Origin of the sequence: Curtobacterium pusillum (assembly GCF_007680845.1) — a bacterium.
Classification (GTDB): Bacteria; Actinomycetota; Actinomycetes; order Actinomycetales; family Microbacteriaceae; genus Curtobacterium; species Curtobacterium pusillum_B.
Genome location: NZ_VEIY01000008.1, coordinates 112,344 through 167,601, shown reverse-complemented (window position 1 = coordinate 167,601; position 55,258 = coordinate 112,344). Strand labels below are relative to the sequence as shown.

Below are 55,258 nucleotides of genomic sequence, written 5' to 3'. Positions count from 1 at the left end.
AGGCGAAGGTGTCCGTCGCCGCGGACACCGCCCTCGACCTCGTCCTCGCGTCCGGCGTGCCCGAGCGCGACGGTGACCTGCCCGTCCAACCGGCACCGGGCACTGGTCGCACGGCCGACGCGACGCGGGCGGCGCAGGGAGCCGTGTCGCGCCTCCTGGCCGACTGGGACGACGACCTGGCGGACGCGATCTGCACGCCGAACGTGGCAATGGACGTCCCGTACGAACGTCGGCGGCGGGCCGTGGCCGAGGCGGTCGCCGCCGTCGGCGCGGACCTCACGGCCGCGCCGGTCGGCGAGCAGTCGTCCGCGCCGTCGCACCTACGGTGGTGGCTGCCCGGCACGACGGGGCGACTGCGGGTGGAGATCCGGCTGGCACCGCTCGCGGCCGGGCTGGTGCAGACGCTGATCGTCGCGGCGGAGCCCAGCGAACGCTGACGGGCGGTCGCTGGACCCGCGGTCGCTAGACCGGCGGTCGACCGCCCACGAACCCGAGCGCGCGCGCTGCGACCCGCGTGCCCTCGCGCGCCGCAGCACCCACCCGCACGGGGTCCGTCGCCCACGCGCGCAGGAACCCGGCGGCGAACGCGTCCCCCGCGCCGAGGGTGTCCACGACGGTGGCCGGGGTCGCCGGCACCCGCTGCGGGCTCCGTCCCCGGCGGCCGAGGAGGACGCCTTCCTGGCCGCACGTCACGACGACCAGGGGGACGCGGTCGGTGAGCGCCCGGATCGCGTCCGGCAGCGTGGACGCGTCCGTGAGCGCGAGGGCTTCCTGCTCGCTCGGGAAGAGCACGTCGACGCCGTCGAGCGCGTCGAGGAAGGCAGCGGGTCCGACCGACCGGACGACCGCGGCCGACGAGGGGTCGAGCGACACCCGGGCCGAGCCGGATCCGACGCGTGCGACGAGCGCGGCGATGCGGTCGGCACCGCCGCCGCCGAGCATCGCGGACCCGGTGAGGTGGACGATGTCCGCGCGCGACAGCAGGTCCGCCGGGACGTCGTCGGCCGACAGCACACCGCTCGCGGCGGGGTCCGACATCGCCGTCCGGCCGACGGCGTTGCGGACGGAGACGACCGCTCCCGTGGTCGACCGGGCGTCGTAGCGGATGTGCGCGCGGACCCCGGCGTCGCCGAGTGCGCGCTCGTGCCGGTAGACGTCGTCGACACCGACCCGGCCGACGAGGTCGACCTGCGCTCCGAGCCACCCGAGCCACGTCGCCGTGTTGCCGGCCGCCCCCACCGGTCGATGGCGGATGACGGCCGCCGGGTCGTGCACACCCATTGACGTCGCCGTGGTCTGCACGAGGACCCCGTCGAGGACGTCGCCCACGACCAGGAAGCGCTTCCCCGCCCCGCGACGGCGCCCTGCGACCGCCCGTCCGGCACGGGGTGCCTCGGGACGCGACGGGCCTGCAGGACGCTCGGGAGGGATGGACATCCCGCCCAGTGTACGCGGAGCCGAGCAAAGCTCCGTTTTACGTCGTTCGACGCTGTCGTACAGCCCGGGAGACTGTCGGAGTGATCCGGTAGCATGTCAGTCGTCCGTATTTCACTGCTCGTCGATCGCCGTGCGCCGATCGCGACCCGCCGGAGACCCCATGCCCAGGAAACCCGACCCGACGCTCCGACCGGCGATCATCGAGAAGGTCGCCGAACACCTCCGGGACACCAAGCTCGGTGACGTCTCCGTCCGCAGCCTCGGCCGCGTGCTCGGGACGAGCGCGTACCCGATCGTCTACCACTTCGGCTCGCGTGACGCCCTCATCGACGCCGTCGTCGACCACCTCGCCGGCACCCACGTCGCCGCCGCCCTCGACCCCGACGCGGACGACGCCGCGCTCGCCGGGTACCTCGTCGCCGTGTTCGGTGGGCTCGACGACCCGGCACGGTCCCTCGCGGCCCGCCTGACGTTCGAGCTCGGCGCGGTCGAAGCCCTCGACGGACGGGACCGCGAACGCTCCTTCCACCGTGAGCAGGTCGCGGCGATCACCGCGTGGTGCACGGCGCACGGACACCGCGCGCCGGACGCGGAACGGGCCGCCCGCGGGGCCGTCTCCGCCGCGCGGGGCGCACAGTGGGCCGCCGTCGTCGACGTCGAGGGCGCCGACACCGACGCCGCGCTCCGCGCGATCGCGCGCGAGTTGGCGGACGGGGTCCGGGTCGGAGTGCGCTGAGGCCTGCGAGCCGCTGCAGACGGACTGGAGGCGCGGTGCCAGCCGGCACCGCGCCTCCAGTCGGTCGGACGGTCGCGTCACGCGACCCGCTGGTCGTCCGTCAGAGCGTGACGAACCCCTGCGTCTTCGCGGTCGCGAAGCGCGCGGCGACGTTCTCCCAGTCGACGATGTTCCACACGGCCTTGACGTAGTCCGCCTTGACGTTGAGGTAGTCGAGGTAGAAGGCGTGCTCCCACATGTCGAGCATGAAGATCGGGACGAGGCCGAACGGGATGTTGCCCTGCTGGTCGAACAGCTGGAACGTGGTCAGCTTCTGGCCGACGGTGTCCCACGCGAGGACGGACCAGCCGGAGCCCTGGATGCCGTTCGCGACGGCGGTGAACTGCGCCTGGAACTTCTCGAACGAGCCGAAGAACTCGTCGATCGCGGCGGCGAGCTCGCCCTCCGGGACCTTCGTGTCCGGGCCGAGGTTGGTCCAGAAGATCGAGTGGTTCACGTGGCCACCGAGGTGGAACGCGAGGTCCTTCTCGAGCTTGTTGATCGCACCGAAGTTGCCCGACTCGCGCGCTTCGCCGAGCTGCTGCAGCGCGGTGTTGGCGCCGGTCACGTACGCCTGGTGGTGCTTGTCGTGGTGCAGCTGCATGATCTTGCCGCTGATGTGCGGCTCGAGCGCGGCGTAGTCGTACGGCAGCTCCGGCAGGGTGTACTCAGCCATGTGAGTTCCTTTCGATCAGTGGATTGCGGATGGTGCTCCGCGGCTCACGAGAGCCGGGAACGATCGGTGAGGGAGTGGAATTCCCGGTTGTGGTAGACCAGCGGCTCGCCCCGTTCGAGGCCGACGACGATGTCGAGGACCTCGGCCACGACGACGGTCGACGAACCGATCGGCGTGGTCGACAGGGGTCGGCAGCGCAGGGCGCTCGCGGCACTCGGCAGGTAGCGGTCACCCGACGGCAGCGTGCCCCAGATCGGGTCGTCCGCGGCCGGACTGCCCGTGGCGGCGAAGCGCTTCGCGAGGGCGACCCCGAGGGAGTCGACGAGGTGCACGACGAACAGGGGGGCGCCGAGCACGATGCCCGCCGACCCGGAGTTCGTGGACAGCGAGAACACGAGCACGGGCGGGTCGACCGCCACGCTGGCGACACTGGACGCGGTCAAGCCGGTCGGGCCGTCCGGGCCTTCGGCGGTGATGACGGCGACTCCGGCGGGGTGGCCGCGGAAGGCAGCCTTGTACGCGTCCGCGATGGTCGCCGGTGCTTCGTCGGGCATGGGAGTCGTGGCGTTCCTTCGGTCGGGGTGCGTCGCGGGTGCGCGGACATCTCCCAACGTAGGACCTCAACCATGGTCGAGGTCAACGATTCCCAGGTTCGGCCGATCCCGGGCGTGCCGTGTGACGCCGCGTGACGTGCGCCGCGTGCTCGCTGGGTGCCCCGTGCGTGGCGGTGCGCCGGGCGTGGGGCGGGCAGGCGCGCCGGGCGCGCCGACGGGTCGAACCACGGGGACGACGTCGAACCGGGCGCCGGGCGTGGTTCGATGTCGCAATCGTGGTTCGACCCGGGCGACCCGCGCGACCCGGGCGACCCGCGCGACCCGGGCGACCCGCGCGACCCGCGCGACCCGCGCGCGCCGCAGGCGCGTCAGCGCCGCCGCAGCATCACGACGGCACCGGCCGCCGCGACCACCATGAGGAGCGCAGCGACCCCCGCCGTCACGGTCACGCCGGAGTCGAACGCCGCCCGCGCCGACTCGAGCAACGCCTGCCCCGCCGGCCCGCCGAGCGAGGCCGCCGCGGACACCGCACCGCCGAGGGTCTCCTGGGCGGCAGTGTGCGCCGACGAGGACAACCCGTCCGGCACCACCACGTGCGCCCGGTACGCCGTGGCGAGGATCGTCCCGAGCACCGCCGTCCCGAGCACGGCACCGATCTCGTACGCGGTCTCCGACATCGCGGACGCCGCTCCGGCCTTGTCCGCCGGCGCCGTCGAGATGATGAGGTCGTTCGTCACGGTCTCGGACGCGCCGATCCCCAGGCCGAGCAGCACGAACGCGAACGCCAGCGCCACGATGGACGCGTGGTGGCCGAGCACGGCGACCATCGCGTACGCGGCGGCCGAGAACAGCAGGGCGACGGCGACGACCCAGCGCGGTGCGACGCGGCCGACGATCGGCACGACGACGAGGCCGGCGACGATCGTCAGCACCGATCCCGGCACGAGGACGATCCCGGACGTGAACGGGTCGAGCCCGGCGACGAGCTGCAGGTGCTGCGCGATGAAGAACAGGAACCCGGTCAGCGAGAACATCGCCGCGAGGTTCATGAGCACGCTGCCGGTGAACGCGGTGCTCCGGAACAGCCGGAGGTCGAGCATCGGGGTCCGCGAGCGGAGCTGCCGCCGCACGAACGCGATGCCGCACAGCACACCGACGGCGAGCATCGCGATCGCGAACCCGCGCTCCTCGGGGTGCACGACGGACTTGATCGCCCAGGCGATCGGGGCGAGGGCGCCGAGCGACAGGAACATGCTCGGGACGTCGACAGGCCCGGGGTTCGGGTCGCGGGACTCCGGGACGCAGAACGGCACCGCGACGAGCATCACGACGAGGATCGGCACCGCGACGAGGAACACCGCGCCCCAGTGGAAGTGCGCGAGGAGCACCCCGCCGACGAGCGGGCCGAGCGCGTTGCCGGCCGCGAACATCGTCGACCAGACGGCGAGCGCCATCCGCCGCTCCCCCGCGTCGGTGAAGACGTTCCGGATGATCGACAGGGTCGCCGGCATGAGCATGGCCCCGAAGACGCCCATCACGATCCGGGCGGCGACGAGCATCCAGGCGTCGGTCGAGAAGGCTGCTGCGACGGAGAACAGCGCGAAGCCGCTGGCGCCGATCACGAGGATCCGTCGCCGGCCGATCCGGTCGCCGATGCTGCCCATGACGACGAGGAGTCCGGCGAGGACGAGCGGGTACGCGTCGACGATCCAGAGCTGCGTCGTGGCGTCCGGGTTCAGCGCGCGCGAGATCGACGGCAGCGCGAAGCTCAGGACGGTGTTGTCCACCGAGATGAGCAGGACCGGGAGCATGAGCACCGCGAGCGCTGCGAAGCGGCGGGCACGGGTGCCGATGACGGCGGTGGGGACGGGACTGGTGAGCAGGGCGGACACGACAGGACTCCTGGGACTTCGAGCCGGACCAGGTCGACGGCGGAGCAGACGAGACGGGACGCGGGGTGTGCACGCGTCCCGTCAGGACTCCGTTAGTGTACCGTCTGGACGGTAATGGTTGCAAATGCAACCGAACGGCGGACGGGAGGCGCGGTGCCAGCCCGCGCCGCGCCTCCAGTCAGCTCGCTGGTCGCGACCAGGGCGACCAGCAGTCGTCAGGCCGATTCGCGCAGGAGCAGGCGGTGCCGGACCGCGCGCTGCACCACGGCACCCTGCCGGGGCAACTCGCCGGCGAGCATGCCGAGCGCGAGGTCGAGCGCTTCCCGCGCGACCGCGTCGAGGTCGACCGCGAGCGTCGTCAGCGTCGGCGCCACGAGCGCACCGAGCGGGAGCCCGTCGACCCCCACGACCTTGACGTCCCCCGGGACGTCGACGCCCGCGCGTCGGCAGGCCTGGAGCACGCCGAGGGCCATCACGTCGTTGAAGGCGAGGATCGCGTCCAGTCGGCGCCGGCGCGCGAGGATCCGTGTCGTCTCCTCGGCGCCGCAGTCGGCGGTGCCGTGCTCCGCGTGCACGAGCTCGGGCAGGTACCCGCGTCGCTGGAGGGCGTCCACCATGAGCTTCCCGCGGACGCTGGTGTGCTCCGGCGACGAGTTGTCGAGCACGACGGGGTGCCGCACGCCCGTGGCGACGAGGTGGTCGGCGAGGACCTCGATGGCGTCCGCCGGGTCGATCCAGACGGCCGCGGTCCGCGGCTCGGAGTACGGGTCGAGCTCCACCATCGGCACGGTCCCGAGGAGTTCCCGCCACTGCTCCCGGCGCGAGCCGAGGTACCCGATGACCACGTCGGTCTGGGACCCGAGCGCCTGGACCATGCGGTCGGCGTCGCTCGCGAGGTCGACGTCGGCGAGCATGACGTTCCACCCCTGCTCCGCGGCGAGCCGGAACACCGCCGACGCGAGCTGCGGCGTGTACGGGTTCCGGAGGTCGTTCACGACGAGGCCGAGCTGGTGGTCGCCACCGGTGACGAGCCCGCGCCCGAACCGCGACGGCCGGTAGTCGAGGCGCTCGGCCTCGGCGAGGACCCGCTGCTTGGTCGCCGCACTGATGCCGGACATGCCGTTCATCGCACGCGTCACGGTCTGGCGGGACACCCCGGCGGCTGCGGCGACGTCGATGATCGTCGCCCGGCCGCCGGGGGCGGGGACCGGGTCGGTCAGTCGCGGAGGTCCAGCCATGCCACCTGTTCGGGAGTGAGGTCGACGGAGAGGCCCGTCATGGAGGACCGGGCTTCCGCGATCGTACGCGGTCCGAAGAGCGGGAAGGTCGGGAACGGCTGGTTGAGGACGTACGCCAGCGCGACGGCCGTGGCGGGGACACCGAAGCGCTCGCCGAGCTCCGACGCGCGACGGAGCCGCTCGAAGTTCTCGTCGCTGTAGTAGCAGCGGACGAGTTCGGCGTCGCTGGTGTCCTCGGGCTTCGCCCGGCCGGTGAAGAACCCGCGCGCCTGCGAGGACCACGGCAGCAGCGGGACCTGGCGCTCCTCGAGCCACTGCTTCGAGGCGGCGTCGGTCGCGTGCCGGCACCCCGCCCACGGCACGTCGTACGCCTCGGCGAGGCCGAAGTGGTTGCTGAGGACCGCGAACTCGTGCTTGCCGTTCGCGCGGGCGTACTCGTTCGCCTCGTCGAAGCGCGCCGTGGACCAGTTCGACCCGCCGTAGACCCGGATCCGGCCGGCTCGGCGGTGCTCGTCGAGGACGTCGACGAACTCCCCCACCGGGATGTCCTCGTTGTCCCGGTGCATCATGTAGATGTCCGCGTAGTCGGTGCCCTGGCGGTCCAGGCTCTCGAGCAGCTGGCGGGTGAGGGACTCCGGGTCGCAGTACGGGGTGTGGGCCCCCTTCGTGATGACGACCACGTCCTCGCGGATGCCCCGGTTCTGGATCCACTTGCCGAGTCGTCCTTCGAGCACCCCGCCGCCGTAGATGTAGCCGGTGTCGAAGACGTTGCCGCCCTGCTCGACGAACAGGTCGAAGATCGCGCTGGCGTGCGCGAGGTCGGGCTGGTTGTCGACGCCCATCACCAGGCGGGACATCCGCTTGCCGACGCCGGCGACCTCGCCGTAGCGCATCGGGGCGTCGGTGGCCACGGCCAGCGGTCGGCCGCTCACGGTGGGGATGTCGGCGGTCTCGGCCTCGAACGGGAAGCGCAGGCCGATCGCGGCCCGCCACTTGTCGAGGGTGCGCGCGGTGGCGAGCGACTCGTCGAGCGTGTACTCGGGCACGTCGACGCGACCGGCAGCGAGGGCGGCGGTCGTGGCGTCCGCTTCGAGCGCGTACGGCTTCGCGCCCGCGAAGGACAGCGTGCGCGGGTCCTCGTCGACGGTCCGGATCTCGACGGTCGGGTCGTCGCCGAGCGTCCACGGGTCGGTCAGGGTGATCGTCCCCGTGGTGCCGTGCACGACCACGGTGTTCTCGTCCTGCACGCGGACGCCGGTGCGGAGGTGCGCGGTGATCGTGTGGCCGTCCACGCCCCGGTAGGCGGCGTCGGCTGTGGTCCACTCGTCGACACCGGTGGGACCGAGGGTCCCGGCGGCGGTGAGCTCGGTCGGCTCCGCGACGGCGACCCCCGTCGCGGCCTGCACGATCGCCGCCGTCATCGTCACCGGGTAGCCGCCGACGTCGAGGATCCCGCCGCCGGCGGTGTCGACGTCGAACAGGCGGCCCGTTCGGCTGCCGGCGCGGAACGCGAACGCGGCGTCGACGTGCGTGACGTCGCCGATCGCGCCCTCGCGGACGAGGTCGAGCAGGGTGGCGGTCTGCGGGTGGAAGCGGTACATGTACGCCTCGACGAGGGGCAGACCGGCCTGGCGTGCCGCATCGGCGAGCGCCATCGACGTGCCGTGGTTCGGCGAGAGGGGCTTCTCGCAGAGCACCGCCTTGCCGGCCTCGAGGGCCGCGAGCACGAGGGCGGCGTGGCCGGTGTGCACCGTCGAGACGTAGACGGCGTCGACTCGGGGATCGGCGAGCACCTCGTCGTAGGAGGCCGCGGCGACGTCGGCGAACCCGTGGTCGGCCGCCTCGTCGGCGAAGGCCCGGGCCCGCTCGGTCGACGAGCTGCCCGCGGCGACGAGCGTGGCCCCGGCACCGCTGGCCGGCAGCTGGGCGAGGAAGCGGCGGGCGATCCCACCCGGGCCGAGGACGGCCCACCCGGGGGCGTCCTGCTCCCCCGGGGTGCTGCTGCTGACGGTGGTCGCGGTCTGCGCTGACATGCGGATCCTTCTCGAGTCGTGAACCTTCACGGTCGCGTCGATCGTACGGTCGTCGTGCCTCCACTGCAACGATGCGGATGCTTGACACGGCGTGTCGGTCGGAGGATGCTCTGACCACTTCGTGAGCGTTCACGGTCGAACGCTCCAGGTATCCCGATCTCAACGACGAGAGCAGGTACTCCGTGACAGCAGCACCATCGACCAGTCTCAGCCGGCGGGGGTTCCTCGCCGGTGCGGGCGCCCTCGGCGCCCTCGCCACCACGGCGCTCCTCGCCGGGTGTTCCACCGGCACCGCCATCTCCAAGGACCCGGACGAACTGGTCCTCTGGTACTGGAACCGGTCCCTCGACCCGAAGTTCCTGAAGCAGGCCGCGGGAGGCATCAGCGGCCACCACCCGATGCGACTCCGGCCGGACCTCATCGGCGGAGCGTCCTACGACACCAAGTTCCGCACCGCCCTCGCCGGCAACGCGTTCATCCCCGACGTCCTCATGGTGAACTCGAACTGCTGGCTGTACTTCCCCGACGAGGACCTCTTCACCGACTTCGCGCCGACCGCGTCCGAGAAGTCGTCGTACTACGACTGGAAGCTCTCGCTCGGACGCACACCGTCCGGACGCCAGTGCTTCTGGCCGGTCGACACCGGGCCGACCGGGTTCTTCTACAACCAGGACGTCCTGCGGAAGGCCGACCTCCCGACCGAGCCGGACGAGGTGAGCGCGGCCATCCAGAGCTGGGCCGACTTCCGGGCCTTCGGCAAGCAGATCAAGCAGAAGACCGGTGCCGCCACGATCATCACGGCGACCCAGCTCTTCAACCAGTTCGTGGCCGCGAGCCCCACCCGCTACTTCGACCGCGACGACCGACCGCTCTACCACGACGACGACAGCTCGATCCGGAAGGCGTGGGAGAACGCCGTCGAGTCCGTCCACGCCGGGATCACCGCGAACCTGCAGTCCGGCACCGACCAGAACGCCGGGTGGGTCGCCGGTCGCGTCGCCGGCCAGATCGAGGGCGCCTGGTGGACCCAGGTCATCCACGACACCGCACCGGACCTGTCCGGCAAGTGGCGCATCGCCCGGCAGCCCGAACGGCCGGGCAACAGCGGCGGCTCGTTCCTCGCGGTGCCGAAGACGTCGAAGGACCCGGAGGCCGCGGTGGCGTTCGCGAAGTGGATCACCCGGCCGGACGTGCAGTCGCACACCTACAACGACATCCAGCTGTTCCCCTCGACGCCCGCGTCGTTCGAGAACGGCCTGATGCGCAACCCCGGCGACTTCTTCGGGGACCAGAACCCACTCGACTTCTTCAGCGAGGCGGCCCCGGAGGTCCCCGTGACGTACATCTCCAACTCCGAACGGTTCATCGGCGCCTTCGCGACCGAGATCACGAACGTCGAGTCCGGCAAGGACCCGGAACGCGCCTGGAAGGACGCGCTCGACCAGACCGACCGCGTCCTCGCGAAGCGGGGGGTGACGGCATGAGCGCTCCGCTCAAGGAGGCGACCGCGACGACGGCCAACCCCGTCGTCGGCGGCGCACCGACCGCGTCGATCTCGACCGCTGCGACCGGGCACGGGCCCGGCCTGCGGCGGTTCTGGCCGCAGTACACCGCGATCGCGCCGTTCTACGTCCTGTTCCTCGTGTTCGGGCTGTTCCCGATCGTGTTCTCGATCGTGCTGTCCTTCACCGACTGGGACGGCGTGGGCTCCCCCGCGTTCGTCGGGCTCGCGCAGTACCAGTACCTGATGACCGACCCGCGGTTCTGGAACGCCGTCGCGAACACGTTCATCATCTGGATCATCTCGACCGTCCCGATGCTCTTCCTCGCCCTGGTCCTCGCGTTCCTCCTGCACGGCAACATCCGGGCGAAGGGCTTCTACCGCGTCGCGTTCTTCATCCCGAACGTCACGAGCATGGTCGCGATGGCGATCGTCTTCGGCTCGGTGTTCTCGGACGGGTTCGGACTCGTCAACGCCGCGCTCCGGGCCATCGGGGCGGACCCCGTCGGGTGGCTCTCGTCCTACTGGGGCATCAAGGTGACGATCGCCGTCATGGTGATCTGGCGCTGGACCGGGTACAACGCGATCATCTACCTCGCCGGCCTGCAGTCGATCTCCACCGAGCTGTACGACGCGGCGAAGGTCGACGGCGCGAACACCTGGCAGATCTTCACCCGCATCACGATCCCGATGCTCCGTCCGGTCATCCTGTTCACCGTCATCACGTCGACGATCGGCGGGCTCGGGCTCTTCACCGAGCCGCAGATCCTGTTCAACGGGCAGGCCGTCGGCGGCCCGGACGAGGCCGGCATGACGATCGTGCTCTACCAGTACGACCAGGCGTTCAACCAGTTCGACTTCGGCTACGGCTCGGCGATCGCCTGGGTGCTGTTCATCTTCTCCGTCGTGTTCGCGATCATCAACTGGCGACTCCTCAGCGAACGGGACGGCCTCAAGACACCGCGACGCCTGCGCACCCCGCGGGCGGTCCGCGCCGCGGCGACGACCACGAAGGGGGCGAGCGCATGAGCGCCGACACCGCAGCCGGCACCACGACGACCGTCGCGGCACTCGGCCAGCCCGGCATCGCCGGAGACCGACCGGACGACCACCGGCGTGGTCCACGGCACGGGTGGGTCGGCCGGCTGGTCACGCACCTGTGCCTCATCGTCGGCGTCGTGCTGTCGATCTTCCCGTTCTACTGGCTGCTCGTCATGTCGACGTCGTCGAACGCGCAGATCTTCGGCTACCCGCCGTCCCTCTGGTTCAGCGACCACACGATGCAGAACCTCGCGACCGTCTTCGGCAGCGTGGACATGCTCCGAGCCCTCGGGAACACCGTCATCGTCGCCGGCGGGACCGCCGTCCTCGTGATGCTGTTCGACTCCTTGGCGGCGTTCGCCTTCGCGAAGTACGAGTTCCCGTTCAAGCGGTCGCTCTTCACGATCATGCTGGCGACGTTCCTCGTGCCGGGCAGCCTGTCCCTCGTGCCGAGCTTCGTGCTCATGGCGCACCTCGGCTGGATCGGTGGGCTCCAGGCGCTCATCGTGCCGGGTGCGGCGAACGCGTTCGGGATCTTCCTGCTCCGGCAGTTCGCGACCGGCTCGATCCCGAACGAGGTCATCGACTCGGCCCGGGTGGACGGTGCCGGCTTCTTCCGGACGTGGTGGTCGATCGCGGTGCCGATGCTCCGCGGCGGGCTCGCGTTCCTCGGCATCTTCACGTTCGTCACCGCGTGGAACGACTACGTCTGGCCGTTGATCGTGCTCATCGACCCGAAGGGACAGACCCTCCAGGTGGCCCTCGCCGGCCTCAGTTCCGTGAACGCCACCGACCTCGGCTCGGTGATGGCGGGCGCCGTGATCAGCGTGTTCCCGCTCATCGGGGTGTTCATCATCGGCTCGCGGCACTTCATCGCGAACATCGCCGCGGGTGCCCTGAAGGGCTGAGCGCATGGGCGGCAGTGCGCGTGACGCGCTGCCGCCCACCGTTCCCTAGACTCGTGCGCATGGCAAGCGCCCGCGATCGTGTCCTGGACAGCTTCGTCGCCATCGTGTGCGAGGAAGGAGAGCGTCCCGCGACCCTCGACGCCGTGGCCGCTCGTGCCGGGGTCTCGAAGGGCGGGCTGCTCTACCACTTCGGGTCGAAGGCCGCCCTGGTCGAGGGGCTCTGCGAGCGCCTGTCCGACCTCTCCGCGATCGACGTCGAGCGGATGCGCGAGGCCGAGGACGGCGCTCCCCGGTACTTCGTGCGGAACTGCCTGTTCGTCGGCAGTGAGCTCGACCTCGCGCTCCTCGCCGCGAGCCGACTGCAGCAGGCCGGGTACGAAGAGGCCGGCCGCACCCTCGACGAGACCGAGAACGCCTGGCTCGCGGCCCTCGTGGACGCCCTCGACGACGAGCCGACCGCGCAGGCCGTCAAGCTGCTGGGCGACGGCCTCTACCACCAGGCCTCGCTCGGGGCCGCGAGCGACGTCCGGCCGAACCGCAGCACCGTCGACATGGAGGCCCTGCTCGGCGTCGTCGACCGACTCATCGCGACCAAGCCCGGCGCGTGAACGGACATCCCCGATCCTGGGGATAGACTTGGCGTGATCCACCCGCCTGATTCCGGAGGTACCACTGTGGGCCGCGTCATCGCCGCTGTTTTCTCGATCGTGCTGCTGCTGGTCGCGATGTACCTGTTCGGTTTCGCGTTCCAGGTGAGCTCGGGTCAGGCATTCGTCTTCATGGGCGGTCTCGTGCTCATGTGCCTCGCGTTCTTCCTGCCGATCCACGTCTTCGGCAAGCGGTAGGCAGCCACCGCGTCCGGACGGGCCCCGCACCTCTCGAGGTGCGGGGCCCGTCCGCGTTGCGCGCCCCGGTGCGCCCGGCCGCGCCGAACGCACCAGGTTCCGGACACAGCACCGCGGAAGAACGTGGTGCTGTGTCCGGAACCTGGTTCCGAGGGGAGAGCGGGGAGCGCCGCGCGCAGCGCCGCCCGCGCGCGCTACGCGAGCACGCGCAACGCCCGCAGGGTCACCGCCGTCGACACCGCGGCGTGCACCGCCTCGGCACCCTTGTCCTCCTTGGAACCGGGCAGCCCGGCGCGGTCGAGCCCCTGCTGCTCGTCGTCCAGCGTGAGGACCCCGAAGCCGACCGGCTTCCCGGTGTCGAGCGCCACACGGGTGAGCCCGCTCGTCGCCGCATCCGAGACGTACTCGAAGTGCGGGGTCCCGCCGCGGATGATCACCCCGAGGGCCACGGCCGCGTCGAAGCCGGCCTCGAGCGCGACCTTCGCGACGACCGGCAGCTCGAAGCTCCCCGGCACCGGGATGACGTCGGCGGTGGCGCCGAGCCGCTCGACCTCGCGCTGCGCCCCGGCGAGGAGGCCACCGGCGATCTCGTCGTGCCACCGCCCGGCGATGATCGCCACCCGGATGCCGCTGCCGTCGACGTGGTCACGGTCCGCCGCGCCTGCTCCGCTCATCGTGTCGTTCCTTCCGTGGGCGCGGACTCCGCCGCTGCCCGGTCTGCCGCGTCGAGCCACTCGACGAGTGCGGCGATGGTGATGACGGGCACGCCGGCGCGTGCCCCGAGTCCGAGGAGTCCCGGCAGGCGCATCATGCTGCCGTCCTCGTCGACGATCTCGCAGATGGCCGCAGCGGGACGGAGCCCGGCCGCGGTGACGAGGTCGATCGCGGCTTCGGTGTGCCCGGCCCGTTCGCGGACCCCGCCCGGTCGGGCGCGCAGGGGGACGACGTGTCCGGGGCGGTGCAGGTCGTCGCGGACGGAGGCCGGGTCGGCGAGGACCCGCAGCGTCCGGGCGCGGTCGTGCGCGCTGATGCCCGTCGTCACGCCGACGGCCGCGTCGACGGTGACGGTGTAGGCCGTGCCGCGGACGTCCTCGTTGTGCGCGACCATCGGCGGGAGGTCGAGGGCGTCCGCGATCTCGACGCTCACCGGGGCACAGATGAACCCGGACGAGTGTGCGACCGTCCAGGCGATCCACTCGGGGGTCGCGAGCTCGGCGGAGAGGATAACGTCGCCCTCGTTCTCGCGCTGCTCGTCGTCGGCGACGATGACGGGGCGTCCGGCGGCGATGGCGGCGACCGCCTCGTCCACGGTGGACAGTCCGAGCCCACCGGCGACGCCGGTCGGGGCATCCGCACCCGTCGACGCGGCCGCGACCGCCGTGTCCGTCGTGCCCGCCTGCGGAGCGGGACCTGCCCCGGCGACCATCACCGCGCCTCCAGACCGACGAACGCGTCGGCGCCCGCGCGCGCACCCGCACCCGCGGCCGCGGCCGCGGCGTCGAGCCGCAGCATCCGCCGCACGTGCCGCGCGAGGACGTCGGTCTCGATGTTCACCCGGTCACCGGGGACCCGCGCGCCGAGGGTCGTCGCCTCGAGCGTCTCGGGGATGAGACTCACCTCGAACCACGCGTCGGCCGGCGGGGTGTCCTCGGTGGACACCGCGCTGACCGTCAGCGAGACGCCGTCGATCGCGATCGAGCCCTTGTCGACGACGAGCGCGCTGAGCTCGGGCGCGAGCGAGAACCGCACGCGCCGCCAGCCGTCGCCGTCCGCGGTCTCGAGGACCGTCGCGGTGCCGTCCACGTGCCCCTGCACGATGTGCCCGCCGAGTCGGTCGCCGACCGAAGCCGCGCGCTCGAGGTTGAGCCGGTCCCCCACCGCGAGGGCGCCGTGCGCGCTCATGTCGAGCGTCTGCTTCATGACGAAGGCCGTGAAGGTCTCCGGGGTCTGCTCGACGACCGTCAGGCAGACGCCCGACGTCGCGATGGAGTCACCGTGCCGGGCGTCCGCGACGACGAGCGGGCCGCGGACGGTGAGCGCGACGGAGTCGCCGTGCTGCTCGACGGCGGTGACGGTGCCGAGTTCCTCGATGATGCCGGTGAACACTGGTGTCCTCTCAACGGGACTCCGGGGCGTTCGACGATCGTCGGCATCGACGGACGGGTCCGCCCCCACACGTGTGGGTGCGTCTCGTCCGCCAGCGCGCCTCCCATCCGGACTTTCACCGTCGGTCCCGGAGTTCCACCGGGTCAACCTCTGTCGGGTTCGCACCCGTCATCAGTTCGTGGACTGTCACCACCGGTTCGGACTTGCACCGACCCCGGAGCGCTTGCGTAGTCGGAACGATACCCCACACCGGTGACCGTGACCTCGCGCCGGCCCCGCGGACGTCACCCGGCGTCACGCACGCGCCGTGGCGGACGGGAGGCGCGGGTCGGGCTGGCACCGCGCCTCCCGTCCGCGACAACCGCCCCTACTGACCGCGCCGCTCAGCCGCGCCCGCGCGCCAGCGCGACCGCCTGCCGCAACGACAGGTCCGGCAGGTAGGCGCGCACCACCGCGATCCCGATCGCCGGCAGCGCGACCGGGTCCGGGTACGCGAGCACGAGCGGGTGCAGCTCCGGACCGAACTTCAGCTTGAAGCGCAGCAGCGACCGGAAGCCGTAGACGGGCTCGAGCACCCCGCCGACGAGGTCGAGCAGGTCCCGCACGCCGTCGTTCGCCGGAGCCGGCTCGGAGGCCTGGGCGAGCGGCGCGGCCGACAGGCTCAACCGTTCGACCCCGTCCTCCCGCATCTGCTCCGCCGCACTCGCGACGAGGAACTCCATCACGCCGTTCGGCGCGGCTCCCGTCCGGCGCATGACGTCGAGCGTCCACCCGACGACCCGGCCCTCACGGTGGCTCGGCAGCCAGCTCGTCACCGCGAGCACGGTGCCGGCCGGGTCCTGGGCCACCAGGGTCCGGACGGCCGGGTCCCGCATCTCGTCGACGCCGCCGAGCGTGAAGCCCATCTCGGGCAGCTCCCGTTCGGCGACCCACTCCTCGGAGATCGCCTCGATCTGCCGGGTCGTCGACGACGGCAGCTGCTGCCAGCTCGCCCAGGTGGCGGTGATCCCCTCGCGCTTCGCCTTGTTCACCGAGGTCCGGACGTCCTGCTTCTTCTTCCCGCTCGTGGTCCAGGTGCGCGGGTCGAAGTCGGCGTCCTCTGCGACGGGCAGTGTCGCCCAACCCTGCGCGGTCAGGGTGCCGGCGGAATCGGCACCGATGCCGTAGAACACCGCGGTCCAGCCGTTGTCGTCGCACCAGCGAGCGAAGGCGGTCATCGCCTCCGCGCGGGCGTCCGGCCAGCCGAAGGGTCCGCCGACCGTCACCGCCACGCGGCCGGTGCGGCGGAACGCGACCCCCGCGCGACCGTCCTCGGCGAACCAGTACGCGTTGCCGTGCCAGGTCGTCATCCACCCGAACGCGTCGCCGCCGCCGGCCTCCAGCAGGGCCCGAGCACGCTCGCGGTCCCGTCGGGTGCCGTCCGCGTCGGAGTCCGGCTCGACGGCGCCCGTCGGCCGCACGGCCGCGAACGCGATGACGAACCACAGCACCGGGCCGGCGAGGCCGATCACGACGCGGAGCGCGGGGTGGAGGGACGGCAACCGGTCCCAGAACGCCACCGGCGCGAGCGGGCCGAGCGCAGCGACCGCGAGTCGGAGCGGCGCCTCGACGTGCTGCGGGGACGACGCCGCGGTGACCAGCACCACCGCGACGACCACGGCCGCCGCAGCTGCGACCGTCACCGTGAAGCCGAGGACGCGGCGCCGCGACGGCAGGACCGTGAAGGACCGACGCAGGAGCACGAGCACGACGGCGGTCGCGAGCGGGACGACGACCGACGCCGCGATCGAGACGTCGACGATGAACTGGTCCTCCATGCCGTGCAGCTGCTCGACGCTGCCAGGGGCGACGCCGTACGTGACGGCAGCAGCCACCGCCGTGACCGCCTCGACGACGACCACGAGCCACACCGCGAACCGGCTGCCGCGGAACAGGCCGAGCGCCGCCACGACGAGCACGACGAGCGGCGCGGACGCCAGGGCGAGGGTCCACGGGTCGGTCGTCCGGTACGCCAGCAGTGCGCGCAGGCACTCCCCCGCCACCGCGTCCGCACGGCAGCCGTGCACCGGCGTCACCGGACCGGCCCCCACCACGGCGGCGAGCGGCGCCAGGATGCCGACACGGGCCCGGGACACGAGCGCGATGACCGGTCCCACGGCGGACACCAGGACGACGGTGCCGAGCAGGACCCGGGTCTCACGGTGGGAACTGCGCTGCCAGCCCGCGCGCTTGGGGGTCCGGCGGAGCAGTTCGCCGAGGACCCACCCGGCGCCCGCGGCGAGCACCGCGTAGAGGTCGGAGGCGTGCCCGGCGTAGAGCAGGAGGGCCGCGACGACGGCGAGGGCGTTCACCCGGATCCGGCGTCGCCACAGCGGCCCCGCGAACGCACTCGCCGTCACGATGGTCCCGACGATCGCCGTCCACGGGTCGAAGCTGGTCGCCCGGCCGAGGAGGAGGGGTCCGACGTCGCGGCCGTCCGAGTCGATGAAGGCGCTGAGCGCTCCGACGCCCGTGCCGACGACCGTGGTGACGACGAACGCGGTCGCGGTCCGCCACGACCCCATCAACCGTTCGGCCGCGCCGACCAGGACGACGACCCCGGCGAGGGTGAGGAGCAGCGCGAGGACACCGGTGGAGGCGGCGAACACCCGGAAGGGGCCGTACGGGACCGAGCCGGCGCCGCGCTGGACCCGCATCACGACGGCGGCCGCGGAGGTCGCGAGCACGAGGACGACGATCGCGGTCGTCACCGGGTGGCGGCGGACGGTCCGCCAGGCACGGCCGACGCGGGTGGCGCGGGCGGCGCGGCCGGCGCGGCCGGCGCGGCCGGCGGCGGACGCTGGCGGGGCGGCGGGCGGGGTCCCGGCCTCGGCCCCGGTCCCGGTCGGGGCCCCGGTACCGGTCCCGGTCACAGCGTGCCCTCCGGCGCGGGGAGCCCGAGGTGCGCGATGACCGCCGGCAGCCCGTGCGCCAGGACGTACCGCACCGTGTTCCAGTCGTGCGCCGACCCCGGCGAGACGACGAGCTCCGTCCGCATCCCGACCCGCTCGGCCACCGCGCGCAGCGCCTCCGTGGACGCGCGGTAGGGCGCGTCGTCCTGGCCGAACCCGAACACCGTGAGGTGGTCCGGGTACCGTCCGTGCGCGGTCATGATCGCACTCGGCGCGGCCGCCCGGTAAGCGGTCTCCGAGCCGCCGAAGCCGAGTGCGACGGTCTGCTGCAGGCTCCCGTTCCGCGGCGCGAGTTCGCTGGAGATCGCCAGCGCCGACCCGAACACCTCCGGGTGCGCCGTCGAGAACTGCATCGCGCACGTCGCACCCTCGGAGAAGCCCACGATCCCCCACGCGCTGGGAGCGCTCGCCACCGGGAGGTGGTCGCGGATCCAGCGCACCGTGTCGGTCATGACGTAGGTCGCGCTGCGGCCGAGACGGCGGGAGTCGACGCACATCGGGTTCCGCGCCGGCGCTCCGAGCTGGTCCGGTGCGACGACGATCGGGGCGATCCCGTGGTGCGCATCCGCATACCGGTCAAGGTACCGGCCGAGGTCCCCGGTCTGGAACATGTCGGCCGGTTGCCCGGGCTGGCCGGAGAGCGACACGAGCACCGGCAGCTTCGGCGGGTGTGCGACCCGTGCGGCCGGCGGGAGCCAGACCACCGCCTTCCGAGCCCGGAAGTGCGAGACCGTCCCGGGGATCCGGACGCTGATCGTCTCCCCCGACCTCGGCATGTCGGCCGGGGCGTGCCACTCGGCGGTGTCGACGAGGGTGGCCCCACCGCCGCCGTCACCCGGGGCCGCCGCGAGCGTACGCGACGGGTACGGGTTCGTGGCGATCGCTTGTTCGACGTCCTTGTAGAAGCCGAAGTCCACGTTCACCCCGAGTCCCGCCGACAGCGCGATCACCGCTGCTGTACCCACCGCCGCGACCCGCATCGTCCAGCCGCCCTGCACGAAGACGACGAGGAGCAGGGCGATCCCCGCGCACGCGATGGCGATCCACATCCGTGTGACCGGCGTGAACGAGACACCGAAGAGGTCGAGCACGTCGCCCGTCCACCAGACCAGCACGAGGCCGACCCCGGCCCCCGCGATGAGCGCCCCCACCCGCCACACGACCGCACGGACCGGGTGGGCCGACCGTCGGCTCCGCCGTGCGAGGACCGGTGCCGCCACCACCCAGATCGTGAGGAGGACGGCGACGACGTCGACCGGGACGAGGACGTCACGCCCGGTGACGGGGATGCGCAGGAGGTCGTGGAGCACGGTCTCATCGTGGCGTCGTCCCGCTGCCGGGCAGCATCGGAGGCGCTTCTGCTGTGCACAGGTTGGCCATCGACCACTCCCAGCCAGTGGTCGGCGCGTACCCAGGACCGGACACGGGTACGAGGGGCACCGCGTGTGCGGTGCCCCTCGGGTTCCCGTGGGGTCAGTGCCGCTTGCGCAGCACCAGCGTCCCTGCTCCGGCGAGGAGCAGCAGGAGGGCGAAGCCGAGCGGCAGGGCCGGCGACGTGGCTCCCGTGTAGGCGAGCTCCGACTGCGTGCCGCTGGCGACTGCCTGTGCGACCGTCGAGACGGCGGCGGTCGTCGCGACGACCGGAGCAGTCCGGGAGGCGCTGGTCACGACCGCAGCGTCGGTGCCGGTGACCGCGGTGACGGTCCCGGGCGTGCTGCCGTCACCGACGCCGGTCGAGGCACCTGGCGTGCTGCCGTCACCGGGAGTCGTGCCGTCACCGGGAGTCGTGCCGTCACCGGGGTCGGTGCCGCCACCAGGAGTAGTGCCGCCACCGGGCGTCGTGCCGTCACCGGGGTCGGTGCCGTCACCGGGAGTGGTGGTACCGCCGGGAGTGGTGCTGGTGCCGTCGCCGACGATGCCGATCCCGTTGCCGCCGATGGTGACCGGGAGGCTGATGACCGGCGTGAGCTGGGTCCCGGAGAGCACCCCGCCGTTGCCGGAGGTCGTGCCACCCGTCGTCGGCGTGCTGCCCGTGCCCGTGGTGCCGGTCGAGCCCGTGCTGGTCCCGTCACCGACGAGGCCGATGCCGTTCCCGCCGACCGTCACCGGCAGCGACACCACCGGAGCGACCTGCGTACCCGAAGCAGTGCCGTCCGACCCGGAGGTCGTCCCACCCGCAGCCGGAGCCGAGGTGCCCGTGGCCGGGGTCGTCGAGCCGGTGCTTGTCCCGTCACCCACGAGACCGATCCCGTTCCCACCGACCGTCACCGGGATGGAGACCACCGGCGTCACCTGCGTACCCGAAGCGGTGCCGTCCGACCCGGAGGTCGTCCCACCAGCAGCCGGAGCCGTCGTGCCCGACGCCGGGGTCGTCGATTCGGTGCTGGTCCCGTCACCGACGAGACCGATCCCGTTCCCGTTGATCGTCACCGGGACGGAGACGACCGGCGTCACCTGCGTACCCGAAGCGGTGCCGTCCGACCCGGAGGTCGTCCCACCAGCAGCCGGAGCCGAGGTACCCGTGGCCGGGGTCGTCGAACCGGTGCTGGTGCCGTCGCCGACGAGACCGATCCCGTTCCCACCGACCGTCACCGGAACCGACACCACCGGCGTCACCTGCGTGCCCGAAGCGGTGCCGTCCGACCCGGAGGTCGTCCCACCCGCAGCCGGAGCCGAAGTGCCCGAGCCCGTCGAGCCCGAGCTGGCACCATCGCCGAGCAGCCCGATCCCGTTCCCGCCGACCGTCACCGGCACCGAGACGACCGGAGCGACCTGGCTCCCCGAGGCGGTCCCGTCGGCCCCCGACGTCGTCGGAGCGGCGGAGGCAGCAGGCGCAGCCGGAGCCGCGGACGCCGGGGCCGTGGTCGTCGGCGCGGACGAGACCGCGTCGCCACCCACGGCGATCGCGTTGCCCGCGGCGGTGACCGGCGCGGTCACGTCGCCGGCCACCTGCGTGCCGGAGGCGATCCCGTCCGACCCGGAGGTCGAGGGCGCCGGAGCGGTCGGAGCAGCTGCCGCCGGAGCAGCGGCAGCGGCGGGTGCGGGTGCCGCAGCAGCATCTCCCGCGACGGCGATCGCGTTGCCGGAGACCTGCACGGGTGCCGTGACGTCGGGGACGACCTGCGTTCCCGACGCAGTCCCGTCCGATCCAGAAGTGGTCGGCGCAGCGGCCGCGGCCGGTGCGGGAGACGAGGCAGGTGCGGCAGGTGCGGCCGCGGAGACCGCATCACCGAGGATGCCGAACGCGTTGCCGGTCGCGGAGACCGGTGCGCTGATCGACGGCACGACCTGCGTGCCGGAGGCGGTCCCGTCCGCGCCGGAGGTGGTGGCCGCGTTCGCCGCGACGGCACCTCCGAGCGTCAGGCCGCCGACGAAGAGGGTGAACCAGAGCCCTCTCGAGACGTACTTGTTCATGGTCGTTGCTCCCTGATCGAGATCTGTGGCCGACCGCGGACGCGGTGGCCGGTGGTGCGTGCCTGCCATGTCGGACAGGCGCACCGATCTCAGTCAGGGGCGACGTCGTGCTCGCCGACGACCGACGCGGGAACGGCGTCGTCGGAGAGGGTGCCGCGTGACCCCGCGGCGAGGGAGATGTGGGCGTCGGTGGAACCGACGATGCCGACCGCTGCGGCCGATCCAGTCGACCCGGCAGCACTGCCGCCGAGGACCCCGGCCAGCGGACCGTCGAGGGGCCCGTCACCGTCGCCGGTTCCGTGCCCGGTGGGGACGAGGAGCGCGCGGCCGCCGAACGTGACGTCCTGCACGGCGGCGCTCCCCGCGGCGCCGACGGCACCGGCGAGGACGGTCGACACGGGTCCGGTCACCGACCGATGGTCGGCGGCGAGGACGGCCACGTCGGCCGGGACGGTCGGGTCAGCCGCGCCGGGACGAGCCGATCCGGCGAGCTGGGGCACGTCGACGGAGGCCGACGGGGCGCTCGCGACCGGGGCGGTGGAGCCGCCACCCACCGGACCGGTGGGGAGTCCGGGGAGGGGATCCGTGCCTCCAGGCAGGACGCCACCGAGCACCGGGGGCACCTCGGAGACGGTGCCCGGCACCGAGCCGACGACCGTCCCGACGTCGCCGAGCGTGTCGTCGACGAGGCCGGTGACCGGCGCCGTGACGGAGCCGAGCGTGTCGTTCCCGAGCACCGGACCGACCACCGGGACGCACCCGACGATGCCGTCCAGCGCGCCGACCACCCCGGTGACGGGGCGCGCGTCGGTGACCGACTGGACGCTCCCCGTGACGGGGCTGAGGACGGTGACGAGCGTGTCGACGACCGGCCTGGAGGCGCTGCTCACGGCCGCCACGACGTCCTGCGTCGCGCGCGTGGCCGGGCTCGACGCCGTGGCCGGCCCGGTCGTCGCGGGCGCGGCCGGTCGACTCGTCGGCGCGGTCGGCGTCGTGGTCGACCCGGTCGTCGCGGGGTGCGCCGGAGTGCTCGTCGACGGCGCAGCGGCGACCGGAGCAGGGCTCGACGGCTTCGGCGCGGACGCGGCGGGAGCGGTGTGCACGGGAGCTGCCGGAGCCGGTGCGTGGGCCGCCGGGGCTGGCGCTGCCGGGGCGGGAGCGGGCGCGACCGGAGCTGCGGGGGCGGGCGCGGCGGGTGCGGGCGCGACGGCCGTGCGCACGGGCTCGACGACGCCGCTCACGGCTTGTCCGACACCACTCGTGACGCCGTGGACCGTGTCCCCGAGGCCGCCGACGACGCTCCCGACAAGTCCTCGCTGCCCGGCCGGTTGCGACTGCGCTGCCGATCCGGGCGTCACGGCGGAGGCCGGTCGAGCGCCGAGCACGAGCGAGAGCAGCACCAGGGCGGCCGCGATGCCGACGCCGAGGACGACGTACCGGACGACCGCGTACCAGGGTGCACGCATCGACTGGTCCATGCGCTCACCTCCTGATCTCAGCAGCGCACGTAGAGTGGTTGACCGGCAATGTACGCCGCTCCGTTCCGGAACGCACCATGTTTCGGAAGAAATCGTCAGGAAAGGCCGGCCGTGGTCTCGATCTTCAACGCTCCGACACGCAACCTCGACGTGGTCACCCTCCACGAGATCCTGCGGCTCCGGCAGGACGTGTTCGTCGTCGAGCAGGCGGCCGCGTACCCCGACATCGACGGGCGGGACCTCGAACCCGGCACGCTGCAGTTCTGGGCGGGGCAGGGGTCCGTCGACGCGACGCTCCGGCTCCTGCGCGAGGAGGACGGCACCGAACGCATCGGCCGGGTGGCGACCGCGAAGGCCGCTCGCGGTCAGGGTCTGTCGTCGCAGCTGATGGACGCCGCGATCGCCGAGACCCGCTCCGGCCGCATCGCCATCGACGCGCAGGCGCACCTCGAGCAGTGGTACGCCCGCTTCGGGTTTGTGCGCTCGGGCGACGACTTCGTCGAGGACGGCATCCCGCACCTGCCGATGGCCCGGACGCGCTGAGTCAGGCCCGCCAGCGACGGATCTCGTCGAACGACCGTGCTTGCTGGGCGCGGTCGGCGACGAGCCGCTCGAACACGATGTTCGTCTGCGTCGTCGCGACCGACGGGTCACCGCTGAGCTCGTCGGCGACGAAGTCGCGCAGCTGCTCGGTCGACGTGCAGGCGATGTGCACGAGGAAGTCCTTGTCCCCCGCCAGGAACGACACGTCCTGCACGACGGGCACGCGGAGCAGTCGCTTCGCGAAGTCCCGCAGTTCGTGGCGTGCTGCGGCGTGCACCCGCACGGACACCATCGCCTCGATCGCGAAGCCGAGCCGGGCGACGTCGACGTCCGCCCGGTAGCCACGGACGACCCCGGCGTCCTCGAGCGCCCGCACCCGGGCCAGGCACGTCGACGGCGCGATGCCGACGGCTGCGGCGAGCCGGTTGTTCGGGATCCGCGCGTCGGCCGCGAGGGTCCAGAGGATGCGCTCGTCGACCTCGTCGAGGCGAGGCACGGGGTCGGGGCGGCGGACGGGACGGTCGGTCACGGTCCGACGCTACCGCGACGCGACGGCGAGGCGGCGAACAGCCCGCTGAGTGCGTCCTCGAGCGCTCCCGCGACGACCGTGTCCTCCGCCGAGGCGAGCGGTTCGACCTGCGTCGAGGTCCGCAGCATGGTCATGCCGAGCACGACGGCGAGGGCGATCTCGCCGCGGACGAGCAGGTCGTCGGTGACCTCGCCCCCGACGACCCTGGCGAGGCGTTCGGCGTAGTGGCGGAGCGTCTCGCGCCGGACCGCGTCGGCGCCGTCGTCGCCCGAGGACCGCAGGAGGAGCATGAGCTGGATCGAGTCCTCGTCCGTCGGGGACTGCACGACGTGCGCGATGAGGTTCCGCAGGGCCCGCTCGAGGTCCGGCGTCGTCGACTCCTCGGTGTCGAGGTCCCGCACCACGCGGTCGAGGCACGCGCGGAACAGTCCCTCCTTCGAGACGAAGTACCGGTTGATGAGCGCGACGTTCACCCCGGCGTCCGCGGCGATGTCCCGCACGGTGGTGGCCCGGTACCCGTCGAACGCGAACCGACGTCTCGCGGCCTGCACGAGGAGCAGGCGGGTGGCCTCGGCGTCCTTGCTCATGGTCGAAGCGTACCGGCCTGCGCTCCGATGTAAGCAACTGTTGACATCAGCGGGGAACCGCGTACCCTCGTGAAGTCAGCAACTGTTTACATCGATCGTACGGAGCACGATGACCGAGACCATGGAGAGCCCGCGGACCGGGTCCCACCCCACCACCGACGGTCACCGGCCGAACAGCACGGCGATCATCGTCTACCTGTCCCTCGGTGGTCTGTCCTTCGCCGTCCTGCAGTCGCTCGTCGCCCCGGCGCTGTCGACGATCGGGAAGGACCTCGGCGCCTCGACGAGCGCGACGAGCTGGGTCCTCACCGCGTACCTGCTCTCCGCTTCGGTCCTCACGCCGATCCTCGGACGGCTCGGCGACATGGTCGGCAAGCGCAAGGTGCTCATCGTCGTCCTGTCGATCCTGCTCGTCGGGGCCGTCCTCGCGGCCCTCGCACCGAACCTCGGGACGCTCATCGTCGGACGTGCGCTGCAGGGTGCCGCCGGCGCGGTGATGCCCCTCTCCATCGGCATCGTCCGCGACGAGCTCCCGAAGGAGAAGGTCAGCGTCACCATCGGCCTGCTCTCAGCCATCTTCGGCATCGGCGCCGGCGTCGGGATCGTCGCCGCCGGTCCGATCGTCGAGCATCTCTCGTGGCACTGGCTGTTCTGGCTCCCCGCCGTCCTGGTGGTCATCGCCCTGCTCGGCGCGATCTTCGGCATGCCGGAGTCGCCCGTCCGGAAGCCCGGGCGGCTCGACACGGTCGGCACGGGCGTCCTCGCCGTCTCCCTCGTCGCGATCCTGCTGGCGATCAGCGAGGGCGAGACCTGGGGCTGGGGCGACGGGAAGACCGTCGGACTGCTGGCCCTCGGTGCCGTCGCGCTCGTCGCCTTCGTGGTCGTCGAGCTCCGCGTCGCCGAACCCCTCATCGACGTCCGGCTGTTCGCGGTCCGCGGTGTCTGGACCGCCCATGTCGTCGCACTCGTCTTCGGCTTCGCGATGTTCGGCACGTTCGTCCTCGTCCCGACCCTCCTGCAGCTGCCGACGGCCGTCGGCTACGGCTTCGGCAAGGACGTCACCGAGGCCGGGCTCTTCCTGCTGCCGACCGTGATCATGATGGTCGTCGCCGGTCCGATCGCCGGGGTCCTCGTGCGGAAGGTCGGACCGAAGACCCCGATGCTCATCGGCGGGGTGGCGATCGTCGCCGCGTTCGTGATCCCGGCCATCTCGCACGCCGAGCTCTGGCAGGTCGTCGTGTCCGGCGTCCTGACCGGCATCGGCATCGGCATGGCCCTCGCGGCCTGCTCGAACGCCATCATCGAGAGCGTCCCCGCGAACCAGACGGGCGAGGCGATCAGCGCGAACACCGTCGTGCGCACCATCGGCTCGAGCGTCGGCACCGCGGTCATCGCGGCACTGATCACCTCGCACAGCACGGCGCAGGGCCTGCCGCAGGACGACGCCTTCACGATCGGGTTCTGGGCCTGCACCGGCGTCGCGGTCCTCGCCGTGGTCGCGGCGCTCATCGCGCCGTCGATGCGCGCGCTGCGCGCGTCCGCGGCGGTCCACGGGGTCACCGACCTCGACGAGGTCGCTTCCTAGGGGCCCTGGGCCCGACCACCCAGGAGGCCCGGCTCGCGTCGTCGACGCGAGCCGGGCCTCCTGTACCGTCGCCGGACGCGGTCGGAGGCAGCGTGAGGATCATGAGGTCCAGCACGTCCCAGAGGTGGACGCGGACGCCCGCGCCCGGAACAGGAGACCCATGAGCACCGACCACGACGACGCCCGGACCGGGAGGCCGTCCTTCCGCGACTCCGTCACGGCCGGCATCGTGCAGAAGGCCCTCGAACCGGTGTTGCGTGCGCTGCGGGAGGAAGTGGCCTCGGCCCGGCGGGAGATCGGCGAGCGCGTCGACGGCGCGAAGACCGGACTGGTGCTCACCGGCGCCGCCGTGGCGTTCGCGCTGACGACGCTCGTGCTGCTGGCCGGGCTCGTGGTCGCACTCCTCGCGCTGGCGCTCCCGGTCTGGGCCGCCACCGGGATCACGTTCGTCGTGTTCGCGGTCGTGACGGCGATCCTCGGAGTCGTCGGGGTGCGTGGGATCCGGCGGGGTGTGCCGCCGGTGCCCGAGGACACGATCCGAGCGACCAAGGACCGGCTGTCGACGACGGACGCGCCGACGGCGGACTGACCGCTCCCTACATCGCGAGCGTCATGCCGACGATCGCGACGGTCATCGCGAAGACCTCGCCGCTCCGGACCGCCCGTCGGTCCTCGCGCGCCCACTCGTGGCGGAGCAACCACCCGCTGAACGCGCAGTAGCCGATCACGCCCGCACCGAGGACCGCGGTGAGCACGAGTCCGTGACCGGCGTGCCCGGCCTCCCCGGCGTCGCCGACGAGCCCTGAAGCACGGCCCATCAGGAGCATCCCGGCCATCACGACGGCCGAGAGCGCGCGGTGCACGTCCATCGGCTCCGCACGACGCCCGTCCGCGCGTCGGCGCCGCACCACGGGCAGCGGAGCGAGGAGCAGCAGGAGCGTCGCCGCGAGGAGCGTCCACGTCGCCCCGGCGTCCACGACCGGCAGGAGCATGGCCACGAACATCACCGCCGCGGGGACGATCACCCCGGGGCGCGGCCGGTACCGATCGCCGACGATGCAGCAGACCGACGCGAACTGCGGCACGACGAGCATGGCGTCGGCGACGGTCTCGTGCACGGCGTGTCCTCGGGTGTCAGTCCGCGGGTGCTGGTTGCGGGGTCGGTCAGTCCTCGGCGCGGGCAGCGGCCTTCGCGGCGCGCTCCTGCTTCACGCGGGCGTTCTCGGCGTGCACGGCCGCCTGCGTCGCGCGCTCACGGACGAGCCACTCGGGCTTCTCCTCGAGCAGGGTCTTGATCTCCGCGGTGGTGAGCGGCTCGTCGATGCCCGCACGGGTCAGTCCGGAGATCGACACGCCGAGCTTCTGCGCCACGACGGGTCGGGGGTGCGGGCCGTCGCGACGGAGGTCCTCGAGCCAGGTCGGGGGTTCCGTGCGGAGTTCGTCGAACGCGGTCCGGCTGATCGGCGCGTCCCGGAAGGTCTCCGGTGCGGCCGCCAGCAGGATGCCGAGCTTCTTCGCGGCCGTCTCGGGCTTCATGGTCTGTTCCTGCGCCATGGTGACCAGAGTACGGCCCGTATGCTTGTCTGCATGACCGCGGCCCTCACCATCGCCTTCGTGCCAGGGGTCTCCCCCGCCAAGTGGGCCCGCGTCTGGCGTGATCGCTTTCCGTCGATCGAGCTCGTGCTGCGCCCGATCGGTGCCGACGACGTGGACGACGCCCTCGCCGGAGACGTCGACATGGTCTTCGCCCGCGTCCCCGTCTCGGACGCGCACCACGCCATCCCGCTCTGGACCGAGACGGCCGTCGTCGCGATGCCGAAGGACTCCCCGCTCGCCGAGCTCCCCGAGGTCGACCTCGCCGGGAAGGACGTGCACGTCGTCGACCCCGGCCCCGTCCCGGCCGACATCGACGCCGCACTCGACCTGGTCGAGGCGAACGTCGGCGTCGCGGTCCTCCCCCAGTCCCTCTTCCGCGCGGCGAGCCGGAAGGCGCTCGTCTCGCGGACGCTCGTCGGGTCGCCGGGCACGCAGATCGCGCTCGCCTGGCGCGCGGAGGACGCCTCCGAGACGACGGAGGAGTTCATCGGCGTGGTGCGCGGGCGCACGACCAACAGTTCCCGGGGCGAGCAGGACCAGCCGGGAGGGACGGATCAGGTCGGCGGCGACGGCTCGCGTCCGTCGGGTGGCGGGGGCAAGGCCACCGCGGCCAACAAGAAGACGGTCGCCAAGCGGAGTGCCACCAAGGGCACCGGTGCCAAGAGTGGCGGCGGGAAGAACTCCACCGGCCGCGGCCGTGTCCAGCGCGGCATGAAGGGCAAGCCGAAGCGCGGCTCGAAGGGCAACCGCTGACCTGACGCCCGTCAGGGTGTTTCGTCAGGGGATGACGGCTGCCGCAGCCTGCGTGACCCGGTCGCCCCGCGCCTCCTCGGCCGCTGCCCGCGCAGCCGTCACGATGCGCGTGTCGGCGCGGGTCGCGGAACCGGCATCGAACGGCGGCTGGGGGTCGTACTCGATCTGGAGCTGGATGGCCTCGGCGGCGGGCTGACCGGCGAGCTCGGCCGCGAGCCACAGGGCCATGTCGATCCCCGCGCTCACACCGGCGGCCGTCACGACCGACCCGTCGTCGACCACGCGGTCGTCCACCGGCTGCGCGCCGAACGCGGCGAGCATCGGCTTCGAGGCCCAGTGCGTCGTGGCCCGCTTGCCGGCCAGGAGCCCCGCCGCGCCGAGCACGAACGCCCCCGTGCAGACCGAGGTCACCCAGGTGGCCCGGTCGGCCTCACGCCGGACGAAGCCGATCACCTCGGGGTCGAGCATCGCGTCGAAGGCACCGTCGCCACCGGGGACGACGAGCACGTCCGCCGGGCTCGCGTCAGCGATGGTCGTCGTCGGCACGAGTGCGAGGCCGCAGTCGCTCGGGACCGGGTCGAGCGTCGCGGCGACGTACTCGACACGCGCACCGGGGACCCGGGTGAGCACCTGCGCCGGCCCGGTGAGGTCGAGCTGGGTGAGGTCCGGGAAGAGCAGGAACGCGATGCGCACCTCGTCCGGGTCGTGCCCGGGGTCGGCAGCGGGGCCGGTTGTGGGGTCGGCAGCGGTGTCGGCGATCGGTTCGGGTGCCGGGACCGCCGCGTCGACGGGCACGGACACCATCCGGGCATCGATCGGGTGCACGGGGCGCACGCGCGGGTTCTCGGGGCTCATGCCGTGACGATAGCCCTGCACCGACGTCGGCGCGCCGGTCAGCTCCAGACGCCCGAGGTGCCCCGGCGGTGACTGCCGACGAGGTGCGTGTCGACGATGCCGAGCGCTTCCATCAGCGCGTACATCGTCGTGGGGCCGACGAACGCGAACCCACGCTTCCGGAGCGCCTTCGACAGCGCGACGGACTCGTCGGACTTCGTCGGGACGTCGGCGTACGAGCGCGGCTCGGGCGTGGTCGCCGGCCGGAACGACCAGACGAAGTCGGCCAGCCCGCCGTCCGCGCGCAACGCGATCGTGGCGTTCGCGTTCGTGATGGTCGCGAGGATCTTCGCCCGGTTCCGCACGATGCCCGCGTCGGCCATCAATCGTGCGACGTCGTCCTCACCGAAACCGGCCACCCCCTCGGCGTCGAAGTCCGCGAAGGCCGCACGGAACGCCGGACGCTTGGCGAGGATCGTCCGCCACGACAGGCCGGACTGGAACGCCTCGAGCGAGAGCCGCTCGAACACCCCGCGCTCGTCGCGGACGGGCATGCCCCACTCGGTGTCGTAGTAGTCCCGGAGGAGTTCGTCCGTCGACGCCCAGACCGGACGGGCGAGGCCGTCGTCGCCGAGGACGAGGTCCGGGGTGGGGTCGATGCTCATGGGCTCATCCTGGCGTGCTCCGCCGACAGTGTCGGCCGTGCCGCGTCCGGGTCACTCCGCGGGCGGGCCGTCCTGCGCCGCCTGCGGGTCCATCCACACGTACTCCCAGCGGTGGCCGTCCGGGTCGGTGAAGCTCCGCTGGAACATGAAGCCGAGGTCCATCTCCGGGCGGTCCTCGTTCCCGCCGGCCGCCACCGCAGCGTCGACGATGCGGTGGACGTCGTCCTTCGACGGGGCGCTCAACGAGTTGATGACCTCGATCACGCCGGGCTCCGCGATCGTCTTGTTGGTGAACTCCGCGAACTTGGCCTTCGTGAGGACCATGACGTAGATCGTGTCGCTCACCACGACGCACGCGGCGGTGTCATCGCTGAAGGCCGGGTTGATCGAGTAGCCGAGGGCTTCGTAGAACGACTTCGAGCGCTCGAGGTCGTCGACGGGCAGGTTGATGAAGACCATCGTGTCCATGGGGAGGATCCTTTCGTCACGGCCAACCTGGCGTGCACGGGCGCGTCGCGCAACCGTTCATTCTCGGTACCACTTCGGGTGGACTGGTACGCAACATACTGGAGGGATGCACCGGGCGTACGTCGACGAGTCCGAGCCCGGCGGCGGACGCGACCACACTGCGTACGTGCTCGCCGCTGTGATCGTGTGCGACGCCGAGTGCGATGGCATCCGCGCCGACATCCGGGCAGCCACGCCGCGGCGCATGCGGAAGCTGCACTGGTACGAGGGGCTCCATGCGCAGCGGGTCTCGTGGCTCGATCTCCTCCGCCGGGCGGTCGAGATCATCGTGGTCCGGTACGACGGGGCCGCAGCTCGTGCCGAACGGAGACGACGCCACTGCTTGGAACGGCTCGTCTGGGAGCTCGATCACCGCGGCGTGGGCGGAATCGTCCTGGAGTCGAGGGGGCAGACCCACGACCACCGTGACCGCTCGATGTTCGACGCCCTCAGGCGCCGAGGGGTCGGGCGCGCGATACGCCACGAGCACGTTCGGGGTGCCGATGAACCGCTTGTTGCACTCGCCGACCTCGCCTGCGGTGCTCACGCCGCAGGCGTCGACGAGGAGCTCGGAACAGTGGTCGTGCGCGCCACGTGAATGCCCCCGGGACAGCGCAAAACCCCGGTCCCGCGCTGGCTGCAGGATGCTCCGGGGCTCACTTCCGACCGAGCGGCACGCGGTCGACATATCAATGTTAGGGCGGTCGTCGCAGCGCTGTCAAGGCGCAGCGGACGAGTCGGAAGCGCGGCGCCCGACAGCGCAAATCCCCGGGCCCCGCGCTCGCTGCAGGTCATCCGGGGATCACTTCCGACCGAGAGCACCCGATTGACATATCAATGCTACGGCAGCGCCGGAGGCGCCGTCAACCCGCACCGAGACGGACAGGAGGCGCGGTACCGACCGGCACCGCGCCTCCTGGACGACCGTCTTCTCAGGCGAGCTCGCGGCCTTCGCCGGCCGCCTTCTGGTGCTCCTCGGACTCGGCCTGGCCGATGATGTCCTCGGCCGGGACCGGGGCCAGCCGGTCCCAGAGGAAGAAGAGCAGCCCGCCGGCGAGCATGGACAGCCCGACCCACAGGTTGATGTGGATGCCGCCGGTCTTCTCCGGGTCGGTGTTCCAGTGGACGATGCCGACGATCGTCGTGATGATCCCGTACAGCAGGAACAGGCCACCGAGGATGCGGCGCAGGTCGAGTCGGCGGGTGGAGCGGACGAGGGCTCGCTGCTCGTCGGTCAGGGTGTCGATGTCACTCATGGGAGGTCTCCTTCGACGATCAGAGGAACGGGAGGTAGAGGACGACGCACAGCACGAGCGCCACGGTGCCGAGCAGGGCGGGCGAGCGGTACCAGGCGGTGTCGGTCGCGACGGAGTCACCGTGCAGGTCGATCTTGCCGATGCCGTAGACCAGGCCGCCGAGCTCCTTCTCGGGCTTCGGCTTCGTGACCATCGACACGACGAACCCGACGACGAGGACGGTGACGAACGAGATGATCGCGCCGTAGAGCGTCTCGGCCGTCGCGGTGGCGAACAGCTTCGGGTTCACGAGGTACGCGATCCAGGTGATCGTCGGCGTGACGATGCCGAGGATGTAGCCCCAGAGCGCACCCTGCGTGGTCATCCGCTTCCAGAGCAGACCGAGGATGAACACGGCGAACAGCGGCGCGTTGAAGAACGAGAACAGCGTCTGCATGTACGTCATGATGTTCGACGCCTGCGCGGCGATGAACGCGGTCGCGATGCCGATGAGGACACCGGCGACGGTCACCCAGCGGCCGGTCTTCAGGTAGTGCAGGTCGGGCATGTTCGGCTTGATGTAGCGCTGCCAGATGTCGTACGTGAAGACCGTGTTGAAGGACGACACGTTCGCCGCCATGCCGGCCATGAAGGACGCGAGGAGGCCGGTCACCGCGACGCCGAGGACGCCGGTCGGCAGGTACATCTGGATGAGCTTCGGGATCGCGTCGTTGTAGGTGAGCGATCCGTCGGCGAACTGGTTGCCGACGACCGCCGCGGCGATGAGGCCGGGGATGACGACGATCGCCGGGATGAACAGCTTCGGGATCGCGGCGATGAGCGGGGTGCGGCGGGCGGCGGACATGTTCTTCGCGGAGAAGGCGCGCTGCACCTCGGTGAAGTTCGTCGTCCAGTAGCCGAAGCCGAGCACGAAGCCGAGGCCGAGCACGATGGCGAGCCAGTTCGCCCCGATCGGGTTGGTGACGTTGCCGAAGCCGGTGCCCGCCCATGCCTGCAGGTGCTGCACGCCCTGGGTCTCGGTGATCGCCTTCGACAGGCCGCTCCACCCGCCGACGCGGTGCAGGCCGACGATCGTCAGCGGGATGAGCCCGGCGATGATCACGAAGAACTGCATGACCTCGTTGTAGATCGCGCTGCTCAGGCCGCCGAGGGTGATGTAGACGAGCACGAACCCGGCGGAGACGATGATGGCGAGCCACTCGGGCCAGCCGAGCATCGCCTCGATGACGATCGCCATGGCGTAGAGGTTGATGCCCGCGATGAGCACGTTCGACACCGCGAAGGCGATGGAGTTCACCAGGTGCGGGGCCTTGCCGAAGCGGCGGAGCATGAACTCCGGCACGGAGCGGACCTTCGAGCCGTAGTAGAAGGGCATCATCACGAGCCCGAGGAACACCATCGCGGGGACGGCCCCGACGAGGTAGTAGTGCAGGGTCGCCATGCCGATCTGGGCACCGTTGGCGGCCATGCCGAGGATCTCGGTCGCGCCGAGGTTCGCGGACACGAACGCCAGGCCCGTGATCCACGCGGGCATGGACCTGCCCGAGAGGAAGAAGTCCATGCTCGTCCGGACCTGCCGGCGGGCGGTGAACCCGATGCCGATGACGACCGCGAAGTACACGATGACCATCAGGTAGTCGACCCAGCCCAGATCGAGCCGGATCCCGTTGTTCGCTGCAGCGAGAACCATTCAAACTCCACGTCAGTGTGTTGCGATCGACAACTCCGCCGACCCGGACGGGAACGTTACACCGAATTGTGACCGTTCACATAGCTGGGGTATGCATCGTGCCTCCGCGCCGATGATCGACGTCGGTAGGCTCGCGACATGACCGAGCAGCCGCGCATCCTCGTCCTCAACGGCCCGAACCTCGACATCCTCGGTCGACGGGACCCGGCGCAGTACGGCACGGTGACCCTCGCCGAGATCGAGGCGATCGTCCACACCGAGGCAGCGGTCCACGGGATCGACGCGGACTTCCGCCAGACGAACCGCGAGGGCGAGCTCGTCGAGTGGCTGCACGAGGCGCTCGACCACTTCGCCGGCGTCGTCATCAACCCCGCGGCGTACGCCCACACCTCGGTCGCGCTGCACGATGCGGTCGAGGCGCTGTCGGTGCCCGTCGTCGAAGTGCACCTCTCGAACACGTGGAAGCGCGAGTCGTTCCGGCACGTCGACCACGTGGCGACGGCCGCCACCGCGGTGATCGCGGGCGCCGGCCCGGACGGGTACCGGTTGGCCGTCGCGCACGTCGCGTCCCTGATCGGCTGAGTCGCGTCGGGTCCGCCCGGCGAAGCGCGCCGGGCGCGCCGGTCGGGGCCGCCGAGCGGGCGAAGTACGGCCCGCTCGGTGCGCTCGGGTGGCGTGTCCCGCCCGCTCGGGCGTCCTCGGACGGCGTGTCCTGCCCGCTCGGCGCGCCCGACGAGATCGGGCGTACCCGGCGGGCCGGGCGCGCGGCGTGGCCCGCGGGGCCGCCGAGCGGGCGAAGTACGGCCCGCTCGGCGCGCTCGGGCGGCGTGTCTCGCCCCCTCGGCGTCCTTGGCCGGCGTGTCCTGCCCGCTCGGCGCGCCCGCCGGAATCGGCGTGCCCGGCGGGCTCGGGCGTAGCCGGCGGGATCGGGCGTCCCCGGCGGGACCGGGCGTACCCGGCGGGACCGGGCGTGCCCGGCGGGGTGCTCGTGCCCGGTGAGATCGGGCGTACCCGGGGGAAACGGGCGTACCTGGTCGGAACGAACGACAAGGTACGCCCGATCCGACCAGGTACCCGAGGCCGCGCGGGTCAGAAGTCCGCAGGACGCCGCACGTCGGCCGTTCCCGCGGTGGCAAAGCCCCCGCGGATGAGCGGCAGCGCCCGGAGCACGGCCTGGTCGATGCGCAGCTCGAGGTCGACGTTCGCGATGTCGTAGCCGCCCTCGCGCTTGGCGAAGTCCCGCTCGTTGCCGAAGACGCCGATCGGCAGCGTCGTCGACTGGAAGAACCCGAACAGCGGACGCATCTGGTGCTCGACGAGCAGGGCGTGCCGGTCACTGCCGCCGGTCGCGGTCAGGAGCACCGGGGTGTCGACGAGGTCGTACTGCCCGACCCAGTCGAAGAACAGCTTGAACGCGCCGGAGTACGCGGCCCGGAACGCCGGGCTGCCGACGACGAGCACGTCCGACGCCTCGACGGTCTCGAGCGCGCGCCGGGTGCGGTCCGACATCGCCTCGCGCGACGGGGACGCACCGAGGTCGGCGAGGAGGGGGCCGATCTCGATCGTCTCCGTCCGGGCGCCGTCGATCTCCTGCCCGAGGCGCGCCACGGTGGCAGCCACCAGGGTGGACGTCCGCGAGGGGTCCGAGGGGCTGCCGCTGACACCGACGACGAGTTCTCCGCTCATGCGGTCGATGCTCACACGCCTGCCGACCGGGCGGTGCGGTTGTGACGACATGTGTCGGGTGTCAGCGCCGGCGGGTACCGTCCGCGCCATGCAGACGTTCCTGCCGTACCCGGACTTCCGCGCATCCGCCGAGGTGCTCGACGACCGGCGGCTCGGGAAGCAGCGCGTCGAGACGCTGCAGGTCATGCGGGCGCTGACGCTGCCGGACTACGGCTGGCAGCACCACCCCGTCGTGGCGATGTGGCGCGGGTACCGCCCGGCGCTGATGGCGTACCAGGCCGCCACGTGCCGGGTGTGGACCGAGCGCGGGTACGCCGACACCTGTCTGGCGAAGACCCTGGCGGACCTCGCCCTGGTGCCGGAGGACCTCGAGGCGTACGAGCGCGACGACTTCCCCGTCCCGGTGTGGAACGACGATCCGGCCGTGCACCGCTCGCACCGGTCGAAGCTGGTGCAGAAGGCGCCGGAGCACTACCGCCCGCTGTTCCCGGACGTCCCCGACGACCTCGACTACGTCTGGCCGGGGACGGTCGCGCCGACTCCGGCGAACTGAGCCGTCACCGCACGGGCGTCCACCGACCGCCGTCGCGTCGGGTGACCGCCGCGGAGCGGACCTCGACGACCCGAGCGAGCCCGTCGACGGCGTGCTCGGCGACCGCCTCGGCGATCTCGTCGGACGGCGACTCGAACCGGACGACCGCGCAGGGCACGCCCCGGAGCAGTTGGACGTCCTTCGCCTCGACGACGGTCAGCTCGGCGACGAGGCGAGCGGCCTCCGGCAGGACCGCGTCGGGAGTGGTCCCGGCGGCCAGGGCGCCGATGGCGAGCGTGACGCGGTACGAGGGCACGGCCCCACCGTAGCGGCGCGCCGGAGCTCCGCGGACCCGTCGTGGGCCTGAGGGGGATCGGGCGTCGTCAGGGGAAAGCGACGCCCGCGCCCACGACGGGTCGCAGGAGGTGCGGGGCACGACGATTCAGGGGGTGCCGTGCCCCGCTCCGGACGCCTGTCAGGGGGCAGGCGTCCGGTTCGTCGCACCGGCGGGACCGCAGGGGGTCGGTCCCGTCGGTGCTGGTCCTCAAGGGTGTTCGGTGTCCTCTCGGTACCGGTCTGTCTCGGTCGGTGCGGGCATCGACCGTCGAGCCGCCGCGGGTCGGACCATGGGGAGCAGAGCGCTCCCGACGGTCGCCAGTGCTCCGACGACGGCGATGAGCCCGAGCGGGGCGGTGCCGAGGTCGTGCTGTGCGGCGAGGACCAACGCGACGACCGTCGCCGGTGCCGGGAGGAGCTGGACCGCCCGGAAGTGGTCCTCCTGCCGGACCCGGGTCATCATCGCGTTTGCCATGTCCACAACCCTGGCGTACTTCTCCGGTCCGCAAAAGGGGGGACACGGCCCCACTCATGGAGTAGAACGTCTAGTACACCCTGGCGGTGGTCATCCGAGCGAGCGGACGGCCTCCACGGCCTCGGCGACGGACCGGACGACCACCGGGACGTCCTCGGCGGCGAGGCCCGCGTCGAAGGTCAGTCGGACGGCGGTCCGCGCGACCGCCTCGGGCAGCCCGAGCGCCGTGAGGACGTGCGAAACCTCGGTGCTGCCGGCCGCGCACGCGCTCCCGGACGAGGTCACGACGTCCCGCTGCTCCAGCTCCAGGAGCACCGTCTCGCCGTTCACCCCCGGGAAGCAGAACGACGCGTGCCCGGGGAGCCGGGAGGTCCGCGACCCCGTGACGAACGCCCCCGGGACCGCGGCGAGGACCCCGTCCAACACCGCGTCCCTCGTCGTGGTCGCCGCCGCGGCCGAGGCCCCCCGGGTCGCCGCGGCGAGCGTCATCGCCGTCGCCACCGCGACGGCCCCGGCGACGTCCTCGGTGCCGGACCGTCTCCCCCGCTCCTGCCCGCCGCCGTGGACGAGCGGCTCCAGCGGGACACCGGCACGGACCGCGAGGACACCGGTGCCCTTCGGGGCCCCCAGCTTGTGCCCGGAGAGCGACAGCGCGTCGACGCCGAGGACGTCGAGCCCGACAGGCAGCCACGGCGCGGACTGCACGGCGTCGGTGTGGAACCGCGCACCGACGGCGTGCGCGGCCGCTGCGAGTGCCGGGACGTCCTGCACGGTCCCGATCTCGTTGTCCGCGTGCGCGATCGAGACGAGGGTGGTGTCGGGCCGGAGCGCCGCCACCAGGACGTCGGGGTCGACCCGCCCGTCCGGGGCGACCGGCAGCACCGTGACGTCGAACCCGTGGAAGCGCTCGAGGTACCGGCAGCTCTCCAGGACGGCCTCGTGCTCGATGGCGCTCGTCACGACGTGCCGCCCCCGGGGCGCGGCGAGTGCGATGCCCTTCACCGCGGTGTTCGCCCCCTCGGTGCCGCCGGCGGTGAAGACGACCTCCGCCGGACGGCACCCGAGCACGGCGGCGACCGAGGCACGTGCGTCGGCGAGCCCCCGGGCTGCGGCGTCACCGATCCCGTGCGTCGACGACGGGTTGCCGAAGGCACCGGTCAGGTACGGCCACATGGCCTCGAGCACCTCGCGGCGCACCGGGGTCGTCGCGGCGCGGTCGAGGTAGAACACGGATTCGTCCCTCAGACGGCGACGGCGACGTCGATGTCGAGCCCGAGATCGAGCGCGCGTGCGGAGTGCGTCAGGGCGCCCACGGAGACGATGTCGACCCCGGTCGCCGCGATCGCGGCGACGGTGTCGAGGTTCACCCCGCCGGACGCCTCGACGAGCGCCCGACCGGCCACCACCCGGATCCCGGCCTCGAGCTCGGCCGGCGTGAAGTTGTCGAGCATGATCGTGTCGACGTCGGCGGCGACGACGGGCTCGATCTGGTCGATGCGGTCCACCTCGACCTCGAGGTGCACGGTGTGCCCGAGCCGCTGGCGCGCGGACCGCACGGCGTCGCCGATGTCGGTCCCCCCGGCGAGCAGCACGGCGAGGTGGTTGTCCTTCGCGAGCACGGCGTCGGAGAGCGAGTTCCGGTGGTTGTGCCCGCCACCGCACCGCACCGCGTACCGCTCCAGCGCCCGGAGCCCGGGAGTCGTCTTCCGGGTGTCCACGATCCGGGCGTGCGTCCCCGCGACCGCCGCGACGTACGCCGCGGTCGCGGTCGCGATGCCGGACATGCGCTGTGCGAGGTTGAGTGCGACCCGCTCGGCGCGGAGCACCGCACGCGCGGGCCCGGTCACCGTCGCGAGGACGTCACCGGCCACGAACCGGCTGCCGTCCGGCACGTGCAGGACCGCGTCGATCGTCGGGTCGACGGCGTGCATCACCGCGACGAACACGCCGCCGCCGCTGAGCACGCCCGGCTCGCGCGCCGCGAGGGTCGCCGTCGCGGTGGCCTCGACCGGGATGAGCGTCTCGCTCGTGACGTCGCCCCAGGGCGCGTCCTCCTCGAGCGCCGTCTCGACGACCCTGCGGAGGGCGTGCGGCGGGATGGTGCCGGGATCGGTGGTCATGCGGGTACCTCCTGCGGGACGGGTGCGTGCTCGTTCACCCACGCGTACGAGGCGGGAGCGGCGGGGTCGGTGTCGGGGTGGTCGGTGCGGGCGTGGGCGCCGCGGGACTCGGTGCGGGTGGCGGCGGCGAGCGCCGTGAGCCGGGCGAGGTCGAGCAGCGCCCGGTCCTCGTGGTCGCGCACGCCGGTCGGCTCCGGCAGGACGAGGGCGTCGAGCGCGGTGCGCGCCCCGGCGAGTCCGGTCGCGTCCCGGAGCAGGCCCACGTGGTCCGTCATGACGGACTGGACCGTCTGACGGACGTCCGCAGTGTCGGTGCGGTGATCCGTGCCTCCAGTCCGGGTCGGACGGGAGGCGCGACTCGCGTCGGCCGCTGCGGGAACGCTGGTGACGTGGAGACCGGCGTCCCCGCGGAGACGCAGCCGGTCGGGTCGCGGAACGTCGACGGCGTCCGCGGCGCGGACGGCGAAGACCAGGCCCTCGAGGAGGGAGTTCGAGGCGAGGCGGTTGGCGCCGTGGACGCCGGTGCACGCCACCTCACCGACCGCGAGGAGACCGGGGATGCTGGTCCGTCCCTCGGCGTCGGTCGCGACGCCGCCCATCGAGTAGTGGGCGGCCGGGGCGACGGGGACGCCCTCGCGGGTCCAGTCGAACCCGGCGGCACGCGTCGCCCGGGTGAGGCCGGGGAAGCGGCCGACGAGGAAGGCCGGGTCGAGGCCCGTCGCGTCGAGGAGCACGGGCTCCCCGCCCTGGTCGCGCGCCGCGGCGGCGATCCCCCGTGCGACGACGTCGCGTGGGGCGAGCTCGGCGTCCGGGTGCACGGTCGTCATGAACCGTCGTCCCCGTGCGTCGCGGAGGACGGCGCCCTCGCCGCGGACCGCCTCGGAGACGAGTCCGCCGTCGGGGACCGCGAGGCGGGTCGGGTGGAACTGCACGAACTCGAGGTCCGCGAGGACCGCACCCGCGCGCCACGCGGCGGCCTGCCCGTCCCCCGTCGCGACGAGCGGGTTCGTCGTCTCGCGGTACAGGTGTCCGGCGCCGCCCGAGGCGAGGACCACGGCGTCGGCGTCGATGCGGCGCGGTTCGCCCAGGAGGTCGAGGACGTCCACCCCGACGACCGCGCCGTCGCGGACCACGAGGTCGGTGAGGCAGGTGCGTTCGAGGATCGTGACGTGCCGGCGGTGCAGGGCGTCGACGAGGGTGCGTTCGATGGCCGCGCCGGTCGCGTCGCCGTCGGCGTGCACGACGCGCCAGCGTCCGTGGGCGGCCTCGCGGCCGCGGGCGAGGTCGTCGCCGTACCGGTCGAGGCTCGACGGGTCGGTCGTGCGGTCGAACGGCACGCCGAGCGCGAGCAGGTCCCGGACCCGAGCGGGGCCGTCGGCGCAGAGCACCTCGACGGCCCGTGCGTCCGCGCTGCCCGCCGCCGCGACGTGGGTGTCGGCCTGGTGGAGCGACGCGGAGTCGTCGGCGCCCAGGGCGACCGCCACGCCGCCCTGGGCGTACGCGGTCGCGCTGTCGGCGAGTGCGCCCTTGGTGACGAGGGTGACGTCGTGGCGGGCGCTCGCACGGATCGCCGCGGTGAGCCCGGCGATGCCGGACCCCACGATGACGACGTGCACGGTCAGTGTCCCGCGTGGGCGAGCGGCTTGGGCTTGGCGGCGAGCATGCGCTCGAGGGCCACCTTGGCGTCGGCCTGCACGTCGGCGGGGACGACGATCTCGTTGAGGACCTCGCCCGCGACGAGCGCCTCGAGCACCCAGGCGAGGTACCCGGGGTGGATCCGGTACATCGTCGAGCAGGGGCACACCACGGGGTCGAGGCAGAAGATCGTGTGCTGCGGGAACTCGGTCGCGAGCCGGTTGACCATGTTGATCTCGGTGCCGATCGCGAAGGTCGTCGGCTCGGTCGCGGCGGCGACGGTCTTCCGGATGAGGTCGGTGCTGCCGGCGACGTCCGCGGCGTCGACGACGGCCATCGGGCACTCCGGGTGCACGATCACCTGGACACCGGGGTGGTCCCGCCGCGCCTGGTCGATCTGGTCGACCGTGAACCGACGGTGGACGGAGCAGAAGCCGTGCCAGAGGATGACCTGTGCTTCCAGCAGGTCGGCCGCGGTGTTGCCACCACCGGCGAGCCGCGGGTTCCACATCGGCATCCGGTCGGTGCTGATGCCCATGGCCTTCGCGGTGTTCCGGCCGAGGTGCTGGTCCGGGAAGAACAGGACGCGCTGCCCACGCTCGAACGCCCACTCGAGGACGGTCGCGGCGTTCGACGACGTGCAAACGATCCCGCCGTGCCGGCCGCAGAAGGCCTTGAGGTCGGCGGCGGAGTTCATGTAGGTGACCGGGATCACCGGGACGCGGCCGTCCGCGTCGGGTTCGGTGCCGTACAGCGCCTCGAGCTCGGCCCACGCGGCCTCGACGCTGTCGATGTCGGCCATGTCGGCCATCGAGCAGCCGGCCGCGAGGTTCGGCAGGATGACGCGCTGGTCGTCCCGGGCGAGGATGTCCGCGGTCTCCGCCATGAAGTGCACGCCGCAGAACACGATCGCCTCGGCGTCGGGCTTCGTCAGCGCCGCGTTCGCGAGCTGGAACGAGTCGCCGAGGAAGTCCGCGTGCCGGACCACCTCGTCCCGCTGGTAGAAGTGCCCGAGCACGACGACCCGGTCGCCCAGGGTCGCCTTCGCCCGCTCGATGCGCTCGTGGAGTTCGTCGGTCGGCGCGTTCTTGTACTCGTCGGGGATCACGCCCTGCCGCGGCGCGGAGGTCGGGATGACGTCGGACATCGACGAGCCGGGGCCGTAGCCGGGGCGGGCGTCGAAGTCCCAGGTGGGCATCGCGAGGTCGGGCGTGCAGGTGCTGCCCGCGGCCTTGCCGTTCGAGATCAGTTCGATCGTGGTGGCGATGGACACGGTGGTTCCTATCGGTTCGTGGTGGTCTGCCGGGGCGTCAGCGGACCGTTGTCCGCGTAGGCCAGGTCGGGGTTCGAGCGGTACAGCCGGGCCGGACGGTGCCGGCCCCCGCTCGTGGTCTCGTCCGTCGGCAGGATCGCGTCGGTCTTCTCGACCTGGCGGCGGAAGTTCGCGGGGTCGAGCGCACGCCCGAGCACCGCCTCGTACACCCCGCGGAGTTCGGCGAGGGTGAACCGGTCCCCCAGGAACGCCTGGGCGATCCGGGAGTACGACATCTTGTTGCGGAGCCGCCAGAGCGCGTACGCCACGATGCGGTCGTGGTCGAACGCGAGCGGCGGGTGCTCGTCGGCGAGGAACCAGCGCACGTTCCAGTCGTCCGGGACCGAGCTCGCCTCGTCCGGGTGGACGAGCGCCCAGTAGACGATGGAGACGACCCGACTGGTGGAGCGGTCGACGTCACCGAACGCGTAGAGCTGCTCGAGGTAGCGCGGCTGGACGTTCGTCGTCTCTCGGAGCCGGGCGGCGGCGGAGTCCTCGAGCCCCTCGTCCGGCTGGACCCAGCCGCCCGGGAGCGCCCACGAGCCCTCGAACGGCTCGGCGACACGGCGCACCAGGGGCATCCAGAGCGCCGGCGCACCGGTGTCGGGGTGCGGGCGCAACGCGACGATCACGGTCGAGACCGCGACGCGGATGAGGGGTTCGGAGGGTTCGCTAATTTGTGTCATCTTGACTCGAAGTGTTCGGGTTGCAATGACACTATCACCGGGTTTCACGAGACGGAAACAGCGGCGAAAACTCCCGGGTCGGTGCCGCGCCTACATTGAGCCGCATGACAACGGTGACGAGGGTGCACGCCGTCGTGTCGGGGACGGTCCAGGGGGTCGGTTTCCGGTACTGGACCGCACGGAAGGCCGACGGGCTCGAGCTCGACGGGTACGCCAGGAACCTGTTCGACGGGACGGTCGAGGTCGAGGCCGAAGGGCCCGAACCGGCGGTCGACGCGCTGATGACGTTCATCCGGACCGGACCCCCGTCCGCCACCGTGACCGACGTGACGTGCCGCCCGGTCGTGCCGCACGGCGACGGGGACGGGTTCGCGATCCTGCACTGATCGGCCCGGTGTCACCGGGAAGCGGAATAATCGAATCCACTCAGGCGGTTGCCCTGTCTGCGCGTCGTGCGCCCCCTCGTCCCGCCAGTCGTGATCCACCAGGAGCCCCGCATGTCCCAGGCCGTCGATTCCGCACCCCGCACCGGGAGCGTCGCGCAGCCCTCCCCTGGTGAGACCCGGCTCGTGATCGGGCTGCTGCTCGTCTCGGCGTTCGTCGTGATCCTCAACGAGACGATCATGGGCGTCGCCCTGCCGCGGCTCATGGACGACCTCGGTATCAGCGCCGCGACCGGCCAGTGGCTCACCACGGGCTTCCTGCTCACCATGGCCGTGGTCATCCCGATCACCGGCTTCCTGCTGCAGCGCTTCAACACCCGCCCGGTGTTCGTCTGGGCGATGAGCCTGTTCTCCGCGGGCACCCTGATCGCCGTGCTCGCGCCGGGGTTCGCGGTGCTGCTCGTCGGCCGCATCGTGCAGGCCAGCGGCACGGCGATCATGATGCCGCTGCTCATGACGACGGTGCTCACGCTCATCGAGCCCGCACACCGCGGACGGGTGATGGGGAACATCTCGATCGTCATCTCCGTCGCACCCGCCATCGGCCCGACGATCTCCGGCCTGATCCTCAACGCGTTCGACTGGCGCTGGCTGTTCGGCTTCGTCCTGCCGATCGCACTCGCCGCGCTGGTCCTCGGCGCGGTCAAGGTCCGGAACGTCTCGACGCCGCGGAAGGCGCCCCTCGACGTCCTCTCGGTGGTCCTCTCCGCCTTCGCGTTCGGCGGGATCGTCTACGGCCTGTCGAGCATCGGCGAAGCCGGGGCGACCGGTCCGCTCGTCCCGATCACCGCGCTCGCCGTGGGCGTCGTCGCCCTCGCGCTGTTCGTGTTCCGGCAGACCCGGCTCCAGCGCAGCGACCGGGCACTGCTCGACCTCCGGACCTTCCGGACCAAGGGCTTCACGCTCCCGATCGTCGCGATGGCGCTGAGCTTCATGGCGATGTTCGGCACGCTGATCCTGCTGCCGATCTACCTCGAACGGGTCCTCGGGCTCGACGTCCTCGCCGTCGGCCTGCTCCTGCTGCCCGGCGGCCTCATCATGGGGTTGCTGTCCCCCGTCGTCGGCCGGATCTACGACCGTCGGGGCCCGCGCGTGCTGCTGATCCCGGGCTCGATCATCGTCAGCGCCGTGCTCTGGGGGCTCTCGACCGTCGGCGTGCACACGAGCGTGTGGTTCGTCCTCGGGGCGCACGTGGTCCTGAGCGTCGGACTCGCCCTGACCTTCACGCCGCTGTTCACCGCCGCGCTCGGCGGTCTGCCCCCGAAGCTGTACTCGCACGGCAGCGCCGTCCTCGGCACCGCCCAGCAGCTCGCCGGTGCCGCCGGGACGGCCTTGTTCGTGACGCTCCTCACCATCGGGGCATCGAGCGCGGCGTCGGGCAGCGGGGCGTCCGGTCTCGCGGAGGCGACCGCGTCCGGCGTGAAGACGGCGTTCCTGGTCGGTGCGGTCATCTCGCTGTTCGGGATCGCCACGTCCTCGATGGTCCGCCGTCCCGAGACCCCCGAGGGCGCACCGGCACCGTCGATGCACTGACGCGCGCACGGAACGTCGGCGCCGAGTGCCTCCGCGCTCGGATCGAACCACGGAACCGACGTCGAACCGGCTTGCCCGCCTGGTTCGACGTCGGTTCCGTGGTTCGTCGTCGAGGAACGTGCACCCACGCGTGGCATCGTGGTCGGCATGCGGTCGACGACGAGCGAGCTGAACTGGTCCGGCACGGTCACCTACACGGCCGAGCGGGTCCTCCGCCCCGCGTCGGTCGACGAGGCCGCCGAGATCGTGGCACGCTCCCCGCGCGTGCACGGGCTCGGGACGCGGCACTCGTTCAACGACTCCGCCGACGCTCCGGGCGTGCTCCTCGACCTCACCGGGATCCCGACGGACCTCGTGGTCGACCGAGCGCAGTGCACGGTGACGATGGGCGCCGGCACACGGTACGGCGTCGTCGCTCCGGAGCTCGACCGTGCCGGGTACGGCCTTCACAACATGGGGTCGCTCCCGCACATCTCGCTCGGTGGGGCGATCGCGACCGGGACGCACGGGTCCGGCACGTCGCTCGGGTCGCTCAGCACCGCCGTCCGGTCCTTCGAGGTGCTCGGGCCCGACGGCTCCGCGCGCACCATCGCCCGAGGGACCCCGGAGTTCGACGGCGCCGTGCTGCACCTCGGGCTGCTCGGCATCGTCACCCGGGTGACGCTCGACGTCGAGCCGACCTACCGGATGCGACAGGACGTCTACGGCGCGATGCCGTGGGACACCTTCACCGCGCACGTCGCCGAGGTGCAGGCGGCCGCGACGAGCGTGTGCTCCTACACGGTGTTCGGCGACGAGATCACCGGGGTCCTGCTGAAGTCCCGGGTACCGGACGGTGCCGACGACGTGGACGTGCCGGCGGAGCTGTTCGGGGCGCCGCGGCTCCCCGGTTCGCCCGGGGACGGGCACCGCACCGCCCGTGACGGTTCGGTCGGCCCGTGGTGGGACCGGCTGCCGCACTTCCCGATCGAGTCCGTGCCGAGCCACGGGTCCGAGGTGCAGAGCGAACACTTCGTCCCGCTCCGGCACGCCGCGGCCGCGCTCGACGCCGTCCGCACGATGGCCGACCGGATCCAGCCGCACCTGCACGTGTGCGAGCTCCGGACGATGGCAGCGGACCCGTTCTGGCTCAGCCCGACCCAGGGCGAGGACGTGCTCTGCATCGCGTTCACGTGGCAGAAGCACCCCGCCGAGGTCGCCGCGCTGCTCCCCGACCTCGAGGCGCTCCTCGCACCGTTCGACGGGCGCCCGCACTGGGGGAAGATGAGCTCGCTCGACCCGTCGGCGGTCGCCGCGCTGTACCCGCGGCTGGCGGACTTCCGCGAGCTCGTCCGCGGAGCCGACCCGGACCGGACGTTCGCGTCGGCGTTCGGCGAGCGCGTCCTGGGGACCTGAGCCGCGCCTCCAGGCCGACGCGCTCGCGTCCCGCCCGCGCGCCCCCGCGCCCGCACCCACGCTGGCGCCCCCACGCCCCCGCGGAACCAGGTTCCGGACACAACACCGCGCAGCTCCACGGTGCTGTGTCCGGACCTGGTTCCGGCGGCCCGCCCCACCGCACCGCGCCGCCGCCGCGCCGCGCTCACGCGACCGGCGTGACCGCCTTCGTGCCGCCGTCCCAGTGCCGCACCCCGCCCACCACGAGCTCGTCGGGCAACGGCGCCCCGCGCAGTGCCGCGACCGCGCGCCCGAGGTCCTCGTCGCGCACCCGCCGTGCGAACGTGACGTGCGGCGACCACGCTCCCGGTAAGGACGTGTCGACCCCACCAGGTGCCGCACGGTGCACCGCCTCGTGGAACGCGGCCAGCGCCGGGTCCACCACCACCGCCCGCACGAGCACGGACCGCCCCGAGCCAGCCGGGAACAGCAGCACTCCCCCCAGCAGCAGCCGGGCCGGCAGGGCTGCGTCGAAGCCGACCGGGACGGGCAGGTCGTCGCCGGCCGCCAGGGTCACGTGCGGGCTGTTCGTCCCGGAGCGGCCGAGACTCGGCAGGTCCGCCGCGATCAACGCATCCCACGCGGCACGCACCGCGGCGTCGGACGACGGATCCAGGACGAGCTCGAGACTGCGCACGGACCGAGTGAACCAACGAACCGTGTGACAGCGGTGTAACACGACGGAACGGAACTCGCACGGCGGCGGACCGCCCGGCACACTCGACTGCACGCCGCGGAGCACCGCGGTCGCCGCCGCGGACCACCGCGGCACCCCCACAGCACGGCCCACGAGGAGCACCACCATGTCCGCAGCACCCGCACTGCCCGAGAAGCCGAAGGGCAAGCGCCCGATCGGCTGGATCATCGCCGCCGCGGTCGTCGTCGTCGCGATCGTCGTCGCCCTCATCGTCGGAGCCGTCCGCTCCGGCAACGACACCAGCAACGACTCCGGCGCCGCCGCGAGTGGTTCGCCGAAGACCGTCACGATCGGTGTCGCGGACAAGTCCCTCTCCTACTGGAGCACCTACACGAAGCTCGCGAAGTCGAAGCTGAACGTCACGGTCAAGCTGACGAACTTCGCCGACTACTCGCTGCCGAACCCCGCGCTCAAGGACGGCCAGCTGGACCTCAACCAGTTCCAGCACATCCAGTACCTGGCCGACTACAACGTGACGTCGAACGACGACCTCCAGCCGATCGGATCGACCGCGGTCTACCCGCTGCCGCTGTACGCGACGAAGTACGACGAGGCGTCGAAGATCCCCGACGGGGCGAAGATCGCGATCCCGAACGACTCGATCAACGAGGCGCGTGCGCTCCTCGTGCTGCAGGGTGCGAAGCTCCTCACGCTGAAGGACGGCGGATCGGCGTTCTCGACGACGTCCGACATCGTGACGAAGAAGGTCGACGTCGAGCCGCTCGAGGCCTCGCAGACCGCGAACGCACTGCAGCAGGGCTCCGTCGCCGGCGCCGTCGTGAACAACAACTTCGCGACCGCTGCCGGCCTGCCGAGCTCCGACGTCGTCTACCAGGACGACCCGTCGAGCGCGAGCGCCGCCCCGTACGTGAACATCTTCGCCGCCCGCGACGAGGACAAGTCGAACAAGACGTACCTCGCCCTCGCGAAGCTCTTCCAGGACGAGTCGGTGCAGAAGGTGTTCCTCAAGGACAACCCCGACGCGGTCGTCCGCGACGAGAGCGCCTCCTCGCTGCAGGACGAGCTCGCCAAGGTCGAGAAGGACGCGAAGGCGGCCAAGCAGTAGTGCCGGTCCTCGTCGAACTCCGCGGCGTCTCGAAGCACTACCGCCGCGCCGACACCGGCGAGACCGTGGTGGCCGTCGAGGACGTCTCCCTGGACGTGCACCAGGGAGAGGTCCTCGGCGTCATCGGGTACTCCGGTGCCGGCAAGTCCACGCTGGTGCGCTTGGTGAACGCCCTCGAGCTGCCGAGCTCCGGCTCGGTGACGGTCGCCGGCCAGGAGCTGACGGCGATCCCCGAGAAGGACCGCCGCCTCGCTCGGCGCCGCATCGGGATGATCTTCCAGCAGTTCAACCTGTTCCGCTCCCGCACCATCGCCGGGAACGTCGCGTACCCGCTCAAGGTCGCTGGTGTGCCGAAGGCCGAGCGCGACCGCCGTGTCGCCGAGCTGCTCGACTTCGTCGGCCTGCTCGACCGCGCGTACGCGTACCCGGAGCAGCTCTCCGGCGGACAGAAGCAGCGCGTCGGCATCGCCCGCGCGCTCGCTGCGTCGCCCGACCTGCTGCTCGCCGACGAGGCGACCAGCGCCCTCGACCCGGAGACCACGTCGGAGGTCCTCGCGCTCCTCCGTCGCGTCAACCGGGAGCTCGGCGTCACCATCATCGTGATCACGCACGAGATGGACGCCGTCCGGCAGATCGCCGACCGTGTCGCCGTGATGGAGCAGGGACGCGTGGTCGAGGTCGGCGACGTCTACGACGTGTTCTCCACGCCGCAGACCGACGCCGCCCAGCGGTTCGTCCGCACGGCGCTGCACGACCGCCCCTCCCCCGAGACGCTCGCCCGCCTGCGCGAGCGTCACCCGGGTCGGCTCGTCACGGTGCAGATCACCGACGAGGCCGGACTGCAGAACCGGATCGACGCGGCCTTCCGCGCGGCCGGCGTCACCGCGGAGCTCGTGTACGGCGGGGTCGGCGAGATCCGCGAGCGTCGCATCGGTTCGCTGACGTACGAGCTGAGTGCGTCGTCGCCGACGGGCATCGACGACGCCATCGACGCGCTCCGCAACACGGGCGTCACCACCGACGAGGAGGCCGCGGCGTGAACAACAGCTTCCAGAGCGTGATCGACACGTTCGACGTCTTCCTCTCCTCGGTGCGCGACACCATCGTCATGTCGCTGGTGTCCCTCGTCATCGCAGGGATCATCGGCCTGGCCCTGGGCCTGGCGCTGTACGCCACCCGCCCGGGCAACCTGCTCGGCAACCGGGCGGCGTACACGATCCTCAACGTGGTCGTGAACCTGGTCCGGCCGATTCCGTTCGTGATCTTCCTCGCCGCGATCGCGCCGCTGTCCCGCGTGGTCGTGCAGACGACGATCGGCGTGCCCGCGGTGACGTTCGCGATCTCGCTGGCGGCGGCGTTCGCGGTGTCCCGGATCGTCGAGCAGAACCTGCTGTCCGTGGACCCCGGCGTCGTCGAGGCAGCGCGGGCATCGGGTGCGCACCCGGTGTCGATCCTGCTCACCGTGCTCATCCCCGAGGGGCTCGGGCCGCTCATCCTCGGCTACACGTTCATCTACATCGGGATCGTCGACATGACGGCGCAGGGTGCGCTCATCGGCGGCGGCGGGCTCGGCGAGTACGCGATCACGTACGGGTCGCAGCGGTACGACTGGTGGATCGTGTACGTGTCGGTGGCGGCGATCGTCATCATCGTGCAGCTCGGCCAGTTCGTGGGCAACCGGTTGGCACGCGCGACGTTGCGTCGCTGACGCGGGTCGCGTCCGTGACGTGACTGCCTGGAGGCGCGGTGCCGGTCCACGAGACCGGCGCCGCGCCTCCAGGCGGTTGCGGGGCCGGCGGCGCGGGGCGGGCCGGGCCGGCCGGGCCGGCGGGGCCCCCGAGCCCCCGAGCCCCCGAGCGGGCACTTTCCGTCACGCTCGGCGCGCGCCTGCGGCGCGTTCCGCCCGCTCGGCGCGCCGCACGCGGCGCGTTGCGCCCGCTCGGCGCGGGCGCCGGGCGCCTCCCCGAGCGCGCAGTCTCTGTCACGCTCGGCGCGCGCCTGCGGCGCGTTGCGCCCGCTCGGCGGGCCGCGCACGGCGCGTCCCGCCCGCTCGGCGCGGGCGCCGGGCCAGGCAACCTCGCCCGGCCGAGCGGGCACTTTCTGTCACGCTCGTCGCGGGCCTGCGGCGCGTTGCGCCCGCTCGGCGGAGTGCGCGCGGCGCGTTGCGCCCGCTCGGCGCGGCCGCGGTGGCGCGCGCGGCCGGCGCGGGGTCAGGCGGCCGGGGACTCCACGGCCGCGACCGAACCGGTCGCCCCGGGGTGCTCGTAGTGCGCCCGCACCAGGATCGGCCGGTGGTCGGAGATGCCCGCGGGGAGGGTCTCGACGCCGGCGATGTGCAGCCCGACGCTCGTGGCGAAGTCGAAGTGTCCCGTGAACTTGCGGTAGCGCAGGTAGGTCGGCTGGTCCGACAGCGACAGCGCGAAGCCGTGCTGCTCGATCTTCCGGCGCAGGTTCGTCTGGAACCAGGGGTAGTTGAAGTCGCCGACCATGATCGCCGGCGCCTCGGTGGAAAGGTCGCGGACGAACTGGTGCGCAGCCTCGATCTGCTTGCGGCGCAGCGAGTTCGTTGCGGTCAGGGGTGAGGCGTGGAAGGACGCGACGATGACCTCGGCGTCGGCTTCGGTGTCGCGGAGGTGCATCGCGATGAGTCGTTCGTGCGCCGGCGCGAGCACCCGGTCGTGCAGGGACTTCTGCAGGGAGTGGATGCTGAAGTCCTCGACCTCGAACCGGTCGTCGCGCTTGTAGATCGCCAGGCCGAGCCGGTTCGTCTTGGTCGACGCGGCCAGGGACAGTCCGGCGACGGAGGAGGCGAGGTCGTTGCTGTCGCACTCCTGGACGCAGATGACGTCGGCCTGCGACGCCTCGGCCAGGGCGGCGAGTTCGCCGTTCGCTGTGTGCTCTCGGAGGTTGTAGCTGACGACGCGCAGCCCGGTCGGTTCCGCTGCCTGCTCGGCGGCGATCGTCCCCTGCTGCTGTGGCGCGGCCATGCTGCCTTCCTGTTCCGGGTGTTTCCGGTCACCCTGCCGCGGTCACCGTACTCGGCGATCGCAAGCAGTTGCTGAGACTGTACCGCCCGCCGGGTTTCGTGCGTGTGACCGCTGCGGGAACGGGCGATCGGCGCTCAGGCGGCGACGCGCCGCACCGGCCGCACGGTCTCGCCGGCGGTCCGGCTCATGAGGAGACCCTCGACGCACGCGACCACGAGCAGCACCGCGATGACCCAGAACGCGAGGTCGTACGGGCCCGAGCCGCCGAGCCCGGCCGCGGCCCGGATGACGACCGCGGCGACCGCGACCCCGAAGCCCGCGGCGGTCTGCTGCAGGGTGGAGGACAGCGTGTTCGCCGGGGTCATGTCCGCCTGTTCGACGTCGGCGAAGGCGATGGTGTTGTACGCCGTGAACCCGACCGAGCGAGCCGCACCGCTCACCACGAGGAGCACGGCCAGGAGCCAGAACGGGGTCTCCTCGGTCATGAACACCATCGCGACCACACTGAGTGCCGCGACCGCGCTCGACACGATGATCACCGGCCGGTACCCGAACCAGCGGAGGAACGGCGTCGTCATCGGCTTGATGCCGAGGTTCCCGACGAAGACCCAGAGCACGGCAGACCCGGCGAGCACGGCGCTCCACCCCCAGGCGTCCTGGAACAGCAGCGGGAGCACGAAGGGCACCGCGGACACCGCCAGTCGGAACAGGCTGCCGCCGGCGTGCGACACCCGGAAGGTCTCGAGCCGGAAGGAGTCGAGGCCCATGATCGGGTGCGGCGCCCGGCGGAAGTGCCAGATCGCCAACCAGCAGCACACCGCCCCGAGGAGGCCGGAGACCACGACCGCGAGCACCGGGACCCGGTCGAGGGCGAGCAGGGAGGCCATGACCACGAGCGACCCGAGGCCGAAGCACGCGAGCAGCGAGCCGAACCAGTCGAACGGCACCCGCTCCGCCGCCCGCTCCTGCGGCACGAGCACGAGCGCCGCGACGAACGCGATGACCCCGAGCGGGATGTTGATGAGGAAGATCCAGTGCCACGACAGGGTGTCGACGAGGACGCCCCCGACGAACGGCGCGATGATCGGCGCGGCGAGTGCCGGCCAGGTCAGGATCGCGATCGCGGTGACGAGCTGCTCGCGCCCGGCACCCCGGAGCACCACGAGGCGCCCGACCGGGACCATCAGCGCACCGCCGAGCCCCTGCACGATCCGCCAGAGCGTCAGGTCCACGAGCCCGGTCGACAGCGCGCACAGGGCCGACGCCACCGTGAACAGGGCGATCGCCCCGGCGAAGACCGTCCGCGAGCCGACGCGGTCCGTCAACCAACCGCTGACCGGGATGAACACGGCGAGCGTCACCAGGTAGGCGGTGATCGCCACGCCGACCGCGGCGGAGTCCACACCGAGGTCGCGCCCCATCGCCGGGGCCGCCGTCGCCAGGATCGTGCCGTCCAGAAGCTCCATGAAGAAGGTGCCCGCGACCAGCACGGCCACCGCCGTGCTCCCCCGTCGTCGTGTCGTCATCGTCGTCGCCATGTCACATCAAATGCTATGCCCGATCCGGTCCTGAGACGCGGTCGTCCGCGGTCTGCGACCTCGAGTTGTGCAGAGCAGAATGACGCGCAGGGTGCCGTTGCCTCGACGGACGCCGGACCGCGAACGTGGTCACACCGCACACGCACAGGAGGATCGATGACGACCACCCCCGGCACGACCACCCCCGCCACGGTCACGACGAAGGGCGCGCCGGACCCCGCCGCCCCGGGGTCGCGCCACGTCCTCGATCACGCCCACCTGCCCGTGATGACCCTGCGTGAGTCGGCGCTCGCCAACAACACCGCGGTGATGCAGGCGTACGTCGGCCGGCACGGCCTGCTCTTCGCTCCGCACATGAAGACCCACATGGCACCCGTCCTGGCAGCCCGCCAGGTCGATGCCGGCGCCTGGGGCGTCACGGTCGCCTCGGTCCAGCAGGCCATGGTCGCGTGGGAGCACGGCATCCACCGCATCCTCGTCGCGAACGAGGTCCTCGACCCCGCGGGCCTCGCGTGGCTCGCGTCGCGTCGATCGGTGGACCCCGACGCCGACGTGCTCTGCTACGTCGACTCCGCGGCGGGGGTCGCCGTAGCACGAGCCGCCCAGGACGCCGTCGCCGGCGACCTCCACGTCCTGGTCGAGGTCGGCTTCACCGGTGGACGCACCGGGGTCCGGACGGCAGCGGACGCACTCGCCGTCGCGCACGCCGCGGACGACGCCGGCCTGTCCCTCCGCGGCGTCTCCGGGTACGAGGGCGGGCTCCCCGGCGTCGACGCCGCCCGCGAGTACGTCCGCGGAGTCCTCGCGATCGCCGCCGACGTCCGGCCACTGGTCGACGCACCGCGGGCACTCCTCAGCATGGGTGGGAGCGCGTGGTTCGACGCCGTCGTCGACGCCGTCTCCGCACGTCCGGACGACCTCGACGTCCTCCTCCGGTCCGGCGCGTACCTCACGCACGACGACGGCTTCTACGCCGAGCGCACACCGTTCGCCCGGCACCCGGAGGAAGGTGCGCTGATCCCCGCGATCGAGGTCTGGGGCCGCGTCACGTCCCGCCCCGAGCCCGGTCTCGCGCTCGTCGCGGTCGGCAAGCGGGACATCTCCTTCGACGAGGGACTCCCGGTCGTGCGACGGATCCTGCCTGGAGGCGCGGCTGACCCCACACGGACCGGCCCACCACCCGGGGCGGTCACCGTCACCCGCCTCGACGACCAGCACTGCTACCTCGCGCTGGCGGACGACCAGGACCCGCTGACGCCCGGCGACGTCGTCGTGTTCGGGATCTCGCACCCGTGCACCGTCTTCGACAAGTGGCGCCAGGTCCTCGTCATCGCCGACGACGAGACCGTGGTCGAGACGATCGCGACGTGGTTCTGATGCGCGCGACGACCCCGGTCGCGCAGGCCGCCGACGAAGGCTCCACCCGCAACGCCGCGCTGTCGCTCCGACGCGGGCTCCGGCTGCTCGACTGCATCGCCGACCGCACCCGCAACGGGGAGCCCTCGGTGTCCTTGACCGTGCTGGCCACCGAGCTCGGCACGTCGAAGTCGACCGTGCTCCGGCTGACCGCCCCGATGGTCGAGAACGACCTGCTCCGCCGGACGCCGGACGCCGGGTTCACGCTCGGTCTCGGTGCGCTGCTGCTCGGGCAGAGCTACCTCGAGGGCATCGACCTCCGCTCGGCCGCCGCCCCGTTCCTCCGCCGCACCGCGGAGGACACCGGCCTCACGTGCCACCTGGTCGTCCCGGACGGCACGGACATCGTCTACGTGGACAAGGTCGAGACCCGTGGCACCGTCCGGATGGGTTCCCGGATCGGGAACCGTCTGCCGATGCGGAACACCGCGTCCGGCAAGGCGATCGTGGCGTTCGGCGAGCCGGAGCTGCTCGAGCGGGTGCTGGCGGAACCGGCGACGGCGATGACCGACCACTCGATCGTCGACGACGACCGCTGGCGCGCTGAGATCGACCGCACGCACGGGCGCGGCTACGGCATCGACGACCGCGAGAACGAGCCGGACATCCGGTGCGTCGCCGCTCCCGTGCTGGACCACGCCAACCAGGTCGTCGGGGCGATGAGCATCTCCGGGCTGGCCTCCCGCTTCCCTGCCGCAGCCGTCCGCGAGCTCGGTGACGGTGTCGTCCGGACGGCGCTCGAGATCTCCGTCGCGCTCGGGTCCTCGTCGGCCCAGCTCGCCCTGTCGAAGAGCATCCGATGACCGGCCGCGTCCTGACCTTCGGCGAGACGATGCTGCTGCTGACCGGGCGTGACACGGGTGCCGTGCCCGACCTCGACCACATGCGGGTGGACACGGGCGGTGCCGAGAGCAACGTGGCGATCGGCCTCGTCCGGGCCGGCGTGCCCACCACCTGGGTCGGTCGCGTCGGCACGGACCCCGCTGGCGACCGCGTCCGCCGGGACGTCGGCGGCGAAGGCGTCGACGTCGTCGCGGTCGCCGATCCCGAGCGGTCGACGGGCATCATGATGAAGGAGCGCCTGGCCGACGGACGAACCCGCGTGACCTACCACCGGCGGGGGTCGGCCGGCTCGGCACTGCGCGCGACGGACCTGCCCACGAGCATCGTCGAGACGGCGACGCTCCTGCACGTGACCGGCATCACGCTCGCCCTCTCCGACGAGGCACGGGCCACCGTCGAAGCCGCGGTCGACCGAGCGGACGCCGCCCGGGTGCCGGTGTCCTTCGACGTGAACCACCGCCCGAAGCTCATCGACGCCGAGGCCGCCCGTGAGCGCTACCGTGCGGTCGCCCGACGCTCCTCGATCGTCTTCGCGGGCGACGACGAAGCCCGGCTCGTGCTCGGGCTCGCCGACGACGAGGGCGACGACGAGACGCTCGCCCACGAGCTCGCTGCGCTCGGCCACGGCCGGGCCGTCGTGAAGCTCGGCTCCCGCGGCGCGGTGGCCTCGATCGACGGGGCCTTCCTCCGGCGTCCGGCGACCCCGGTGCGCGTCGTCGACCCGGTCGGTGCCGGTGACGCCTTCGTGGCCGGCTGGCTGGCGGCGGCACTCGGCGGTGCGACGGCGGCCGATGCGCTCGACCGGGCAGCCGACGCGGGTGCCCTCGCCTGCACAGTCGAGAGCGACTGGCAGCGCCCGGACCCGGCGGCGCTGCACGCTCAGGCCCCTCGCCCCGAGGGCGACCAGACCCTCCACGACCGTGTCGACCGCTGACCCCGACCCTGACCGCACGGCGAGTCGCCCGCCGACCACGAGGAACGAGCACATGACGAACACCCCCAGCACCGACCCCACCACCACCACCACCGCCGCCGCCACCAGCACCGGTGACGGGCCGGGGACACCCCGAGTCCGCCACCGGCACGCTGCCGGTCCGGCCATCGCGATCCTCCGCGGGGGCTCCG

At 72.3% G+C, this 55,258-nt stretch carries 56 protein-coding genes, 1 pseudogene and 1 riboswitch (2 of these 58 only partly in view); of the genes and pseudogenes, 24 read left to right on the top strand and 33 right to left on the bottom strand.

Translation table 11 applies throughout. The features are described from left to right. Positions 1–437, top strand: the 3' portion of a protein-coding gene (locus FS825_RS16150; RefSeq protein ID WP_186377293.1) for a serine hydrolase domain-containing protein. It extends 1,009 nt beyond the left edge of the window; 437 of the gene's 1,446 nt are visible here — the last part of the coding sequence; its start codon lies beyond the left edge, outside the window; its stop codon occupies positions 435–437. A gap of 25 nt (positions 438–462) precedes the next feature. Here FS825_RS16150 and FS825_RS16145 read toward each other — a convergent pair whose 3' ends face one another. Continuing rightward, complete coding sequence (locus FS825_RS16145) at positions 463–1,437, bottom strand: carbohydrate kinase family protein (protein ID WP_144715011.1); 975 nt, start codon at positions 1,435–1,437, stop codon at positions 463–465. Between the two features lie 160 nt (positions 1,438–1,597). Here FS825_RS16145 and FS825_RS18760 point away from each other — a divergent pair, with 160 nt between their 5' ends. After that, positions 1,598–2,173: a TetR/AcrR family transcriptional regulator gene (locus FS825_RS18760; RefSeq protein WP_186377292.1), complete on the top strand. Its 576-nt coding sequence runs from the start codon at positions 1,598–1,600 to the stop codon at positions 2,171–2,173. A 100-nt stretch (positions 2,174–2,273) separates the two neighbouring features. Here FS825_RS18760 and FS825_RS16135 read toward each other — a convergent pair whose 3' ends face one another. The 5 genes from FS825_RS16135 to FS825_RS16115 all read right to left on the bottom strand — a co-directional run bounded on the left by FS825_RS16135 (position 2,274) and on the right by FS825_RS16115 (position 8,605). Then, the gene (locus FS825_RS16135) at positions 2,274–2,888 is read right to left on the bottom strand and encodes a superoxide dismutase (RefSeq protein ID WP_144715009.1); all 615 of its coding nucleotides are present in this window, start codon (positions 2,886–2,888) and stop codon (positions 2,274–2,276) included. A 44-nt stretch (positions 2,889–2,932) separates the two neighbouring features. Beyond that, the gene (locus tag FS825_RS16130; protein ID WP_092095343.1) at positions 2,933–3,442 is read right to left on the bottom strand and encodes a flavin reductase family protein; all 510 of its coding nucleotides are present in this window, start codon (positions 3,440–3,442) and stop codon (positions 2,933–2,935) included. A 368-nt stretch (positions 3,443–3,810) separates the two neighbouring features. Continuing rightward, on the bottom strand, positions 3,811–5,334 hold the full coding sequence (locus FS825_RS16125; RefSeq protein WP_144715007.1) for an MFS transporter: 1,524 nt from the start codon (positions 5,332–5,334) through the stop codon (positions 3,811–3,813). Between the two features lie 215 nt (positions 5,335–5,549). Continuing rightward, complete coding sequence (locus tag FS825_RS16120; RefSeq protein WP_144715005.1) at positions 5,550–6,572, bottom strand: LacI family DNA-binding transcriptional regulator; 1,023 nt, start codon at positions 6,570–6,572, stop codon at positions 5,550–5,552. Then, positions 6,551–8,605, bottom strand: a complete 2,055-nt coding sequence (locus FS825_RS16115; RefSeq protein WP_144715003.1) for an aldo/keto reductase — start codon at positions 8,603–8,605, stop codon at positions 6,551–6,553. Before FS825_RS16115 ends, FS825_RS16120 begins: the two co-directional genes overlap by 22 nt. 182 nt (positions 8,606–8,787) lie before the next feature. Between FS825_RS16115 and FS825_RS16110 the strand changes: the two genes are divergently transcribed. The 5 genes from FS825_RS16110 to FS825_RS18755 all read left to right on the top strand — a co-directional run bounded on the left by FS825_RS16110 (position 8,788) and on the right by FS825_RS18755 (position 12,900). Further along, positions 8,788–10,089: an ABC transporter substrate-binding protein gene (locus FS825_RS16110; RefSeq protein WP_144715001.1), complete on the top strand. Its 1,302-nt coding sequence runs from the start codon at positions 8,788–8,790 to the stop codon at positions 10,087–10,089. Next, positions 10,086–11,135, top strand: coding sequence for a carbohydrate ABC transporter permease (locus FS825_RS16105; protein ID WP_144714999.1), 1,050 nt, complete (start codon positions 10,086–10,088; stop codon positions 11,133–11,135). Before FS825_RS16110 ends, FS825_RS16105 begins: the two co-directional genes overlap by 4 nt. After that, positions 11,132–12,055 (top strand): carbohydrate ABC transporter permease, encoded by a 924-nt coding sequence (locus FS825_RS16100; RefSeq protein WP_144714997.1) that lies wholly within the window; start codon positions 11,132–11,134, stop codon positions 12,053–12,055. The genes FS825_RS16105 and FS825_RS16100 overlap by 4 nt, the downstream gene beginning before the upstream one ends. 59 nt (positions 12,056–12,114) lie before the next feature. Then, positions 12,115–12,663 carry a TetR/AcrR family transcriptional regulator gene (locus tag FS825_RS16095; protein WP_144714995.1) on the top strand — a complete coding sequence of 183 codons (549 nt, stop codon included), beginning with the start codon at positions 12,115–12,117 and terminating at the stop codon, positions 12,661–12,663. Positions 12,664–12,729: 66 nt separating this feature from the next. Next, positions 12,730–12,900 carry a hypothetical protein gene (locus FS825_RS18755; protein WP_186377291.1) on the top strand — a complete coding sequence of 57 codons (171 nt, stop codon included), beginning with the start codon at positions 12,730–12,732 and terminating at the stop codon, positions 12,898–12,900. A gap of 194 nt (positions 12,901–13,094) precedes the next feature. On the opposite strand, the gene ribH is transcribed toward FS825_RS18755, so the two are convergent. The 7 genes and pseudogenes from ribH to FS825_RS16060 form a co-directional block, all read right to left on the bottom strand. Further along, complete coding sequence (ribH, locus tag FS825_RS16090; protein ID WP_144714993.1) at positions 13,095–13,574, bottom strand: 6,7-dimethyl-8-ribityllumazine synthase; 480 nt, start codon at positions 13,572–13,574, stop codon at positions 13,095–13,097. Positions 13,575–13,603: 29 nt separating this feature from the next. Beyond that, positions 13,604–14,326: pseudogene (gene ribB, locus FS825_RS16085) on the bottom strand (3,4-dihydroxy-2-butanone-4-phosphate synthase); the annotation flags it as partial. After that, a complete protein-coding gene (locus FS825_RS16080; RefSeq protein WP_144714989.1) occupies positions 14,326–15,006 on the bottom strand; it encodes a riboflavin synthase in 681 nt (226 codons plus the stop codon). The pseudogene ribB and the gene FS825_RS16080, both read right to left, overlap by 1 nt. Before the next feature lie 91 nt (positions 15,007–15,097). Next, a riboswitch (FMN riboswitch) is annotated at positions 15,098–15,232 on the bottom strand. 157 nt (positions 15,233–15,389) lie between these two features. Beyond that, positions 15,390–17,918, bottom strand: a complete 2,529-nt coding sequence (locus FS825_RS16075) for a bifunctional lysylphosphatidylglycerol flippase/synthetase MprF (protein ID WP_144714987.1) — start codon at positions 17,916–17,918, stop codon at positions 15,390–15,392. After that, positions 17,915–19,267 carry an alpha/beta hydrolase gene (locus tag FS825_RS16070; protein WP_260981281.1) on the bottom strand — a complete coding sequence of 451 codons (1,353 nt, stop codon included), beginning with the start codon at positions 19,265–19,267 and terminating at the stop codon, positions 17,915–17,917. Before FS825_RS16070 ends, FS825_RS16075 begins: the two co-directional genes overlap by 4 nt. Positions 19,268–19,430: 163 nt before the next feature. Beyond that, the gene (locus FS825_RS16065) at positions 19,431–21,371 is read right to left on the bottom strand and encodes a beta strand repeat-containing protein (protein WP_144714985.1); all 1,941 of its coding nucleotides are present in this window, start codon (positions 21,369–21,371) and stop codon (positions 19,431–19,433) included. Between the two features lie 89 nt (positions 21,372–21,460). Continuing rightward, on the bottom strand, positions 21,461–22,849 hold the full coding sequence (locus FS825_RS16060) for a hypothetical protein (protein WP_144714983.1): 1,389 nt from the start codon (positions 22,847–22,849) through the stop codon (positions 21,461–21,463). 111 nt (positions 22,850–22,960) lie between these two features. Here FS825_RS16060 and FS825_RS16055 point away from each other — a divergent pair, with 111 nt between their 5' ends. Continuing rightward, on the top strand, positions 22,961–23,392 hold the full coding sequence (locus FS825_RS16055) for a GNAT family N-acetyltransferase (RefSeq protein WP_260981280.1): 432 nt from the start codon (positions 22,961–22,963) through the stop codon (positions 23,390–23,392). 1 nt (position 23,393) lies between these two features. Here FS825_RS16055 and FS825_RS16050 read toward each other — a convergent pair whose 3' ends face one another. After that, a complete protein-coding gene (locus FS825_RS16050) occupies positions 23,394–23,921 on the bottom strand; it encodes an Lrp/AsnC family transcriptional regulator (RefSeq protein WP_144714979.1) in 528 nt (175 codons plus the stop codon). Further along, complete coding sequence (locus tag FS825_RS16045) at positions 23,918–24,508, bottom strand: TetR/AcrR family transcriptional regulator (RefSeq protein ID WP_144714977.1); 591 nt, start codon at positions 24,506–24,508, stop codon at positions 23,918–23,920. The genes FS825_RS16050 and FS825_RS16045 overlap by 4 nt, the downstream gene beginning before the upstream one ends. Positions 24,509–24,617: 109 nt before the next feature. Here FS825_RS16045 and FS825_RS16040 point away from each other — a divergent pair, with 109 nt between their 5' ends. Further along, positions 24,618–26,093, top strand: a complete 1,476-nt coding sequence (locus FS825_RS16040; protein WP_144714975.1) for an MFS transporter — start codon at positions 24,618–24,620, stop codon at positions 26,091–26,093. Positions 26,094–26,253: 160 nt separating this feature from the next. Further along, entirely contained in the window at positions 26,254–26,682 is a 429-nt protein-coding gene (locus FS825_RS16035) for a phage holin family protein (protein ID WP_144714972.1), read from the top strand. A 7-nt stretch (positions 26,683–26,689) separates the two neighbouring features. Here FS825_RS16035 and FS825_RS16030 read toward each other — a convergent pair whose 3' ends face one another. Continuing rightward, positions 26,690–27,211, bottom strand: a complete 522-nt coding sequence (locus FS825_RS16030) for a hypothetical protein (RefSeq protein WP_144714971.1) — start codon at positions 27,209–27,211, stop codon at positions 26,690–26,692. 46 nt (positions 27,212–27,257) lie between these two features. After that, a complete protein-coding gene (locus tag FS825_RS16025; RefSeq protein ID WP_144714969.1) occupies positions 27,258–27,647 on the bottom strand; it encodes a DUF5997 family protein in 390 nt (129 codons plus the stop codon). 33 nt (positions 27,648–27,680) lie between these two features. On the opposite strand from FS825_RS16025, the gene FS825_RS16020 reads away from it, so the two are divergent. Next, positions 27,681–28,442, top strand: coding sequence for a LysR family transcriptional regulator substrate-binding protein (locus FS825_RS16020; RefSeq protein WP_186377290.1), 762 nt, complete (start codon positions 27,681–27,683; stop codon positions 28,440–28,442). Between the two features lie 24 nt (positions 28,443–28,466). Here the strand turns inward: FS825_RS16020 and FS825_RS16015 are convergent, their stop codons facing one another. From FS825_RS16015 to FS825_RS16005, 3 genes are read right to left on the bottom strand one after another with little or no spacing between them, the layout of a single operon-like run. Then, positions 28,467–29,297, bottom strand: a complete 831-nt coding sequence (locus tag FS825_RS16015; protein WP_260981279.1) for a DJ-1/PfpI family protein — start codon at positions 29,295–29,297, stop codon at positions 28,467–28,469. Positions 29,298–29,335: 38 nt separating this feature from the next. After that, positions 29,336–29,941 (bottom strand): DNA-3-methyladenine glycosylase I, encoded by a 606-nt coding sequence (locus FS825_RS16010; protein ID WP_144714965.1) that lies wholly within the window; start codon positions 29,939–29,941, stop codon positions 29,336–29,338. A gap of 51 nt (positions 29,942–29,992) precedes the next feature. Beyond that, on the bottom strand, positions 29,993–30,409 hold the full coding sequence (locus tag FS825_RS16005; protein ID WP_144714963.1) for a VOC family protein: 417 nt from the start codon (positions 30,407–30,409) through the stop codon (positions 29,993–29,995). Between FS825_RS16005 and FS825_RS16000 the strand changes: the two genes are divergently transcribed. Then, positions 30,390–31,046: a DUF3800 domain-containing protein gene (locus FS825_RS16000; protein WP_186377289.1), complete on the top strand. Its 657-nt coding sequence runs from the start codon at positions 30,390–30,392 to the stop codon at positions 31,044–31,046. The two genes, FS825_RS16005 and FS825_RS16000, sit on opposite strands and share 20 nt — an antisense overlap. A gap of 334 nt (positions 31,047–31,380) precedes the next feature. Here the strand turns inward: FS825_RS16000 and FS825_RS15995 are convergent, their stop codons facing one another. Next, positions 31,381–31,704 (bottom strand): hypothetical protein, encoded by a 324-nt coding sequence (locus FS825_RS15995; RefSeq protein ID WP_144714959.1) that lies wholly within the window; start codon positions 31,702–31,704, stop codon positions 31,381–31,383. A 19-nt stretch (positions 31,705–31,723) separates the two neighbouring features. Beyond that, positions 31,724–33,394: a sodium:solute symporter family protein gene (locus FS825_RS15990; protein WP_144714957.1), complete on the bottom strand. Its 1,671-nt coding sequence runs from the start codon at positions 33,392–33,394 to the stop codon at positions 31,724–31,726. Between the two features lie 138 nt (positions 33,395–33,532). Between FS825_RS15990 and aroQ the strand changes: the two genes are divergently transcribed. Next, entirely contained in the window at positions 33,533–33,976 is a 444-nt protein-coding gene (aroQ, locus tag FS825_RS15985) for a type II 3-dehydroquinate dehydratase (protein ID WP_144714955.1), read from the top strand. Between the two features lie 507 nt (positions 33,977–34,483). On the opposite strand, the gene FS825_RS15980 is transcribed toward aroQ, so the two are convergent. Then, positions 34,484–35,080, bottom strand: a complete 597-nt coding sequence (locus FS825_RS15980; RefSeq protein WP_186377288.1) for an NAD(P)H-dependent oxidoreductase — start codon at positions 35,078–35,080, stop codon at positions 34,484–34,486. Positions 35,081–35,168: 88 nt separating this feature from the next. Between FS825_RS15980 and FS825_RS15975 the strand changes: the two genes are divergently transcribed. Continuing rightward, a complete protein-coding gene (locus FS825_RS15975; RefSeq protein ID WP_144714951.1) occupies positions 35,169–35,633 on the top strand; it encodes an MSMEG_6728 family protein in 465 nt (154 codons plus the stop codon). 4 nt (positions 35,634–35,637) lie between these two features. Here FS825_RS15975 and FS825_RS15970 read toward each other — a convergent pair whose 3' ends face one another. The 7 genes from FS825_RS15970 to FS825_RS15940 all read right to left on the bottom strand — a co-directional run bounded on the left by FS825_RS15970 (position 35,638) and on the right by FS825_RS15940 (position 42,176). Then, positions 35,638–35,928: a hypothetical protein gene (locus tag FS825_RS15970; RefSeq protein ID WP_144714949.1), complete on the bottom strand. Its 291-nt coding sequence runs from the start codon at positions 35,926–35,928 to the stop codon at positions 35,638–35,640. Between the two features lie 228 nt (positions 35,929–36,156). Then, entirely contained in the window at positions 36,157–36,423 is a 267-nt protein-coding gene (locus tag FS825_RS15965) for a hypothetical protein (protein ID WP_144714947.1), read from the bottom strand. Positions 36,424–36,513: 90 nt separating this feature from the next. Next, positions 36,514–37,653 carry a cysteine desulfurase family protein gene (locus tag FS825_RS15960; protein ID WP_144714945.1) on the bottom strand — a complete coding sequence of 380 codons (1,140 nt, stop codon included), beginning with the start codon at positions 37,651–37,653 and terminating at the stop codon, positions 36,514–36,516. An 11-nt stretch (positions 37,654–37,664) separates the two neighbouring features. Continuing rightward, positions 37,665–38,543 (bottom strand): carboxylating nicotinate-nucleotide diphosphorylase, encoded by an 879-nt coding sequence (nadC, locus tag FS825_RS15955; RefSeq protein ID WP_144714943.1) that lies wholly within the window; start codon positions 38,541–38,543, stop codon positions 37,665–37,667. Continuing rightward, on the bottom strand, positions 38,540–40,159 hold the full coding sequence (gene nadB / locus FS825_RS15950) for an L-aspartate oxidase (RefSeq protein ID WP_144714941.1): 1,620 nt from the start codon (positions 40,157–40,159) through the stop codon (positions 38,540–38,542). The genes nadC and nadB overlap by 4 nt, the downstream gene beginning before the upstream one ends. A 2-nt stretch (positions 40,160–40,161) precedes the next feature. Beyond that, entirely contained in the window at positions 40,162–41,451 is a 1,290-nt protein-coding gene (gene nadA / locus FS825_RS15945) for a quinolinate synthase NadA (protein WP_144714939.1), read from the bottom strand. Between the two features lie 8 nt (positions 41,452–41,459). Further along, positions 41,460–42,176 carry an NUDIX hydrolase gene (locus FS825_RS15940; protein ID WP_144714937.1) on the bottom strand — a complete coding sequence of 239 codons (717 nt, stop codon included), beginning with the start codon at positions 42,174–42,176 and terminating at the stop codon, positions 41,460–41,462. A gap of 104 nt (positions 42,177–42,280) precedes the next feature. Here FS825_RS15940 and FS825_RS15935 point away from each other — a divergent pair, with 104 nt between their 5' ends. From FS825_RS15935 to FS825_RS15925, 3 genes are all read left to right on the top strand, one after another. Further along, positions 42,281–42,562, top strand: coding sequence for an acylphosphatase (locus FS825_RS15935; RefSeq protein ID WP_144714935.1), 282 nt, complete (start codon positions 42,281–42,283; stop codon positions 42,560–42,562). A 111-nt stretch (positions 42,563–42,673) separates the two neighbouring features. After that, positions 42,674–44,152: an MDR family MFS transporter gene (locus FS825_RS15930; RefSeq protein WP_144714933.1), complete on the top strand. Its 1,479-nt coding sequence runs from the start codon at positions 42,674–42,676 to the stop codon at positions 44,150–44,152. A 147-nt stretch (positions 44,153–44,299) separates the two neighbouring features. Further along, positions 44,300–45,547 (top strand): D-arabinono-1,4-lactone oxidase, encoded by a 1,248-nt coding sequence (locus tag FS825_RS15925; RefSeq protein ID WP_144714931.1) that lies wholly within the window; start codon positions 44,300–44,302, stop codon positions 45,545–45,547. Positions 45,548–45,731: 184 nt separating this feature from the next. On the opposite strand, the gene FS825_RS18750 is transcribed toward FS825_RS15925, so the two are convergent. Then, a complete protein-coding gene (locus tag FS825_RS18750; protein ID WP_186377287.1) occupies positions 45,732–46,223 on the bottom strand; it encodes a 2'-5' RNA ligase family protein in 492 nt (163 codons plus the stop codon). 166 nt (positions 46,224–46,389) lie between these two features. Between FS825_RS18750 and FS825_RS15915 the strand changes: the two genes are divergently transcribed. From FS825_RS15915 to FS825_RS15905, 3 genes are read left to right on the top strand one after another with little or no spacing between them, the layout of a single operon-like run. Beyond that, positions 46,390–47,349 carry a MetQ/NlpA family ABC transporter substrate-binding protein gene (locus FS825_RS15915; protein ID WP_144714927.1) on the top strand — a complete coding sequence of 320 codons (960 nt, stop codon included), beginning with the start codon at positions 46,390–46,392 and terminating at the stop codon, positions 47,347–47,349. Continuing rightward, positions 47,349–48,389 (top strand): methionine ABC transporter ATP-binding protein, encoded by a 1,041-nt coding sequence (locus FS825_RS15910; protein WP_144714925.1) that lies wholly within the window; start codon positions 47,349–47,351, stop codon positions 48,387–48,389. The genes FS825_RS15915 and FS825_RS15910 overlap by 1 nt, the downstream gene beginning before the upstream one ends. Next, positions 48,386–49,057 carry a methionine ABC transporter permease gene (locus FS825_RS15905; protein WP_260981278.1) on the top strand — a complete coding sequence of 224 codons (672 nt, stop codon included), beginning with the start codon at positions 48,386–48,388 and terminating at the stop codon, positions 49,055–49,057. Before FS825_RS15910 ends, FS825_RS15905 begins: the two co-directional genes overlap by 4 nt. A gap of 502 nt (positions 49,058–49,559) precedes the next feature. On the opposite strand, the gene FS825_RS15900 is transcribed toward FS825_RS15905, so the two are convergent. Next, positions 49,560–50,336, bottom strand: a complete 777-nt coding sequence (locus FS825_RS15900) for an endonuclease/exonuclease/phosphatase family protein (RefSeq protein ID WP_144714923.1) — start codon at positions 50,334–50,336, stop codon at positions 49,560–49,562. 134 nt (positions 50,337–50,470) lie between these two features. Continuing rightward, positions 50,471–51,874: an MFS transporter gene (locus tag FS825_RS15895; RefSeq protein ID WP_222126950.1), complete on the bottom strand. Its 1,404-nt coding sequence runs from the start codon at positions 51,872–51,874 to the stop codon at positions 50,471–50,473. 156 nt (positions 51,875–52,030) lie between these two features. Between FS825_RS15895 and FS825_RS15890 the strand changes: the two genes are divergently transcribed. The 4 genes in view from FS825_RS15890 to FS825_RS15875 are tightly spaced (at most 52 nt apart) and all read left to right on the top strand, a layout consistent with a single transcriptional unit that may run on beyond the window. Beyond that, positions 52,031–53,251, top strand: a complete 1,221-nt coding sequence (locus FS825_RS15890) for an alanine racemase (RefSeq protein ID WP_186377286.1) — start codon at positions 52,031–52,033, stop codon at positions 53,249–53,251. Continuing rightward, positions 53,251–54,093 (top strand): IclR family transcriptional regulator, encoded by an 843-nt coding sequence (locus tag FS825_RS15885; protein WP_144715087.1) that lies wholly within the window; start codon positions 53,251–53,253, stop codon positions 54,091–54,093. Before FS825_RS15890 ends, FS825_RS15885 begins: the two co-directional genes overlap by 1 nt. After that, on the top strand, positions 54,090–55,067 hold the full coding sequence (locus FS825_RS15880) for a sugar kinase (protein WP_144714919.1): 978 nt from the start codon (positions 54,090–54,092) through the stop codon (positions 55,065–55,067). The genes FS825_RS15885 and FS825_RS15880 overlap by 4 nt, the downstream gene beginning before the upstream one ends. A 52-nt stretch (positions 55,068–55,119) precedes the next feature. Then, on the top strand, positions 55,120–55,258 hold the 5' portion of the coding sequence (locus tag FS825_RS15875) for a bifunctional 4-hydroxy-2-oxoglutarate aldolase/2-dehydro-3-deoxy-phosphogluconate aldolase (protein WP_186377285.1). Its footprint extends 566 nt past the window's final position; the window shows 139 of its 705 coding nt (coding positions 1–139); its start codon is at positions 55,120–55,122; the stop codon falls past the right edge of the window.

What these genes read in the sequence shown, in the direction of transcription:
- FS825_RS18760 (WP_186377292.1), top strand. Translation starts at nt 1,598, where the DNA reads ATGCCCAGGAAACCCGACCCGACGCTCCGACCGGCGATCATCGAGAAG.
- FS825_RS16035 (WP_144714972.1), top strand. Translation starts at nt 26,254, where the DNA reads ATGAGCACCGACCACGACGACGCCCGGACCGGGAGGCCGTCCTTCCGC.
- FS825_RS16145 (WP_144715011.1), bottom strand. Translation starts at nt 1,437, where the DNA reads ATGTCCATCCCTCCCGAGCGTCCTGCAGGCCCGTCGCGTCCCGAGGCA.
- FS825_RS15965 (WP_144714947.1), bottom strand. Translation starts at nt 36,423, where the DNA reads ATGGCAAACGCGATGATGACCCGGGTCCGGCAGGAGGACCACTTCCGG.
- FS825_RS15935 (WP_144714935.1), top strand. Translation starts at nt 42,281, where the DNA reads ATGACAACGGTGACGAGGGTGCACGCCGTCGTGTCGGGGACGGTCCAG.
- FS825_RS15995 (WP_144714959.1), bottom strand. Translation starts at nt 31,704, where the DNA reads ATGAGTGACATCGACACCCTGACCGACGAGCAGCGAGCCCTCGTCCGC.
- FS825_RS16065 (WP_144714985.1), bottom strand. Translation starts at nt 21,371, where the DNA reads ATGAACAAGTACGTCTCGAGAGGGCTCTGGTTCACCCTCTTCGTCGGC.
- FS825_RS16060 (WP_144714983.1), bottom strand. Translation starts at nt 22,849, where the DNA reads ATGGACCAGTCGATGCGTGCACCCTGGTACGCGGTCGTCCGGTACGTC.
- FS825_RS16025 (WP_144714969.1), bottom strand. Translation starts at nt 27,647, where the DNA reads ATGGCGCAGGAACAGACCATGAAGCCCGAGACGGCCGCGAAGAAGCTC.
- FS825_RS15895 (WP_222126950.1), bottom strand. Translation starts at nt 51,874, where the DNA reads ATGGCGACGACGATGACGACACGACGACGGGGGAGCACGGCGGTGGCC.
- FS825_RS16015 (WP_260981279.1), bottom strand. Translation starts at nt 29,297, where the DNA reads ATGAGCCCCGAGAACCCGCGCGTGCGCCCCGTGCACCCGATCGATGCC.
- FS825_RS16100 (WP_144714997.1), top strand. Translation starts at nt 11,132, where the DNA reads ATGAGCGCCGACACCGCAGCCGGCACCACGACGACCGTCGCGGCACTC.
- FS825_RS16135 (WP_144715009.1), bottom strand. Translation starts at nt 2,888, where the DNA reads ATGGCTGAGTACACCCTGCCGGAGCTGCCGTACGACTACGCCGCGCTC.
- FS825_RS15925 (WP_144714931.1), top strand. Translation starts at nt 44,300, where the DNA reads ATGCGGTCGACGACGAGCGAGCTGAACTGGTCCGGCACGGTCACCTAC.
- ribH (WP_144714993.1), bottom strand. Translation starts at nt 13,574, where the DNA reads ATGAGCGGAGCAGGCGCGGCGGACCGTGACCACGTCGACGGCAGCGGC.
- aroQ (WP_144714955.1), top strand. Translation starts at nt 33,533, where the DNA reads ATGACCGAGCAGCCGCGCATCCTCGTCCTCAACGGCCCGAACCTCGAC.
- FS825_RS16095 (WP_144714995.1), top strand. Translation starts at nt 12,115, where the DNA reads ATGGCAAGCGCCCGCGATCGTGTCCTGGACAGCTTCGTCGCCATCGTG.
- FS825_RS16120 (WP_144715005.1), bottom strand. Translation starts at nt 6,572, where the DNA reads ATGGCTGGACCTCCGCGACTGACCGACCCGGTCCCCGCCCCCGGCGGC.
- FS825_RS16130 (WP_092095343.1), bottom strand. Translation starts at nt 3,442, where the DNA reads ATGCCCGACGAAGCACCGGCGACCATCGCGGACGCGTACAAGGCTGCC.
- FS825_RS15885 (WP_144715087.1), top strand. Translation starts at nt 53,251, where the DNA reads ATGCGCGCGACGACCCCGGTCGCGCAGGCCGCCGACGAAGGCTCCACC.
- FS825_RS16115 (WP_144715003.1), bottom strand. Translation starts at nt 8,605, where the DNA reads ATGTCAGCGCAGACCGCGACCACCGTCAGCAGCAGCACCCCGGGGGAG.
- FS825_RS16040 (WP_144714975.1), top strand. Translation starts at nt 24,618, where the DNA reads ATGACCGAGACCATGGAGAGCCCGCGGACCGGGTCCCACCCCACCACC.
- FS825_RS15880 (WP_144714919.1), top strand. Translation starts at nt 54,090, where the DNA reads ATGACCGGCCGCGTCCTGACCTTCGGCGAGACGATGCTGCTGCTGACC.
- FS825_RS16000 (WP_186377289.1), top strand. Translation starts at nt 30,390, where the DNA reads ATGAAGACCATCGTGTCCATGGGGAGGATCCTTTCGTCACGGCCAACC.
- FS825_RS15975 (WP_144714951.1), top strand. Translation starts at nt 35,169, where the DNA reads ATGCAGACGTTCCTGCCGTACCCGGACTTCCGCGCATCCGCCGAGGTG.
- FS825_RS16045 (WP_144714977.1), bottom strand. Translation starts at nt 24,508, where the DNA reads ATGAGCAAGGACGCCGAGGCCACCCGCCTGCTCCTCGTGCAGGCCGCG.
- FS825_RS15930 (WP_144714933.1), top strand. Translation starts at nt 42,674, where the DNA reads ATGTCCCAGGCCGTCGATTCCGCACCCCGCACCGGGAGCGTCGCGCAG.
- FS825_RS15990 (WP_144714957.1), bottom strand. Translation starts at nt 33,394, where the DNA reads ATGGTTCTCGCTGCAGCGAACAACGGGATCCGGCTCGATCTGGGCTGG.
- FS825_RS16105 (WP_144714999.1), top strand. Translation starts at nt 10,086, where the DNA reads ATGAGCGCTCCGCTCAAGGAGGCGACCGCGACGACGGCCAACCCCGTC.
- FS825_RS15915 (WP_144714927.1), top strand. Translation starts at nt 46,390, where the DNA reads ATGTCCGCAGCACCCGCACTGCCCGAGAAGCCGAAGGGCAAGCGCCCG.
- FS825_RS16005 (WP_144714963.1), bottom strand. Translation starts at nt 30,409, where the DNA reads ATGGACACGATGGTCTTCATCAACCTGCCCGTCGACGACCTCGAGCGC.
- FS825_RS15900 (WP_144714923.1), bottom strand. Translation starts at nt 50,336, where the DNA reads ATGGCCGCGCCACAGCAGCAGGGGACGATCGCCGCCGAGCAGGCAGCG.
- nadC (WP_144714943.1), bottom strand. Translation starts at nt 38,543, where the DNA reads ATGACCACCGATCCCGGCACCATCCCGCCGCACGCCCTCCGCAGGGTC.
- FS825_RS15980 (WP_186377288.1), bottom strand. Translation starts at nt 35,080, where the DNA reads ATGAGCGGAGAACTCGTCGTCGGTGTCAGCGGCAGCCCCTCGGACCCC.
- FS825_RS16010 (WP_144714965.1), bottom strand. Translation starts at nt 29,941, where the DNA reads ATGAGCATCGACCCCACCCCGGACCTCGTCCTCGGCGACGACGGCCTC.
- FS825_RS16020 (WP_186377290.1), top strand. Translation starts at nt 27,681, where the DNA reads ATGACCGCGGCCCTCACCATCGCCTTCGTGCCAGGGGTCTCCCCCGCC.
- FS825_RS15890 (WP_186377286.1), top strand. Translation starts at nt 52,031, where the DNA reads ATGACGACCACCCCCGGCACGACCACCCCCGCCACGGTCACGACGAAG.
- FS825_RS15940 (WP_144714937.1), bottom strand. Translation starts at nt 42,176, where the DNA reads ATGACACAAATTAGCGAACCCTCCGAACCCCTCATCCGCGTCGCGGTC.